This is a genomic window from Granulicella sp. L46 (assembly GCF_009765785.1).
Lineage (GTDB): Bacteria > Acidobacteriota > Terriglobia > Terriglobales > Acidobacteriaceae > Granulicella.
In genome coordinates this window covers 522,232-579,902 of record NZ_LMUT01000025.1, presented here as the reverse complement: position 1 = coordinate 579,902, position 57,671 = coordinate 522,232, and the positions used below count along the sequence as shown (strand labels likewise).

The following is a 57,671-nucleotide window of genomic DNA, read 5'->3' as shown; positions in this document are numbered from 1 at the left end:
TGCATACATTCTTGAAAACGTGCATTGTCTGATGAAGAAAGAGATCCGTCGGCGAGAACACCGGCATGCTGATGCCGAACATCGACCGTTGAACGGACCGCTCCAGGCGAGAGCCTATCTCCGAGACTTCTGACTCAAGGTGCAGATCTACAGTTCGATATGGAAGGTCCTTGTAGAGGTCTTTCATCGAGACGTGTGGCGTTTCATTTATCTTGAATTCCCAGCTATTTCCGCTAATGCTATAGAGGGTGTATCCTCTGCGCTCGAGAATGCGGCGGGCCTCGGGCGCGCTGGACTCGGAGACCAGGTAATCAAGATCGAACTGATGTCTCAGCTCTGGGCGAGGCACGGCGACCGGCGAAAGCGAAAGACCCTTCATGACGGCGTAGGAGAGTCCCGCTTTCTGGAACTCTAGCTGAAGGACAACGGACTCTGCCACCATGCCGCGTGTGCGCTTTGCGTTGTCTTCCATGTTTTGTTGTAGACGTTGCCGAATGACTGCAGGCAACGCGTCGTGTACCCCGAGCAGCGTAAGGTGCTCAGAAAAATATAGTGCCATGCCGCTGATGTCCAGCCACGCAAGCAGCGTCTTCCATTGCCTGCGAGAGAGATGCATCAGATCGACTGGGGGGAGGACACATGCGCCGATGCTCAACAGCACGGTGTGGCGGAGCTCCTGAGTACGGTTCACTGGGAATACCGCCGCATTTACGCCGCCGACGGCGGAACGAGAGACAGAGAGAGGAGTGGCGGACAATGAGGTGCCGCTATCTCCGACTTGAGCATAGGATGCACTGCTGAGCTTTGCCTTTCTCTTCCGGCGGAGCCGAAGATACGTCCGTCAACGCGAGCCAATATAGGTGAGCTTAGTGGATTGCGAGATACAACTTGTTATCTGGATGTCAGGTAATTGTCACGGCATTGTTAGTGATTCTTCCTCTCGATGTGTTTGCAAATTGACGCGAAAGAGGCGACGCCAGCGTTTTCAAGCTCATTTTTCTTACGGCGTTCATTTTTCCTTGGGCCTAGGTCCTTTATCCATAAGCGCTCATCTCGTTTGTTGATTCTCTAAGAGCAGTTCACGGATCCGATGCTGCGGGCTTCAAAGCCACCTCCGCTGTACATCTCCGGCTTCTTCGAATCCATGCCGCAAGGATGCCATGCGCGTAGTCAAGCGAGTGCAACGGGTCGTGCGAACTGGCCACCACCGAATGATCCACTTGCGCGATCGGTCTCCAAAAAGAACACCATTATGTCGTTTGGGTCGATGCCTGCCTCGCTAAGTTTTTCGACCAGGGCCGCAACAAGACCTTTTTTCCGATCAGTGTCGGTCCCTGAAGATACGAGCGCCTCAATCATCAACAGCTGGTTGGTGCGTGGCTTGGGCAGTGCGGGATAGTACAGATCAACCCTGAAGTCGCTTGGTCCCAATGAGAGGAAACGTTGGAAAAGGTCGTCCTCTGGATATCCAGCAGCAATGCTTGCAGCATGGATAGCTCTGGAAAGGCGGTCTTTCTCGTTGGTTGACCTGTTGGACTTCATCGTTACGGTAAACATGGGCATAGAGCCTCCTGATTGCTGGATATTTCTGCGTCCCTCGATTTGATACGCGCAACCTCGCTTGTTGATTCTTTATGAGTAGTTCGAACTCCATTGCCGCAGATCTCGAAGCCGGCCCTACCACTAAGAGTCGAATTGAGGACAGTGGAGCTAGCCGCGCGTCACGAGTTGAGTAATCACCTCACGAAGCGGCGTCGCTCCATCCACATGCTCGGTTCCGGGTACGCCAAAGTGAATCCAACCGGAATTGAATCCCTCGACCATCTCCGCCCGAGGTGACGTCCGTCCCTCCGGCATTCCCTGTGAGACCCATAGCGTCTCCCATTCCGCCCTGGGAACGGCGATTGCCTCGATGGGGCGCCCGACCGCATCCGCGAAAGCATCTGCTATATCGAGTGGACTGTAGTCCTCCGGGCCCGCAACTTCGATATGGCGGATTCCGGTCCAGCGCTGAGTGAGCGTCTCTGCACCCACCTTGCCGATGTCCGCGGTGGCAACCAGAGGAAACTTCCGGTCAAGAGGATGGAGCTGAAACCGGATCTTGCCTTCGGTCCGCGCGCTCGCTACGTCACCGGCTGAGTTCTCAAAGAACCAAGCAGCACGCAGAAATGCATGAGAGAGCGGAAGGTCGCCCAACGTCTCTTCGAGGAGGTGTGAGTTTGTGATCAAACCCAATCCGCTGGCCTGTTCCGCTCCGATGGATGACAGATAAACCGCTTTCGACGGCAGAGCTCTTGAGAGTGCCTCACGCAGGACCTTCAACGTTGCCTTGGTCTCGGGGAAGCCCGGTTCCGGCGCGAAGTTTGGAGGAATCATTACGAACACGCCGGCAACACCGGTGAACGCAGCCGTAAGCGCATCCAAGTCGTCATAGTCGGCTTTGAAGAGCTCCGCACCTTGCTTCTGCCACTCTGCCGATTTCTCTGGATTCCTTACGATCCCTCGAACCTTCTCGCCCTTTGCAAGAAGCGTGCGCGCAACGGCGCCGCCTACATTTCCTGTGATTCCCATGACTGCGTACATATTGATGGCTCCTAGTTTTTATCGTTGTTATGGGTGACATCGGCCAACCGCAGCGGCGCCTGTCGCCAAAAGATTCGGATCAAACCTGCTACTCGGGCAGAGCGATACCGCTGAGGCGCTCGCAGATCGCGAGGAGCCGATCTTGCCTGGCAACGTCGCGGGCAGCTGGAAGGGTGCCCTTCTTCCTTAGGTGATAGAAGTACTCTCCAGTTACGAGTGCCTCAGGTTGATTGCTTGCAGCAAGCCAAACCTGGGTGCGATGTGCTTGGTCCAGATCATCGGTCGCCGCGGTGCCACCCATCTTCGTTGGGACCCAACCTGGCTCCAGTGCATTCGAGAGGACTCCAGGCCAACGTCGTGCTATAGCAAAGGCGAGGAGCACATCATGTAGCTTCGTATCGGAGTAGGCTTGTTCACCGTCCCATGCGCGAGCCCTCCATGTCAGGTCCTCAAGGGTCGGATCGCCGTTCTGGTGAAGCATGGAGCTGAGATAGATCAGTCGCTTCGGCTTCGTGATCAGGGCTGTCAGGATATAGGGAGCAAGGGTGTTGACCGCGAAGACATGCGAGAGGCCATCTTCCGTCTCGATTCGCTTCGGCTCCTTGTAACCGACGGCAGCATTGTGGATGACGGCGTCGAACGCTCCGAGCGCATTGACCTGCTCTGCGACCTTTCGAGTCTGGGCAATTGTGCTGAGGTCGCCGATAACCACTGCCTCCGCCAGCGGAACGTTCCTCTTTGTCTCTTCGGCGCGGGCTTGGCTTCGAGCGTGCAGAACGACTCTGTGACCCTGCTCAATCAGCACCTCCGCTGCCATTCTGCCGAGTCCGTCAGCAGATCCGGTGATGAATATGCGTGCCATAGTCTTGCTCCTTCCTATCTTGAAATGATTCATTGCGAGTCTCAGTGTTTCTCTGACCGGTCCTTCAAAGTCGTCAACCAAAGCTGATGGCCCTCGTGCATGGCGTTCGGTCGTTGCTCACGGAACTGAATGGCGCCAGGGCCCTTCACAACTTCTTCTGTGACGACATGGCACCCGTCAGGGGTCTTGGTAAGAAGAAACGTGTGATAAGCATGGACGTCCTTACCCTCTCCGAGCCACCCGAGGCGGCTATTCGCCTCAAACTCCCACACGTGGCTATCGATATGGAATCCGAAGGTCTCCCACGAGATTCGAGCGTTCTTCCGGAGCCGATGATCCGGAGTGTTCAGAACCTTGACGTCCTTCGAGTTCGAGTACCAGGAGGGCCAAGTCTCTGCATCGACAAGATTGGAAAAAACGATCTCGCATCCAGCCTGGATGTCGATCTCATTGTGCGCAAAGAGGTCCGCCTGCTCAGGCTCGAAGCCCTTGGGCCAATGGATTTGGTTGTTACGCAACGCACCGTCGCCGTTGAATGTAAGTCCTTGAAGCGCCGGCACCTGCGCATGACCGTTCACGCCGAATATTGCTGCAGCGAGTAGTACCGCCCATATTCTACGAATCACCATATCCCTTACCTATCCCTTTCCGTGCTTCCTACTATCTGACGCACAGGGATTGATTCGGAACTAATCTTCTCGGCATTTCACTTATAACCAATTAGCATAAGTGCATGAGTTTTGATGACCGTCTTCTGAATGGGGTGACCGCACTTGCAGCCGTGGTGAGGACGGGTGGCTTCGCGGCCGCCGCGAGATCCTTGAATGTCTCCCAACCGGGCATCAGCCGTGCAGTAGCTCGGCTGGAGGCGCAGGTTGGAATCCGACTCTTGGAGCGGACGACACGCTCCGTCTCCCTTACGGACGAAGGCAGGCGGTTTTACGAGACTATTGGCCCAATTGTGGCGGCGCTCGAAGACGCCACCTCCGCTCTGGCTGAAGGTAAAGTGACCGTCCGGGGGAGACTCCGCGTCAACATGGACCCTTACTTCTCACAGCTCATTTTCGGGCCGCAGCTCAGCCGGTTTCTTAAAGCATATCCGGAACTTAAGGTGGACCTGATCACGCGGGAGGGCCTCGGAGATCTGATCTCGGATGGATACGATCTGGGAATTCGCTTCGGCGAGCCGCGCCCATCCACTCTTGTCGCCCGAAGATTGCTGGAGACGAGAGTTCTTACTGTAGCCTCGCCAGCCTATCTAAAGAAACAGGGCCACCCTACCGACCCACAGCAGCTGGTCGCAGATCGACATCGGATGATTGATTTTCGAGACCCGGAGACGGGCCGTCCCTTCGAGTGGGTATTCCGTAAAGGTCGAAGGGAAATCAAGGTTGAGACGCAAAACCAGCTCATGCTGAGTGACGTCGCAACAATGCACGCTGTGTGCCTGGCAGGATATGGGATCGCTCAAGTTCTCGAGCTCGGCGTCGACGTCCATCTCTCGAGTGGACGACTGGTGGCCCTCTTTCCGGATTGGGAGGAGGAACGTTTCCCCCTGTATGCCTACTATCCTTCGCGCCAATACCTCGCACCGAAGACACGCGTGTTTCTTGAGTTCCTATCTACGACGGTCCAGGCCACTATTTTTTCGACGTAGGAATGGCCGGCCATTTCGTGGCAAGCGGACCTTCGAACGCTATTTCGCAACCGAACCATATTTTCCCTCCTGTGCTTTGCATCGTTATCCAATCCGACGGATACGGCTGGAGCGAGATGAAGCAAATGCAAACGCGCTTTTCGTTCCCGATTCAAGCCGCATTGCTGTGGGCTTTTCATTCTTAGGGCCTCGTCTTGCACTTGCGCCTAACTGGCCTGTACCGGTGGTCAGCATAAGGACGGAATGAGTGGATATTGCCTGGGGGTTCTCCTTCTGAAAATCTAAAGGGGACACGGGAAATAAAATGCGAAACCGCTGTCCAGTTAGGCCGGGGAATGTGGGTGGTGTCGCCGCCAGACCTGATGTTGCGGCTAGCGAGAACATAGGCCGATAGCTAACGGAAATCGCCGTGGTGGCGCCTCTATGCGAGAACCTCAAGCGAACGACCCGATCCCGAACGTGAACGCTCACCCTCGCCGAGTGATCCTCAAGGATCTCGCGGCGCACCTGCATCTGAGTCCGTCGACCATATCGTATGTGCTAAACGACACGCCGGGACGCTCGATTCCTCAGGCGACACGCGAGCGGATTCGAGCAGCGGCGATCGAGTTCAATTACAAGCCGAATATGATTGCGCGATCGTTGCTAGGCAAGCCTATGCGCAGTATTGGCATCCTGTTACCTGTGCTGGGTGAGGGATATCACTCGCAGGTGCTGTCGGGGATCGGCGACTTATTAATGGAAGAGGGGTATTTTTATTTCACCGTTCATCATCGGCATCTGGAGAGCCTGATCGAGGAATACCCTGCGTTGCTGCAGGCGCGCGGAGTTGATGGAATTCTAGCGATTGATACGAAGCTCACCAATCCTCTGCCCCTCCCCGCAGTGCTGATCGCGGGCCATTCGACGTTGCCGGATGTGACCAACGTTGTGCTGGATCATGAGCACGCGGCCCGGCTGGCGCTACGGCACTTGTACGATCTGGGGCACCGCAAGATTGTCTACATGAAAGGACAGACGGTGAGTACCGATACAGAGCCGCGCTGGTCTGCGACGATGAAGGTGGCGCGAGAGTTGGGACTGGCAGTCGATAAACATCTGACGATTCAACTGGCGAAGGATTCGACGTCTCCGGAGATCAGCTATCCGGGGATCCATGACTTGCTGGAGAGCAAGCAAAAGTTCACTGCAATTCTTTGCTTCAACGACATCGCAGCGATGGGCAGCATCCGCGCGCTGCATGACCATGGGTACCAGATTCCGCATGATATTTCGATTGTGGGATTTGACGATATTCAGTCTGCTTCGTATCGCTTGCCGAGTCTAACGACGATTCGACAACCGCTGAAGTTGATGGGAAGCACAGCGGCAGCGGCGCTGTTGCGAAGGATGGCAGATGAAGATTTGCCGTCGACGATTCAGGTGGAACCGCAGTTAGTCGTGAGGGAATCCAGTGGAACCGCGCCGCGGGCCGCCATAGGGCGCCAAGCTTTTTTGAGAAAAAAAGGAGACGGCGAAGGTCGTCGCCGTCTCCAAGGAGGTACTACATTCAATCTTTGCTAGAAGGAGAGGCGAGCTCCTAGTTGTAAAGTCCTTCCACCAATCTGGATCCCGGTGATCTGGTTTCCGCCGTTGCTGGTAGTGGTGTACTCGGTACCCGGACCGCTGTCTCCCGCAAGCTGACCCTGAGGAGGGCTGAAGCTGGGATGGTTGAATGCGTTTTGCGCATCACAGCGAATCGAGAAGGCCATCCGCTCCCAGGGCAAGTGGAACTCCTTGAGGGCCGAGAGATTCACGGTGTTGAACCCGGGGCCGACCAACGGGTTTCTACCCACATTGCCGAAGTTTCCGTTTCCAGGGTTGATGAATGCGGCTGGGTTGTACCACTCTGCGATGCCTCTGTGCGCGGGACGCGAGCTAAGTCCAGAGAAGCTGGGGAATTGTGTGCCGGGACAGGACTGCTGATAGGTACAGTCCGTTGCGAGCACCTGGAATGGATTTCCCGACGACACGATGACGGTGCCGGAGACTTGCCAACCACCGACGGTTACATCTTCGAACCAGTTCTTATTCAGGAATGCCCTGCCCTTGCCGAAAGGAAGTTGATAGACCACAAACCCTTTGAACGCATTGCGAACGTCGAAGTTCGAGTTTCCGTAATTCTTACCTGAATAATTGGCCGTTAAGAAGCTTGCATATTGATAAGGCTGAGGGCCAGCATGCGTTCCCCATCCCGACGAATCCTGATCATCCAACATGTGAGACCAGACGTAGTTGGCGCTGAAGCTGAATCCGTGCTGCAGGCGCTTGGTGATGGTGACCTGCAGTGCGTTGTAGTTTGAGAGCGCCTGGTAGAGGTTGCCGGTGATCTGCTTATATATCGGATACGCTGCGACGCAGTTGACTGTTGACCCCGTGCCGCAGCCCGAGAGATCGCTGGACGACAGGCTGTCCAGAGGTGCTGCATTGAGATTGGTGGGGAAGGTCAGGTTAAGCCCGTGGCTGCCGACATAGCTCAACGTCGCCACCGTGTTCGTGCTCAACTGCCAATCCATGCCGAAATTCCACTGATAGATCTTCGGGATCGGCGTGTGGTAGGCGACGTAGCCCGCGTTCTGCCCATTGAACCTGGTTGGGTCCTGGGAAGCGCCTGTATAAGGCAGGGAGGTCATTTCGCCTCCGCCCAAGGGGAAGAGCGTTCCGGGCCCATCGAATTTGGTCGTTGGATAGATTCCGTTCGATGAGTCGTTGACGCTTCCAGAGGAGGACACGGATTGACCTAAGCCCGCATTGGTAGCGCTGCCGTAGTTGTCCGTGCTCCAGTTGTAGGAGTAGAGTCCGAAACCGCCACGCAGCGTGGTATTTGGATGCACAAGCCAGGAGAAGCCAGCTCTCGGAAGGAAAGTACTAAATACGTTTGCCTGCATAGAGGTCCGGCCATTGGCGTGGGTTTCTCCAAACCAATACGCACCGAGAGTGCCCGTTGCCGGGTTCGTTACGGTTGGATCGAAGCTATCCATGTTGCCGGTGACCTCGTTATACCCGTGGCTGATTTCGTAACGGAGACCGAGGTTGATGGTCAGGTTCTGTTTGATCTTCCAATCATCCTGAACGAACACCTGGGGCTTCTTCAAGCGCACGCCATATTCAGGAGAGACGCTGGCGTTCCAGTTCTGAGCGTAGCCGAGGAGGAAGTCAGCATACTCTTCGCCCGACTTGCTGTTCGCCGAGGCGACGCCCGTCTCAGAGTTGACGGTCCAATTCTCGGTATAGACACCGGAGAACTGCAAGGTTCCCGCGTTGATGTTGCCCCATGTGGTTGTGTCGTCGCGATAGAAGGCAAACTCCCCACCGAAGTGGATCACGTGTTTGCCGCGAATCATCGTGACCACGTCGGAAGGATCGAAGACGAATTCCTTGTATTCAGCATTAGTAGCTGGCCCAATGTTTGTGTAGGGATTGTTGCGCTGGAACTGGACTGACGGAAGGACGTCGGCTTTCGCAAACTGCCAACCGATCTTGGCGGGATAACCCAAGCCCGTACCAGCGTCCGCAAAGAAGTTCAGCTGATCGGTGTAACCGAATCTGGCTTCGTTGACGGTTCTTGAACTGATATTCCAAACGTCGGTGACCTGTGCATTGTTGTTATCTACGTCGCCGATCTGGCAGCCGACCGGGCATTCCGTTATTGCGTTCGCGCCATTTTCAAGTTCGTCGCCCTGCGTATCAGATAACGTCAGGCGGTTATTTTGAGTGATCGCATAATCCAACCGTCCGAAATACCTCTTCCACGGCCGGGGCACTGGATATTGCGAGTAGAAGTTGTTGGTGAGAACGCCGGCGCTATTGACGGTTGCGTTCGATACGAAGTTACCGTAGGGGATGTGGTTTTCAGGTGTTGGATAATACTGCTGGAAGTTATTCGAGACCGAATCGATCATGCCCGCGGGAATGGCGTTGGTTCCGTACTCACTGAGGAAGCTCTGACGAATCGGGTATGGATGGCCTTCCGAATCCGTCGCGATGACTTGCGTCGTGGGATCGTAAATAAGGTACGGAGCTGTTGGGTTGGCTTCGATGTTACCGCTGAAATCGCCGGCCATGATTGGAGCAGTTGGCACGGTCTGGTAGCCAGCACTGACGGCGTTATTGTGAATCTGGTCGTAACCAAAGAAGAAGAACGCCTTGTGCCTCAGCCCAAAGAACGGGATTGGGCCACTGAACGTTCCGCCGAAGTCATCATAGTTAAGGGCGGGCACTTTCTCCTGGTTGCCAAAACCGTAGTTGGCCGCGTTCAGCGATGTGTTCTGGAAGTACTCATACAGAACACCGTGAAACTTGTCGGTACCGCTCTTGGTAATCTGGTTAATGATGAGCCCGCCTACGCCATACTGCGCGGAGAAGGAAGAAAGACTGACCTGCAGTTCCTGGACGTCTTCGAATGCGGCGGGATTGGCGTTCTGGCTGCTTGGAAGCGTGGTGGAGGCACCATCCGCGAGCACGTTGGTGAAGGGCAGGTTGCCGTTGGTGGACACTTCCTGACCGGGATTGAAGGCGTTCATCTGATTCATGCTGCCGTTGTACGTACCAGAGGCGCCGGGGAGCAGGATCATGAAGTTTTGCCAATCGGGGCCATTGGATCCGCCTACGTTGGGCATCTGCTGCATGTCGTGAGCTTCGAGGGTTGCGGAGCGTTCACCGTTTTCGGTGTTGAGAAGAGGCACGTCGGTATTGACGGTTACCTCAACGGATGACGAACCGATTTTCAGTTGGGCGTTGACGTCGGTGATACCAACCAGGACGGTGATGGGTCCACGTACGTAGGTTTCAAACCCATTCTTCTTGAAGGTGAGCTTGTAGCTTCCGGCGACGACCGAGTTTGTATCGTACAAGCCGTCGTTGTTGGTGGGGAAATCCTTCGCTACGCCGGTGTCGAGATTCAATACGCTGACAGTAGCTCCGGGAATTAAGGCTCCTGAGGGATCAGTGACGATGCCGCGAATATCTCCGGAGTTTGTACTTTGTGCATAGGCGCTGCCTAATCCCAAAACACCAGCCATGGCGATGGCCACCATCCTTAATGTTGAAAAACTTAACTTCATATTGCCTCCGAGCTTCATAAGTGGTGCATGGTTTAGCAATGAATCGTATTTAGACAAACGTTTGTCTTGTAGCTGACTGAAAAACGGCAATCATACCGTCAGAAGCAACATTGGCTTGCAATGCTGCTGAAGTGGAACTGAGTGTCCTGTCGGGTCCAAAAGAGTTTGGTGCGAGGGCCACACACGTATACAGGACAAACAGTGCTAGCTTCACAGGACAGGTCGTCGGTGGCAATAGCCATTCTCACCAGGATTTGCCGACCACTTGTATGTACACAGGACGCAATGAATGCGACTGCCCGACCCAGCCCAGTGGGGTAGATGTCAGGACCAGATCAGTTGAACTGCGATAGGTCTGGAAACTAAGGGGTCACTGCCCGGTTACGAATTCGGTCGTAGCCGCGATTCACTCGAAGCAGTTGGCATCGTTCCTCAGGCGCCTGATGAGCCCGCGTTTAAGAGAATTCCACGAAGCTTGCGAACCGCGGCAGGAATATCTGCGGTCTGTGTGCTGCCAAAGCCCAGGATCAATCCGTTACGCGCTGCCCCACCGGAATACGCGGTGGAGAGTGGCCACACCCACAGGTTCTGCGAAGCGGCGCGGAGAGCGATGTCATAATCAGATTCCAGCCCCGGCAGGGTAAGCGTCAGATGCAGGCCAGCTTCCGCGCCAATTACTTCACATGCGGCATCGAGACTCGTTCGGAGGGATTCAACGAGCATGCTTCTGCGTTCTTTGTAGAGCAGCCGCATGCGCCGGATATGTCGCTCAAAATGGCCCTCGCCGATGAACTCTGCAAGAACTTCCTGTGTTAATGTCGGCGACCCGAGATCTGTAGCACGTCGAGTTGCTACGAAATGGCCCAGCAGATCACGAGGGACGACAATATAGCCGATGCGCAAAGAAGGAAATAACACCTTGCTAAACGTTCCGATATAGATAACGCGCTCATTGTTGTCGAGACCCTGGAGCGAGGAGATTGGCGAGCTTTCGTACCGATACTCGCTGTCATAATCGTCTTCGATAATCCAGGATCCGTTCTGCTGGGCCCATTGCAGAAGCTGCAGTCTGCGCGAGGCGCTCATCGTCACGCCCAACGGGAATTGGTGCGATGGAGTTACGATCGCGACGCGCGCACGCCGGCACATTTTGATACCTGCGCTGACGTTGAGGCCTTGATCGTCGACTGGGACGGCGACAAGACGGCTTCCAGCTAACGCGAAGACCTCACGCGAGAAGCGATACCCCGGTTCCTCGATCCAGACGGGGTCTCCCGGATCCACGAGCACCTGGGCAGAGATTTCCAGGGCTTGTTGCGATCCAGAAGCGATCAAAATCTGATCGGCGTCACATGACACGGATCGGGCCGTTCGCAGGTACGCCGCTATGCTTTGGCGAAGCGGAAGATACCCCATTTGGTCTCCGTACCCAAACGATCGGACGCTCATGTTCTTTGAGCGACGCGCAACGATGTTGGACCATGTTTGTAAAGGAAAGCTGTCTGCGGCCACCTGCCCGACACCAAACGCACCCCAGTTTCGCGTCCAGGGCATCATCCGATACGACGGAAGAGTCGCGGTTCGCTGCGCCACTTTTCGAGAACCTTCGCGGGCGGAAGCGCCTCCATTTTTCTGCACCGGAGCAGTCGACGTAAAACGGTCTGGTAGCTGGCCCGACACCGCGGTCCCAGAGCCTATCTGTGCTGTCAGGTAGCCCTCAGCCAGCAGTTGCGCATACGCGTTGAGAACCGGTAGCCGCGACACCTCGAGTTCCTTAGCGAGCAGCCGGCTGGACGGGATATGCTGTCCCGGTCGCAGGCGGCCTTCCGAAATCGCCATTCGCACAGCGTCGTATATCTGTCGATGCAACGGCACCGCTGCATTTCGATCGATGCGGATCACTGGCACAATTCCGGATGCGACTCGCTTAGACATGACTGGAGCTTAATGGTCGCTGATATCAGCGTCAAGGTGCTCCAACGTCTAACCACTTTCACAACACGAAAAGGATTAGGCCGGCACGTATCTCCAGGCCAAACGAGATCAGGTCAGCTTTGAACTAGGGAATCAGCCACGACCCAGGCGGTACCGATCAGAGCCAGATTCAGGGCGCTTTCGGTCCAGTTGAAATGGCTTGAGGGATTGGCAACGAGCATCGGCCCATTTGCCAGCAAGCCGAAGGATGCAATCATGACTGTCAGCAGGACCGTGGCCAGTCTGGCCTTTATTCCTGTCAGTATGGCGAGCCCGGCCGCGATGAAGCAGACTCCCGTTACGTATCCCCAAAAAACTTGCCCAGGGGGTAGCCATTTTGGGACCAGAGGAGCGGTCATGTTCATATACATAAAATGCGCTCCTCCCCAGATCACGGAGCAGACGCCAAAAGCCATCCGACCGATCCGTGTGAGGCGCACGGCGAGGGCCCTGTCAATCTGAGCGCTACCGGCGTAGACGATTAGAGCGCTCGCGGCGATCGCCAGCTGCATGGCGATGTCTTCGTAGGTACCATATACGCCGTAACCGCTAAGCAGCAGGCGACCGTCCATCAGCAGGAGAACAAACACGGCGTAGTAAACGGTAAGCGCCGCGGCGCCCCAAACCCTGGTTCGGCGCCATTCGATGGCCAACGCTGCGACGACCATAAACGCACCAACGCAATATGCCAGTGGGATGCGAACGGGAAAATTCTTCGGCACCGGTTGGCCGGGGTCGAAGTCTCCAAACACTAGACAGGCCAGCCCTAGCGCCGCCACACCCACACCGTAGACCCGCAAACCAAAGACCCTCGCCGTGTTTTCCGTCTTCAAGACAGCTCCAGGATGGAAGATTTACGTGGCGCCCCGTGGAGCCTGAGCGCGTCTGATTCTAGGGATGATTATCCGATACGGTGCTGGGCTGGGCCGGGCCGATTTCTTCTACGGACGCCGCACCTACAATTTTTCCGGTGCCACCAGCTTGTGCAACTACTACAACACCCAAATTGGCGGGCGCCTCGCTTGATTTCAGTTTCACTTCGAAATCACGTGACAAAACATGGCCAGGAGTAGTCTTCCCGATCTTCTCAAGATTGAGGACGACTTCAGTTTCCGTTAGCTTTCGGCCTTTATTTTCGCCTGCGGATACGTCAGAATTCGCCTGGTGCAAGGTTACCGCTACGTAGATGTCTGCAGGCTGTTTGGCGGAAGTGCCGTCGATATCGATATGGCCACGGAGAATGCCAAATCCCGCCGGGTCAATATGAGCTGAAGTTATCGTCACTGGAATCCGCTGATCTTTGACTGCCTTTTCAAAGACCGCACGAACCTGGGCCTCGTCAGTGAGCTTCAGTTCATCGGTTCCATCCACCACGAACTGGGGTGTATACGGAGAAGGAAGTCCAAATCTACTGACATAGACTTGCTGACGATCCGTCAGCTGGTCCGAGGAGTGGGGATCCTTCCATCCGTCGTGGTTCCAATACGTAACGTGCTCACTCAGAGTAATCAGTTTCGCTCCGGGAATAGGTTGCATTGATTGCAATCTCTGCAGAAACGCATCGGCAGGGGGGCACGAAGAGCAGCCTTCGGAGGTAAAGAGTTCGACCACAACCGGCACGGGCGTCGATGTCTGCGCAGCGCACACATGTTCCCAGTTAACGGTGGCGCAACAGACCAACGAGAATGCGACTGAAGCAAATTTGGTTCTTACGGCCATACCCTGTTGTTCCCCACTGATTGATAGCTTGCCCTCACATCCGGTTCTACCCGCTTTTAGACTCACAGATGAACACCTTACATGCAATAGCCACTTCAGTGGTTATTGTGCTGGCCACCTGCATATTCACAAAAACAGTCTTACTTCAGGTCCGCCAGGTTGCGGGAGCCAAACAGAGGTCGTGGAGATCACCGACCAAAGCATTCATGCGCTCGGGCTCCGCATCCCACGCAAACATAAAACGCGCGCCGCCGCCGATGAAAGTGTAAAACATCCATCCGCGCGCACGCAGTCCTTCCGCTACATCAGACGGCAGCTTCAGGAAGACGGCGTTGGCCTCCACCTTGAACATTAGCTCGACCAGAGGGAGGTCTCTGACTTTACGGGCAAACTCCGTCGCGCAGGTATTGGCGTGCGCGGCATAGCGGAGCCATGCGCCGCTCTCCAGCATGCGGACCCAGGGGGCGGCAAGAAACCGCATCTTGGAGGCAAGCTGGCCGGCCTGCTTGCAACGATAGTCGAAGTCTTCTGCGAGCCTGGTGTCGAAGAAGATCACGGCCTCGCCGATGGCCATGCCGTTCTTCGTGCCGCCGAAGCAGAGCACGTCGACGCCGGATTTCCAGGTGATCTCTGCTGGGGTGCAGCCGAGCGAGGCGCAGGCGTTGGCAAAGCGCGCGCCATCCATATGCAGCTTCAGGCCAAGTTCGCGGCATATATCTGAAATGGCGCGGATTTCTTCGAGTTGATAGAGTTCGCCGGTCTCGGTGGGCTGCGTGATGGTGACTACTCGGGGCTTGGGATAATGAATGTCGGTGCGCTTGAGCGCGACGGTGCGGATGGCTTCGGGGGTGAGCTTGCCATTGGGCGAAGGGGCGATGAGGAGCTTGGAACCGTTGGAGAAAAACTCGGGCGCACCGCACTCGTCGGTTTCGACGTGGGCCGTTTCCGAGCAGATGACGCTGTGATAGCTCTGGCAGAGCGAAGCCAATGCAAGTGAGTTGGCGGCTGTTCCATTGAAGACGAGGAAGACCTCGCAGCTGGTGTCGAAGAGGTTACGAAAGGCGTCCGATGCGCGGGAGGTCCAGGAGTCGCCACCATAGGCGGGTTCGTGGCCGTGGTTGGCTTCGTCCATCGCCTCACAGGCTTCCGGACATACTCCGGCGTAATTGTCACTGGCGAACTGCTGAGGTTGCTGTTGCATGGATTGACGATAGCGGATTCGCCCCGTCACAGCAATTGAACATCGGCGTGTCGAGTTGCGCATTTTGTGCGGACAAATCGGGGTTTTGTTGTGTCAGGCCAGCACTTTCTGTAACGTCGAGAAGGTTGGCGACGTCTAACCCTTTGTATCTTCTCCCGCAGGAGGTCTCATGTTTCCGAACCACCGTACTTCTTTGATCGTTCCGACGGCGCTGCTGGCATTTGCGTTTATGGGCTGCACGCACGCTGAGACCCGCGCGCCGATCCCGGCGCCGCAGGTCGACGCTTCCCTCTCGCAGACTCACGGCAAACAGACGGCGATCTTCGCTGGGGGATGCTTCTGGGGAACGCAGTCGGTGTTTGAGCGAGTGAAGGGTGTGGTAGCAACGACCGCGGGGTACGCTGGCGGCTCTTCTTCGACGGCTACCTACGACCAGGTGACGACCGAGACGACGGGGCATGCGGAGTCGGTGAAGGTGGTTTACGATCCGGCGAAGATTACGTACGGGACGCTGCTGCGGATCTTCTTTTCGGTGGTGCATGATCCGACGCAACTGAACCGGCAGGGACCGGATGTGGGGACTTCGTACCGTTCGGCGATCTTTTATGTGAACGACGAGCAGCGCAAGATTAGTGCGGCCTATATTACGCAATTGAATGCGGCGCATGTGTTTGCTAAGCCGATCGTGACGGAAGTGACTCCGCTGAAGGGGTTTTACGATGCTGAGTCGTACCACCAGGATTATGCGTTGAATAATCCCAACAACCCGTACATTATGGTGTGCGATCGACCCAAGACTGAGGCTCTGAAAAAGGAGTTTCCTGAGCTCTTCGTCGAGTATCACGGGAAGTAACTGCCTCAGTGGGCGGAAGATGTGCGCGTAACTTTTTGCATGGCTAGCGCATCGAATTGGGCGGATGTAGGTTTACGGATCGGAGTTCTATGCCTGTCATTCGAACTTGCGCGCAGTGCCACCAGAAAAACCGGGTCTCCGCTAAACATCTGAGCGATACGGGCCGTTGTGGCGCATGTAAGGCGCCACTTCCTCCGCTGGCGGAGCCATTGGCGGTGGACTCTGTACTGTTTGATGAAGTCGTCCAAAATGCGACGGTGCCGGTGCTGGTCGATTTCTGGGCTGGGTGGTGCGGGCCTTGCCGCGCGGCAGCTCCTGAGGTTGCGCGCACCGCGGCTGATATGGCGGGCAAGGCGCTGGTATTGAAGGTAGACACGGAAGCCAATCCGCAACTATCGGCCCGATTCCAGGTGCGTGGAATTCCCAACTTTGTGGTGCTCTCGGGCGGCAAGACGGTGGTGCAGCAGGCCGGGCTCGTCGACCACAACCAAATGGAGCAATGGCTGCGCTCGGCTGCTAGCTGAAAGGGTATGGCTGGGAAATAAGAATGCCGAAGCGCAGTGCAGGTCTCCTGATGTATCGACGAACGGCGAGCGGGCTGGAGGTGTTTCTCGTGCATCCAGGAGGACCGTATTGGGCGAAGAAGGGCGGAGGCGCGTGGGGCATTCCAAAGGGCGAGTACCACAAGGGAGAAGAGCCTGTGGATGCAGCGAAGCGCGAGTTCACGGAGGAGACGGGCTTCACACCGACGGGGACGTTAGTTGAGCTTGGATCAATCCAGCAGAAGAGCGGAAAAATTGTTACCGCATGGGCGATCGAAGGCGATTGTGATCCCGCAGAGCTAGTGAGCAACACCTGCAGTCTTCAATGGCCCCCAAAGTCCGGGAAATTCGTCGAGATTCCGGAAATTGATGAGGGGCGGTGGTTTGGGATGACAGCGGCGCGCGAGACGATCCGCAAAGAGCAGGAGCCGCTCTTGGAGAGATTGCGCGATGCACTGGCGAAGACTCAGCGTTAAACTATTCTGAGACACGCTTGACAGGCGACCGTCCGAGCGTAGAGGGTCACAGAAAGCAGGGAGGTTGCGATGAGCGAAGTTGCTATGAATGAGATCTTCAAACCGGAATCGAGCATGGTGCGCTTTCGAATTGCATTGATCCTTGCGATCGTTGCGGATGTGCTGCAGATTGCGCTTCTTCCGATGTTCGTGGAAGGAGCGGCGTCGCCTGCCGATGACGCGCTCGATGCCGGGGTTGGGATCGCGTTGATTGCACTGCTCGGCTGGCACTGGGAATTTGCGCCATCGTTCATTGGCAAGCTCGTGCCGGGCGCTGATTTGATACCGCTCTGGACGTTAGCGGTCGCGAGCGTTTACAGAAAAACGAAACGCATCGAGGCTCCTGCTGCGTGAAGGCGGCGACTGCGGCCTGAAGATTTAGTTGCGGCCGTACCGTGCGAGCCACTTCAGCTCCTCGCGAACCTTGATGTAGCCATGCCAGGGGTTCTTGTCGAGCGGATGATTCTCGCCGGGGAAGACTAATAGCTCATGCGGCACGTTTAGGCGCTCGAGAGCGCGCTCGAGGAGAACCTGTTCGAAGTAACTGACGCGATTATCCGCGTTGCCTCCTACGATGTGGGTCGGCGTGGTCACCTTGTTCAACTGAAAGAGCGCGGCCTCGCTCTGATAGAGCTCTGGCTTCTCCCAGGGCGTGCCGGAGAGATACCACGCGTCGTCCCAGGTGAGGTCGTCATTACCCCAGTTGGCGGCATGCTCGACGGCTCCCGCGCCAGTGACGGCGGCCTTGAATCGATGGGTCTGGGTGATGAGCCAGTTGGTCATGTAGCCACCATAGCTGTAGCCGCCGATGGTCAGGTGATCGGGGTCGGCTATGCCGTCGTGAACGAGCGCGTCGACGCCGGAGAGGATGTCGTGGCCAGGCGCGGAAACGAGATGCGGATGGATGGCGAGCATGAAGTCGTCACCATAGCCGGAGGAGCCGCGATAGTTGGGACGAAAGACAAGCCAGCCATTGGTTGCGGCGAGCGTCGCCCAGTCGTACCAGTCCGCTTCGAAACGATTGCCGTCGGCGTCGGCTGGGCCACCGTGAATTAATGTGAGCATGGGCAAATGCTTCTCGTTCAACTTGCCTGGAGGATAGATGAGCACGCCCTCTACCTCTGTGCCATCGTTGGACTTCCAACGATAGGGCTTCCACGCAACCTGCGCGCGCTCGTGGAAGATCGGGTTGAATGTAGTCACGGCCTTCGCATCATTCACCGAGGGTAGACTGTCCGCTACGAATACCTGTGTGGGATCGGTAATAGTGGAGTGGGTGAAGAGCAGCTCACTACTGTGTCGAGCGGCGTCCAGAAAATTATTATTTCCGGGTGCGTTTGAGACGACGGTCGCTTTGTCGCCGTCAATGCGATACACGTGCTGATCGATACCGGTCAGACCCGCGGCCAGGATTGTGCCGTCCGACGTAACGGCCGCGCCTTCCCAGGAACCATGAAACGCCGCGCCTAAGCGGATGAAATTTCCGGTTGAAGTGTCGAGGGAATAAATCCGGCCCTGTACGTCCTGGTATGGGCCTTCAATGGATCCGGCGGCCGCGCGCACGAGAAGAATGAGATTGTTTCCCGAAGGCATCCAGTGGATATCGCTTTCGAGACCCTGGTTATGCGTAAGTTGGTGCGCATCTCCACCTTTTGCAGCGACAAGAAAAAGCTCGCTGGCGGATGGATTCTCGAGGCGAAGTGAGACGGGTCCAGTCTCAAAGGCGATCTGCTGGCCGTCAGGCGATGGCGCGATCTCCTTAATCTGCAGCGAGCTCGTGGTCAACACGGTGGCATCTTCCGGGTACGCCGGTTTGTCTGCAGTTGGTTTCGGATCCTGATGCGGCGGCGAAATCTTCGCGCTGTTATGGATGGCGGCAGCTACGGGAAAGGAAAGCAAGACATCGCCTCGCTCCTGTTCCCGCCAGCGAATTACATCCTTCCACTCTTCTTTCTGTGCGTCGTCGGCGGCTTTAGAGAGTGCTTGCGTTACGGAAAACACTACGCTCGCGCCGTCGCTGGACCACGCGAAGGCATGGGCATCCAGTTTGTCGCGGTAGAGCGGCACTGCCTCGCCGCCGTCGATAGGGATCAGCCAGACGCGGGTCGTGCCCTCCTTGCTGTCGTCGTCACTAGGGGGCTCGGTGGGCAGCGGGCGATCGGAGAGGAATGCGATCATGCGTCCGTCAGGTGACCACTGCGGTGAAGAATCATGGCCCGCATGGGTAAGCGGAGTGGCGACTCCATTCTTCTTCTTCCACAACCAGAGATCTTCGGTGAAGCGGTTATGCTGCCAGTCCGAAGCCGCAGCGGAGATGACCACGGCCTTTCCATCTGGCGAGATACGCGCGCCGAGGATGTCGGTCGCATTCATGAACTCGTCAAGAGAGATGGGCGGCTTGCTTGGTGCCGCTGGAGAAGTCTGTGCGTTGGTCGGGAGTCCGGCGACCATCAGAATAGAAAGCAAGAGTGCGGATGCTTGGGTCGATCTCATAGAGGTGTGCAATGGTTCCATCGGCGTTGGTAAAAGGTTACATCTTGCGCAAAAGATTCAGCCGGCGGAGAGAGCGTGAGCCCCTCCGTCGGCTGATGGTTAGCTACGACACACAACCTAGAAGTCGTAGCGAAGAGAGAACTGCATCCGGCGTGGCTGTGTCAGAAGGGTGTCAGCTGTGCCAATTGTGTAGGTCAGCTGCGTTGCGATGAACGCCGGATCGAAGCGGTTGGTGTTTGTGACGTTGTAGACCTCCCATGTGAACTTCAGGGCTCCAAACCTCGATACTTGCCAGACCTTCGCCAGTCCGGCGTCCAGATTGATGTAACCATCTCCGCGGAAGTTATTACGTTCGCCGGCCTCACCTGGATACGGAACGCGGATAGGCGTTCCGAACTGGGCCCCGCCGCTGATCGCGTTTGCGTTGTCGAAGTAAACCGGATTTCCCGAGGAGTCCAGATGCTTATGCACCTTCACCTGGCTGGGGTCGGTGACTACGCCATAGCCGGACCATGTCCAATTCGTTGTGTACCCCGGCTCGAAGAACGAAAAAGGCAGACCGGAAGCATAACGGAAGATACCTGAGAACTGCCATCCCCCTATGAATGCATCCACTGTGCGACTCGTGTTGCCCGCAATAGCTTTACCGCGACCAAACGGCAGAGAATAGACCATGTCTGCCGTCAGGAGCTGCGTTGTATCGAAGTCGGAGAGTCCTCGATTCAACGCTGGCCTCCAGGTATTCTGAATGATCGTTCCACTGCCAGCGACGCCGCTGGAAAACGTGTTTGAGCGCTCAGCATCTGAGCTGTAGTCAATCGATCTCGAGTAGGTGTAGTTAACCTCACCTTGAATGCCATGGGTATTTACAGCCTTCAAAGAGAGCTGCAGAGCGTTGTAGTAGCTCATGCCAATTGTGGAGAGTGAAAACAGACTGGCGAACTGCGGCTGCCACATCTTGGGGACCCACCCTTCCGGGCAACCGTAGACGCATGCATAGTCGATATCGAATATTGATGTTGTCGCGCCCAGGCCAATCTGGTTCGGAGCCCACTCATCGGAATAGATCGCTTGCGTTGCGCTCTCTCCTGGGTAATCAACGTTCGCCATAAAAGGAAAGGTATTTTCCCAAAAAGGAATTGGTTGGACAGTTGCAGTCGGATCATCTCCGGTCGCGTTCGCAATTTTGGATAGCTGCGTTCCGGCTGTGTAGTAGTCTCCGCCACCCTGGGGATCGACCCAATCTGTGGGCTCCGCGAGGTCGAGTTGACTGATCAAGTGACGGCCCAGTCTTCCAACATAAGAAGCCTCAAACGTCAGGCCGCCCGGAAGCTGGCGTTGAACTGATAGGTCAAACGCCTCCGAATAGGGTGTTTTCAAGCGATTATCCATACCGAAGGATATCTGTGCGGTCCCATCGGGATAGGTGTACGGAAACGTCGTCGTCGGCGCTCCCGCTCCATTGGTAAACGGGAGGGTGCGCCGGTCCGTAAAGCGAGGCGCGCTTTCGATACTGAATTCGTTTGCTTGATTCGTCGTCGACGAGGACAGCCCGAACTCACCGTTCTGGTCGAAGACATTGATCAGCGCCTCGCCAAAATGGTCATAATACATACCGAACCCGGCGCGAATGGATGTCTTTGGATCCGGCGCATACGCCAGCGCAAAACGCGGTGCGAAATTATTCTTGCTCTTGGGGAAGAACCCGGGCTTATGGTAGTACCTGCCCGCCGGCGCAAAGCTCAAATCAGGCTCATAGATGACGCCCTGTTGCGCGGAGATCTCGCGTTGTTTGTACCAGGCATCCGTGTCGATCGTGGGCGTAACCTCCTGTCCTTTCGTCTCCCACGGGGTCTGCAACACCGTGTAGCGCAACCCAAAGGTGAGCATAAGATTAGGCAGTGCCTGCCACTGGTCCTGCGCATATCCCTCGTACTCGTTCGCACTGAAATGACGGTTGATAGGTGCTCCATCTGCGAGCAACGTACCGCTGGTCGGGCTGGTCACTTCATAGTTGTATTGGTTCGTCACAGACGGAATCGTTCCCACCAGGTTGGCATAAGCAATTTTGTAGGGAAACGTGAAGGAGCTATCGACAGGATCGATGCCTTCCCCAAGAGTGCTGGGATCCAAAGGCGCCTGCCCCGAGAGCCACTGCGGATTCGTCGAAGCCGAATTGAAAGAGTTCACATTCGAGGAACGGTTCTGATGAATCAGCCGCCAGTTCACTCCGAACTCAAAATTGTGCTTCCCCTTAGTCCAGTTGAAGTTGTCAACGATGTTGTTGACCGGAATAATCGAAATGGTGCTCCGCGTCTCCGCTGTTTGCGTTGCGATGTAACGGAAATCGACGTAGTCGCCGCTACCCGCGCCCGACGAACCATATCCCTGGCGAATGTATCCGTAGCGGATATCGTTCACCATCGTCGGCGTAATGGTCCACGTGTCGCCGAAGGTCATGCCTTTCGTATTGTCGATCAGCTCGGTCGATGGTCCCTGGCCCGGAAACTGCTCCGTTCCAGCCGTCGTGTCCTTCTGCAGATTTCCACGAGCAAAGAGGCGATTCTTCTGCGATGGAACGTAGTCGATACGTACGATCGTTGTATTCAACGTCTTCGGATTGGGCGAGGAGAACGTATACAACGCCGTATTCAGCCCATCCCCACCAGCTGAACCTGGATTATTTGTATTGGCAGTAGGCAACGTTGCAAAGTACGCCAGTGCGTTTGGATTCGGCCCAGGCCCCGGAGGATAGGCCTCCGAACCGCACACGACGCAGCTTGCATCGAGCAGGGCGAGTTGGGCCGGCGAGATGGTGTCAATCTGCGTACCCCCGGGTGCGCCGTCGTTGTCCCCAATGTATGTGATGACGCCCTGCTTGTAGCTCGCCGTCGGTGTCGTCTGGCTGACAATCGCGCTCTCTGCTTGCCTCGTTCCTTCATAATTGCCGAAGAAGAAAAGCTTGTTCTTGATGATTGGCCCGCCGAAGTCCGCGCCGAAGACGTTACGAATTAGTTTTGGCGGGCGATTCGCTTCTCCGCTCGACAATTGAGAATTTTTGTTGAAGAAATCATTCGACACCGTATTAGTTGGACGAAAGTACTCGTAAGCGGCGCCGTGAAATTTGTTGGTGCCCGACTTGGTGACCAACGAAACTTGCGCTCCGGAAGAGCGGCCTTGATCCGCGTTGGCAATGCCGGTGGTCACACGGAACTCTTGAACTGAATCCTGGGTCTCGCGTAGCACTCCGAAAAAGGCCAGCCCGCGCACCTGGTCGTTGTCATCGATGCCGTCCAACGTAATATTGCCCTGATCGGAACGACCGCCATTGACCGCGCCGCTTCGGCTATCTGCCATCGCAGGATCAGCCGGGGGAGGAAACGCCAGCACGCCCGGCTGCAGCGATAGTAGGTCCGGCACGTTGCGCGTCTCGCTCGGCAGTGCCTGGATTAATGCGTTGTCCGCCGAACTGCCCAAGGAGGCATCGCTTATGTTCAGAGTCTGCGCCGCCGCGGACACATCGATAATCTGGGTGTTTTCCTGCACCGTCAGCCCAAAGTTGATCGTCGCGGGCTCATCCACCAGCAGTTCGGCGGTCTTGGTTTGCGCACCGAAGCCCGGAGCCGTCACCGTGATGGTGTACTTTGCTGGCAGAATCTGCTCCAGCGCATATTCGCCGTCTTGTTTTGAAGTAGTCGTTAGTTTCTGGCCCGCCGCCTCGTTTACCAGCGTGATGGTTGCGTCCCTCACCACAGCTCCGCTTGGGTCTTTCACGACGCCGCGCAGTGAAGTTGTGGCGTGTTGTGCAAAGCTTACTGCCGTACCAAGGGAGAGAAAAAGAACAAGTGCGAATACACTAATGCGTCTCATCAAAAGCTTCCTCCAGAGAGATAACAGCTTGATCAGCCCTAAAAAAAGGGGAGAAACGTATAGGGATCTGCTTAAGTCTGGTTTCCCAATAATCAAACAGGTATATGGATCTTAAATTCGTGGATAAGTAATGTATTACAGCAAGGTGACTTCAAATGCAAGTGGACATGATGACGCGAGATATCCAGATTTGAGCCACTCTCCATCGTCCACGCAAAACAAAAGCCGCGATCGGCACAGCGGTCTGTACCACTTGCCGGCAGCGCCACGAATCCACTTCTTCGTGCGCGCTGCCGTTAAGTGCAAGGCACTTCTGCAACTCTATGGCTTAGCAGGATGTCCGAGGTGATCGAAATTCAGGATTGCATTGAAGACCAGCGGGTAACTCCCCACCGTTTCACCGCGGTACACGGGATTATTTGCAAACAGGAGCACATTCCCGGCGCCCAGATGTGCATCCACAACGATGGCGTGTTCGGCGATGGAGGTCGGATTAGCCAGCAGCCCTGAGAGCAACATAGCCTTCCCATCCGCAAATCGCAGAATGACCTCCGGACGCAGGGCGGCCGGAATGACCGAGGGATTGTTGCGCAGCTGCTCTTCGTTGAGCGTCTTCGCCTCCCATGGCTTCTGCTTCGCCAAGGGCTCAGGATCAACATCCTTCCGTCCTTGGACCACATCGCTGTCTTCGAGAGTTCCACGCCCTGTGGGCCGCTGCGCATAAGGATCCATGAGCGTGCGGCCCGCCCCTCTGCCACCTTCCACGTTGCTGATGTTGAAGGCCATGCCATTCGCGCTGATCACGGGAACCGACGCGCCATAGCCCCAGGCAACCGGATGGTTGGGTGCCACAAAGATCGAGTCCAGAACCGTGCCGACGACGCGTGCATCGCCTTTCACGACGGACACACCGGGAGCGAGACCGCTGTCGATCGCAAATTCAGAAGTGTCCTCCGACGTGATCAGCAGACCTCCCTGTTGGACGAACGTGCGGAGGTGCGCTAAACCGTCAAGCCCGAGGCCGGGGCGGGTATCCGGGGTGGAGTCCAGGCGACCGAGGTTCGGGGTCAGATCCGTTGTCTGCCATGGCGTTGCATTTCCGTACTTCGGGGTGCCATTAATAATCGACTGCGTGGTTGAGTAGCCCACCGGTGCAAAAATGATCACGTCGTACTTGCTGCGGAGATCTGCTTCGGCGGCTGCCGTCTGGGTGCTGATGTATTTGTAGGGGACACCTGCATGGTCGAACTCGTAGCGCCACCAGCCTTCGGTCTGCGTTGACTGCCATGTGTGCATGAACGCGATCCGCGGGGCCTTGACCGGGTGCGTCGCCACATCGGGCGCTGATGCCAGGCGGGTCGCATCGAGCGATAGCTCCTTCAATACCGGCGCCAGCGTGGCGTCGGAAGCATCGCTGATCAAGAGCGAGCCTGCGCTGTATTTATTTCCCGCTGCATCGAAGGCTTTTTCCGCAACTGCGATATGTGCATCTTTCAGTTTGTACACGAGCGCCAGCAGCGAGCTCTGCCCAGTGTTCGCAATGACTGCAACGGAGCCCGTGCCTGTCTGCTTACCTGAGAGGCTTTGAGGATCATCGACACTCGTCATCTTCGCGGCAAGGATCGCGGGGTCGGTTAACCGCGCCACCTTCAGATTGAACAGTTCGGTGAAGCTCCATCCGGTGTCATCATATGGATGTTTTTGCGGGTCATCCGGAGCCCAATACTGCTTGTCCAGGAGCGCGTCGGCAATCCTGGAGTAGGGTTGATCCATCCGGACTACGAAGCTGCCCGCAGGAAATGTCTCTTGGGTAGGCTTATCGCCGCGTTTCGCGGGCGGCACGCTGGCCGTCACTGCATCCGTGAGCTGGCTAACTTCCACGTGCTGCTTCTTCAAAACTTCGAGCAACTGAATTTGACGGTTGAGTTCAGCAGTGTTCGTAGAGAGGACGTAGGCGGCAGGCCCCTCGACTGTTGGCTTCAGGATTGAACGCTTGCTCTTCTCGTAGTAGTTCACCAGGAAGTGATGAGTGTTCTTCGAGAAGTACGACAGTGTCGATAGCAGGGCGCTCTCCTCGTAGTTATTGTTGTCGCGCTGCGACCACGTCACCACCGGGAACGCCGGATTCTGCCGATACCAGGTGCGCGAATACTCCTCTGGCGAGAGGATACGTTTCTCGGTGTCAGCGCCGCCGTTGCCGAACGTTTCGTACAGACGGCTGATACCGTTGTGCAGGCCCGCGAGGAACATCAAGTAGCCGGGACTCCAGGTGTCGAAGTCGCCGTGCGTAAACACGCCGGGCATGCCGAAGTTCTGCATTTGCGCTACGTTGTTCCAGCCGAGCTCAGCCCACTCGTTGGCGAGTACTGGATCGATCCACGCGTTGTAGGGACCATCGCCGACGGTGTTGTCGTAGAGAAACGGTACGGACTCATGCAAATCGTGCAGCACCTGCGCATGCCAATCCACGTAGGTGTTAAGCACGTTGTTGGTGAGGTTGAGCGTCATGCCCATGGCGTCACGGTTGTTGTCGTGGGCTACGTAGTGACCCCAATAGACCAGGCGGGGCCAGTCTTCGGTTGGGTGCGCGCGGTGCCACTTATAGATGTCGACCATGCGATCGCGTCCATCGACCTCCACGACAGGCGTAATCAGCACGATCATGTGCGAACGGATGTACTTGATGTAGGGCGAATTATCCACGGCTAGCCGGTAAGCCATCTCCATCAGCGCTGTCGGCGCGCCGGTCTCCGAGGAGTGGATGGTGCCGGTGATGTAGTAGACGGGGTAAGAAGCGTCAATCAGCGGCGCTGCCTTAGCGTCATCCATGCCAATTGTGCGCGGGTCGGCGAGCTTTGCGAGGCGCTCGTTATTTTCCTTCTGACCCTTGAGCAGACTCTCATCGGCGATGGCCACGGCGATCATCTCGCGGCCCTCTTCGCTATGGCCAATCGTTACCACCTGCACACGCGGCGTGCTCGCCGCCAGCAGCCGGAAATACTTGTACACGTCCTCTGCGTACGGAAGCATGTTCGGTGCGCCGGACACATCGCCCAATACCTTTTCGGGCGTCGGAACGGTCGTGGAGGCGGGCAGATAATTGACCAGGGGCGAAATGAACGACGGGTCCGTGGTGTATTCCAGAATCTTCTTGGTGTATTGCTGGTCTACCGGCTGGTTAGGGTCACGTGCGTACTCGGTGTTCGCAACTTGAGCGGAGGCGGAGACGCAAAGAGAAAGCGCAGCGGCGGCCAGGAAGGCCGAGAGGAAGGCTGAATGTCGCATATCGATTTATATACCGGAAGCTGGCTCGAAGACCAACTTTCAGTTTGAATCGCGCCAGGGTGCCGCGCATGTGCCTGTAACCAAAGAGGACGGCGCCGGGCATTGAGCTCGACGCCGATGTTTCGTCCGAATGACTTAGAGCCGAAGCTCGCGAAACGGAGGTGCTAGTTCGTCGCTGGTTGACCCTGCGGCCCTTTGTCGCTGCGATCACCCGGTCCACGCATTCCACGTGGATGGTTCCTCAGCTTTGTCCACTGATCAGCAGTCAGGACGCCGCGAATGTCCAGCAGCATCTTCGCATTGGCCTTCTCCAAATCTGCGCGAGTATCGGCAATTTTATCGATCTGCGTCATCGCCTTCGCCTCATCCAATGGCGTTGCATCCAGCAGCGGTTCCAGCAGCAACTGCTCCTCTTGCAACGAAGCGTGCATGTGGATCAGCTGCACACGGCTCTGCAGGAACAGGTCGCCAATGCGCTTCTGCTGCTCAGCGGTCAGGCCAATGCGCGCCGCGACGTCTGGATTCTTCCACCACATGCCGAAGGGCAGCATGTCGTCGCGACGTCCGTCATCGTGAGCCCAGTCCCTTCCCTCTCTGCGACCACGTTCCATGCCGCCGTCAGGACCGGGACGGCCTCCGCGATCCCAATCATGCCTCGGGCCCCAGGACCGGTCGCCGCTGCTTCCGGGAGGCGGCGGCGCGCCGGGTGCTGGCATACTCTGGGCGCTTGGAGCAGGGGCGGCCGCAGCGGTCGCCTGAGACACGTCTTGCGCGTGTGCCGTGCGTGCGGTCAGCCAAAGCGGTGCTGCCGCGATAAGAGAGGCTGCAAATAATCTGCGGATAATCATTCGTTCTCCTTCGAGCTGGATATTGATCTTGTTGATTGCGTCGGCGCATCGTTCGCGGTCAGCGGAAGCAATCCCTGCGGAACCGATGAACTCAGATCCTGTTGGACATCGCTCATCAACTGATCGTCGGACACGGCTGCTTGAGCCTGCAGTAGTGGCGACTGGACGACGGCAACATGCGCCGGCTTGTGGTGCAGTGCGACCGGGGCTGCGGCACAGAGCAGAGCTGCCGCCGCGACCAGGCGCCATAGCGCGCGCGGAGTTCGATACGCACGCTCTGGCATAACAGCCAATCGCCGATGCACTTCAGACGATGCGATCACCCCCGCGCGCAGGTCACACAGGACGGCATGCAGGGACTCAAACTCTTCCGAGCAGGGACCGCATATCTGGAGGTGTCGTGATCGTTCACGCAACTCTGGATTCGAGATCAACGCTTCCATCTGTTCGACTGTGAGGTGATCGTTGTTCATCTCTTCCCTTTCTTTCTCAAGCCCGCGGATCGGCTAGCTCGAACGTGGTCTAACGCGCGATACAAATGACTCTTCACCGTCGGAACCGGCATGTGCATCACCTTAGCGATCTCAGCCAACTCTTGTTCCTCGATGAAGCGCAGGAGAAAGATGGTGCGCTGTGGTCTCGACAACGTTTCAACTCTCTGCCAAATCTGTTCCAGCTCCGCCTGTGCGATCATCTTCGCTTCGGCCGACCGTTCGGGATGCGGAAGTTGGGACTTTAAATCATCCGCACTAACTGCGGTAGTGCCTACACGCTTCCAGAAACGAAAGCTCTCCGTCCGAGTGTGGCTGCGCAGCAGATTCACCGCGATGTACATCAGCCAGGTCGCAATCGAGCACTCTCCTCGAAAGTTCGCGCGCGTCCGCCAGGCATTCAGGAACGTGTCTTGAGTCAGCGAGAGGGCCACATCGCGGTCGCGCACAGATAGCAACAGGAAGCGAAAAATTCTCTCCTCGTATAGCGCGTGGACTGCTGCGATATCGTCGAAAGGCGTGACGTGCTCTGCCCCGTTCTCAGCCAGTGTCAGTTCGGCGGATTGGAGATTTTGTTGCGGCATCATGGGTTGCGCTTGCTGAACCTGCGCTCTTTCCTGCATGTAGAGACGCGTGCGCCGTGAGGAAGACTACATAGCCGCGAGAATTTTGCGCTCCCACGCAAAGCGAAAGCCCGGAGAAAATCTCCGGGCTTTCGCACAATCAGCTGTTGATTTCGGCTAATCCCCATCGTCAGGGAGGCTATGATGGCGCACATCCCTGCCGCGCACCCAGAAGATCACGTCCTCAGCGATATTGGTTGCGTGGTCGCCAACGCGTTCCAGGTTGCGCGAGATGATCAGCGCATTGAGCGCCTGCGGAGCCAACTCTGGCTTGTCTTTGATAAGGTCGCCAAGCGCGCGAAATGCATCCCGATTCATGTCGTCGACCTGGTCATCGAGCATCAGCACCGACTGCGCCATTTCGGCATCGCCTTCGATGAACGCCTGCAGTGCCTTGCGCACCATGGCCGCCGATAGCAGTGCCAGCCGAGGAATATCTACCGGCAGATCGACATTCGCCTGCTTGCCAAGATCCAGCACGCGGCCGGCGATGTTGACTGCCTGATCGCCCATACGTTCGAGGTCAACGTTGATGCGGATGACCGAGAGGATGAAGCGCAGGTCCACGGCCATCGGCTGTTCCATGGCAAGCAGATCCAACGCAAGCTGATCAATCTCGCGCTCCATGCGGTTGATTGCCGGCTCGGACATCTTGACCAGCTCACACAAGCTCTCGTCCCGCGAGGTGTAGGCCTCGGTCGCTCGCTGAATGGCCTGCTCGACAAGTCCAGCCATGACCAGGAGGCGCTCTTTTAACTCGTCCAGACTCTGCTGGAATTTGATCCGTATCATCCGAACCTCCCTGTGATGTAGTCCTCGGTGCGTTTATCCGAGGGGTTCGTAAAGATCTTGGTGGTTGGCGCGAACTCAACCAGTTTGCCCATGAGGAAGAACCCGGTGTTCTCCGCTACACGAGCTGCTTGTTGCATATTATGCGTCACGATCACGATTGTGTACTGGCTCTTCAATTTGAAGATCAGATCCTCGATTTTGGCTGTGGAAACAGGGTCGAGCGCACTTGCTGGCTCGTCCATTAAGAGCACCTCAGGATCGACTGCGAGGGCGCGTGCGATGCACAGGCGCTGTTGCTGGCCGCCCGAGATACTGGCGCCGGACTTCTTCTTGAGGTCGTCCTTAACCTCGTCCCACAACGCGGCCTGCTTAAGCGAGCGTTCGACCACTTCATCCAGTACGCGCTTCTTGCGAAACCCGTTCAGCTTCAATCCGCTCGCGACGTTGTCGTAGATCGACATGGTGGGAAACGGATTTGGGCGCTGAAACACCATGCCTACCCGGCGCCGGATTTCGACTGGCGTCGCATCTTTGTAGATATCGATGTCGCCCATGAGGACTGTGCCGTCCGCCCGCGCTCCGGGGCTGGTTTCGTGCATGCGGTTCAGACAGCGGACAAACGTTGACTTGCCGCAGCCCGAAGGCCCGATCAGCGCCGTCGCATGGTTTGCCGGAATGTGCAGCGACACGTCGTGAAGCGTGTGCACCGGTCCGTACCATGCATTCAAATTCTCGACGCGAATGTCGACTCCCACTAATTTCCTCCCTTAAGCACGCCGCGGTTCGCGAAAATACGTACCAGCGTCACCGAAGCCATAATCAGCACAATCAATACAAGAGCTCCAGCCCATGCAAGGCGGTGCCATTCGTCATAGGGCGATAGCGCGTACACGTAAATCTGCAGCGGCAACGCTGCGATTGGCTGGTTGAGATCAAAGCTCCAAAACTGGTTTCCGAAGGCCGTGAACAGCAGCGGCGCCGTCTCTCCAGCGACACGCGCAAAGGCCAGCATGCAACCGGTAATAATTCCCGGCGACGCGGTTCGCAAGCTGACCGAAAGCACGGTCCGCCATTTGGGGATGCCCAGGCCCAGGGCCGCCTCGCGCACCGATTTCGGTACCGTGGCGAGCATCTCTTCGGTCGTCCGCGTGACCGTCGGGATCATCATGATGGCCAGCGCCACGCTTCCGGCCATGCCGGAGAAATGCTGTTGCCTGGCAACGATCAGGGCATAGGCGGCCAAGCCCATCACGATGGACGGAACGCCATTGAGCACATCGGCCGTGAACCGCACGGCCGCACCTAGCCACGTGCCTCGGGCGTACTCCGCGAGATAGACGCCCGCGCCGATTCCAACGGGAATTCCAAGCAGGCTTGCCAGGCCGAGGATCACCCCCGAGCCGGCAATGGCGTTAGCCATGCCGCCGCCTGGCTCGCCCACCGGCACCGGGACATGCGTGAAGAACGCGAGATTAAGGGAGCTCGCACCCTTGTAGAGCAGGTATCCGAAGATCGCGACGAGCGGAACCAGGACAAGGATCGTACTGATGATCGCCACGCCTGTTACAACGTGATTAGTAAGGTTGCGCCGCACGGTAACAAAGTTCGAAACCCCGCGAGAGCGTAGAGGTAAGGCGTCCATCAGTGCGCGCTCCCTGCGTTGTCACGGACAACCGCCCACACTAGGAGCCGCGCGATGGCGTTCACGATGATGGTCACAAGGAACAGCGCGAGCCCGATCTCAATGAGCGCGCTCAGATAGAGGTCACCGGTTGCTTCGCTGAATTCATTCGCGATCACACTGGCAAGCGTATAGCCTGGCGCGAACAGGTTCTTCATGATGGCCGCGTGGTTGCCAATGACCATGGTCACAGCAATCGTTTCTCCCAGAGCGCGGCCGAGTCCAAGAATCACAGACCCGATAATGCCCATACGTGCGTTGCGTAATACGCCGATGCGCAACATCTCCCAGCGTGTAGCGCCGAGCGCGAGAACCGCCTCGCGTTGGTGGACAGGCACCGCGCGCATGACATCGCGGCTGATGGAACTAATCACCGGAAAGATCATGATGGCCAGAATCACGCTGGCGGCAAACATGTTCACGCCAAAGTTTGGCTCGACAAAGAGACCTGTCCAACCAAGGTATTTCTCCAGCACCGGGCCGGCCTGGTCACGAATGATAGGCACCAGAACAAAGACGCCCCAAAGGCCGTACACAACGCTGGGAATCGCTGCCAGCAACTCGGTGAGAAACGAGATCGGCGCCTGCAGAAACTTGGGGCAGATGTCCAACAGAAAAATGGACGTAGCAAGAGCTAGCGGCACTGCCATCAACACTGCCAGCAGCGAGGACAGCACCGTTCCATAGATGAACGGCAGCGCGCCAAAATCGCCTGAAACCGGGTCCCAGGTCCGGGTCGAAAAGAAATGCCAACCGAACGCCTTGATGGAAAGCTGCGAGTGCGAGACCAGGACGGAGACGATCAGGATCACGATCGCGAAGATGCTCAGCGCGCAAACCACCATCAGAGACGCGAAGGCTCCATCGGCCATCCGTCCTGAGCTCTTTGCCTGCAAGAACATGCGGACCGCCGACGGCGTCACTGGCGCCACCGCGACTGGCGAACCCATCTCCGTCTGCGGAAGCATGGTCTTGATCATAGGAGAGGGTGTGATCCTGTGTGGCGCCGAAGGGGGCTCCTCGGGCACGGGGGGCAACGGTATGATCTTTGGCTCATTCATGGGCTGCTCGCAGGCTCCTTATCACTTTATGAAAGGAATGTGAATGGACCGTGAATCTCGGCGGTCAGCCCACCGACGCCAAAACGTTGAAGAATAAGAAAACAAAGGGGGAACCTGCGCTATAACAGGTTCCCCTTTTGCGGGGTTTAGTGGATAGCTGTAATGGTCTTGCGCACCATCTTGATCACTGCCGGAGGCAGCGGAGCATAGGTCATGCTCGAAGCCTCGGCCTCACCGTGATCCAGCATCCACTGCAGGAAATCGTGCAGCACTTTGCCCTTGGCCGCATCCTTGGAGGGATCAGGAATCAACAGCCAGGTAAAAGATGAGATAGGATAGGCGTCCGCTCCGGCAGCATTCGTGATCGACACGCGATAGTCAGCCGGCATGGCCTTGGCTGCGCCCGCGGCTGCTGCGCTCACCGAGTCCGTCGAGGCCTTGACCCAATTCCCACTCGCATTCTTGACCACGCCAAACAGCATCTTGTTCGACTCTGCATAGATCAGCTCAACATACCCAAACGAGAAGGGGCTGTTGCGGATCATTCCTGCCACGCCTTCATTGCCCTTCTGACCCACACCGCCGGGCCACTGCACCGAAGTCGCAGAGCCGATCTTCTGCTTGAAGTCCGGACTGACCTTGCTCAGGTAGTCCGTGAAGATGTAGTTGGTGCCTGATCCGTCCGAACGATAGACGGGAAGGATCGGGTGGTTCGGCAGACTGACGCCGGGATTATCCTTGGCGATGCGAGGGTCGTTCCACTTGGTGATCTTGCCGAGGTAGATGTCAGCAATCACGTCGCCGGAAAACTTCAGCTCCGCGCTGAGGCCCGGCAGGTTATAGGCCGGTACGACGGCGCCCAGCACCGTGGGAATATGCAGCAGCTTCTGCTTGGAATCCGCCAGCTGCTTGTCGGTCATCGGCCCGTCCGACGCGCCGAAGTCGACAATGCCCTGCGAGATCTGGCGGATGCCAGCGCCCGAGCCTACCGACTGGTAGTTGATCTGCACGCCGGGATGCGCCTTGCTGTACTCGGTGAACCAACGCTGATAGATCGGATTGGGGAACGTTCCACCCGCACCCGTAAGATGCTGCGCCACGGCGGGCAGTACGCTTGCCGTCATCGCCGCCATCGCAACCAGGGATAAAAGTTTTGTCTTCATGATGTCTCCTGAGCCGCAAGCGAGCAGTTAGTCCCTACCGCGGCTGTGATGTTCGCTTATGTCGGTAACTGGCCCTTCCGTTAAGAAGGGCCAGCTACGAATAGCTCCACTCAAAATCCTACGAGAATCGGCGACCGTTGACCGTGAACGCGACCTAATTTTACCGCCGCGTCACACTATTTCTTCGCCCATCTGCAGGAAATGGCAGATGTTACCAGTCATCAGGCTACGGTATGAAGTAACGCATGCTGATGTGGATCATCGGGTCCGTAGCGCGAGGACCCGTCGGGCCGGTGATGGGTCCGGTAGCAGGAACGTTGTTTCCGGACCACAGGTTGCGCTGCACGTAGCTGTAGGTAGCCTCATACTGCAGACGACCATACTTCGGGCTGTTGACCGCGCGCCAGATGAACCCGCCCATGGCTTCCTGGATGAAGCGTGTTGGCGAAGCGCAGTTCGTGGCAGAGATGGAACCTGCGGTACCGCTGCTGTTGCCGCTTATCGCCGGCAGGTTGTAGCAGCCCGAGTCGTTCAGGTTGCGCGGACCATAACCGATCAGAGCGTTTCCTGTCGGCGTGGCCACCGCGTATACCGTGCGCTGGTCGTACTCGCCACCGTAGTAGGCGAAGAAGTCCCAGTTCTTGGACGGATGGAAGACGAGGCTGAACAAGGCATGGTCGTTCCGGATCGGCTCCAGCGTCTCATTGGGTCTCAAGGTTGCGTCTGCAAGCTGCGACGAACCATAGCGACCCAGACCGGTGCCGAACGTTCCCTGGATGGCAGTCTCAAACAACGGGATTGGCTTTACGCGGAGGCTGAAGAACCCGCCGCCGGCAGTAGCCGTGCTGTTCCGCAGGATCGGTGAGTAGGTATAGACCGGAGCGGATGCAGTCCCGGCCACGGTCAACACCGGGAAATACTCGTTGCGCAGGAAGCGAAGAATGCCGCCCACTTCGAAGTGCAACTTGGGCTCATCGAACGCCGCCTTCAAGAGGATGTCAGGAGCGACGTTGTTCGCGTAGGTGCTGATCGCTCCAGTGCCTGCCGTGTTGCCCGCAGTGACGTTGCCCGCAGCGTTGTACAGACCGCCGTTCTGCCCGATCCCGCCAAAGAAGAACATGGTCGGAATCGAACCGGCAGCCGTGAAGTTGGTAATCTGCGCCTGCTCGGCCGATACCGCAAGCGTAACCGCTCCGGCGTTGGGGTTACCCAGCCGCTGCTCAACACGGATACCGGGCTGACGCTCCCAGCTGTAGCCAACCAGGTACTGTGGATCGATCGTCAGCGGCTGAATCTCCGTCCGCGGATCGTCGCCCTTCGCGTCTTCCGTAATCAACGACCACATCTGGCCGCCGGTTACAGCAAAGCCCGCAGGCGTCGCAAACTGGCCCCAGATCTGCCGCTGACGCAGCACGTAGCTGTTGCTCTGGTTGTTGTTGGACGACGTGCCGGTTCCAAGGAAGTCCATCTCCCAGTACCCAGTCAGCTTGTAGGCACCTGCGTCGCCCGTAACCAGCACGGACAAGCGGCTCTGCCGAGCGGAGAAGTTCAACTCGCTCACATGCCCTTCATTCGCGCTCGGGAAAGGAATGCTGTTGAACGGAGTGTTGATGTCAGAGTTCACCGAGTGCTGACGCCACACACCTTCAAATGCCGCGTAGCCACCAGGAGTAATGTTCACTCCCTTGTAGTGGAACGTAGAGGGCGAATTGATCTCATCCTCCACCTTCCTCTGGTTAGCGATCACGTTGTCGTTCAGGGTGGTGGTCGTCGTCTGGAGTTCTGTCACGCTGGTAGAAGCCGCGTCGGCCTTGGTAGCAGCTGCAGTTGCGGCGGCCTGTGCCTGGGCAGCAGAAGCGGCTGCCGCGGCTGCTTGTGCCTGCGCGTCAGCTGCGGTTTGCTGGGCGGCGGTCGCATCGCTGCTCTTCGACGATAGCTGCTGCTGCAGCGCATTGATCTGATCCTGCTGCGCCTTCAAAGCCTCTCTCATCTCACGAATCTGAATTTCCGTGGGAGTCTCTTTGCGAGGCTTGGCCGACTTCGCGGTCTTGGATTTGGTAGTACTGTTTGTCGTCTGGGCACTCATCGGAAGCTGGGTCGTCAACAGCGTCATCGCGACCAGCGCAGCACTCAATGCGTTATATCGTTTCATCATTCCTCAGGGACGGTGGCTAAGGCGCGAGAACTCGCTTATGGCTTCGTGGAACTACCTTGCCAGATTTGTCCGTGAGTTGATCCTCGCAACCCTGTATGAATGAACAGGGAACGAAACGTGAATAGAAGGTGAATAGGCTTTGGAGTGGCTGCTTTTTTCCACTTTCATGTTGTGCATCCCGTACCAGCATGACCGATTAGACCGGGACTGCCGGCACTGGATAGAGCATCTGTGGGAGCGTAAAACAGAAGCGGCTGCCCCGGCCAAGCTCGCTCTCAACCCACATTCGACCCTTGTGCGACTCCACAATATGCTTCGCAATCGAGAGCCCCAACCCCGTCCCACCCGACTCTCGGGAGCGAGTCTTGTCCACCCGATAAAACCGCTCAAACAGGCGGCTCAAATGTTCCGAGGCTATTCCCGCACCGAAATCTTCGACGCAGAACCTTACGTCCTGCGATCCCTCCAGGATGGCCGCACTCAGCACGACCAACGCCCCATCCAGCGGCTGGCCGGGGAGCGCCTGTCCCGCACTGACAGGACTTACTCCATAGTTCAGCGCATTCTCGATCAGGTTGCTGAGTACCTGGACAATCGCATCGAGGTCCGCGATCACTTCCACGTTCGGAAACTCGCCGATCTCCAGCACACCATGCTTCTCCCGAGCCAACGCCGTCACCGCGTCCTCAGCTTCCTGGATCAGGACGCCCACCTCGACCGGTTGCGGGCGCAGCTTCTGCTCCCCAGAGTCCACGCGCGCCATCGCCAGCAGATCATCGGTCAGCCGGCCCATCCGCTTCGCACTCTTATAGATGGCCTCCAGAAATTCTCTTACCTGTGGCGTGAAGAATAGACCCGTCCGCTCATCCTCAAGCAATGTCTCGACATATCCCGAGATGGACGTCAGCGGTGTTCGCAACTCGTGCGAGACATTCGCTACAAACTCTCTCTGCGTGCGTTCCACCTGCTCCACGTGGGTAATGTCCTGCATCACGACGACCGCGCCGCCTTCGGGCATGGGCGCAGCACTGACCGCAAAGATTCTGCCCATCGGCATGGATACGGGCCGCATCTCGACATACTCGCGCTTTTCGAGCGCCTCCTGGACGCACTCGAGGATCTCGGGGGAGCGAATCGTCTGCACCAGGGAGTGCCCCGCGCGCACACTTCCCGACGACTCGGCCACCAGCCTCTGCATGGGCACGTTCGCCCACACGATTCGGCCGGCTCCGTCGACGCTGGTCACGGCGTCCTGCATGGAATCCAACAACGCTTCGAGCTTGCGACGGCTCTCGGAGCTGGCCTCGAGCTGTCGAACCACCTCGGCCGCGGACAGATGGAGCGCCTGCAACAGAGGCTCCATTTGCCGAAAGGGAGCGTCTGGCCAGCGCGAATCCCGGCCGGCGACCGACGCTGCGGCAGGCTCAATCACTTCGATAGCAGTGGTGACAACGCTGGTACCCCACGCAGCGATCCACAGCGCCACGAGGAAGCCGGTGCCAATCACCATCCACCAGCGAGGAAGCAGCAGAGTGGCCGCAGCCATCACCGCGATTCCTACCGCGATGCGCCAAAATAGCGCCAGGTACAAGCTCTTTCGCAGCCACGATCCCATGCGAGCAGACTACTCGGTTGCCGCGCCCACCGCACTCCCGATGGAAGCTTCCTTCGCCTTGGGAAGATCAAACCGGTAGCCAGCTCCGCGCATCGTCTTGAGGAAACGCGGCGTCTCAGGATCAACCTCGATCTTCTCCCGAATTCGCCGCACATATACGTCCACACTTCGCGGCGTCACAAACCGAGCATCGCCCCACACCGCATCCAGCAGATGGTCGCGGCTGAATACCCGCCCTGGATGCCGGGCAAGATAGTCCAGCAGCCGAAACTCTGTCGCCGTCGTGGTCACGAGCTCGTTATTCACGCGAAGCTGCATGGAGTTTCCATCAATCTCAAGGGTATCGATATTCAAGACGGAGGATGCTCCCTGAGTCTCGGTAGGGCGCTCGAACCGTCGCAGAACAGCTTTCACCCGCGCCAGCAGTTCGCGCATTGCAAACGGCTTGGTGATGTAGTCGTCCGCTCCCAGCTCAAGACCGTGAACGCGATCGTTCTCGCCCGCGCGGGCGGTCAAGAAGATGATAGGCACGCTGGCGAGCGTGGGATTCAGCCGCAGCCGCCGGCAGAGATCGAGCCCGTCGCCGCCCGGCACCATAATATCGAGCAGAAACAGCGCCGGCCGCTGCCGCTCCGCATCCTGCACAATCGATCCCACTGCCGGATACGCTCGCACCACGTATCCAGCGCCCTCCAGCTGATACTGCACCAGCCGCCTGATGTCCGAATCATCTTCCAGGACGAAGACTACCTGACTCACATTTGCTCCAGTCCGCGTCAACCCACCCGCGTCCGCGTTCAGCTTAGCGCATCTAGTCAAGCCCAGCGAATAAAAGACGATGAATCGTGAGGTGATCGATTCCTGAGAGCGAGCCCGTTACAGCGAGGTTTTGCAGGTCAAAATTAGTACTTGACATCACACACTATGCGCCATACAGTAGTTGACATACAGTATGGATACCAGCTCTAACTCGACTCCCGACTCACAGATCTTCGATTCCCTCCGCCTTGAACTGCGCCGCGGCTGCCTGATCGTGGCTGTCTTGGCGCAATTAAAGACGGAGCACTACGGTTACACCCTCCGCAAAGCCCTCGCCGACCAGGGTTTGGCGATCGAAGAAAGCACCCTCTACCCCCTACTGCGCCGCCTGGAAACCCAGCAGCTCCTGACCAGCCAGTGGCGCGAAGAGGACAAGCGCAACAAGCGCTTCTACAAGCTCTCCCCCCAAGGCGAAACGATCCTCACCCAGCTGCTCGCCGAGTGGAACAGCATCAACGGCTCCGTCAACAACATCCTCCAGAACTCCCACGCAGAGGTAATCTCATGAACACCAACACCACCATCGACCTCCTCGAGCGCTACCTCCAGGCCATCGGCCAGTCTCTTCCCCCCGCCAACCGCGAGGACGTTCTCAACGAATTGCGCGCGAACCTCACCGCCCAAATCGACGACCGGGAAGAAGAGCTGGACCGCCCTCTCACCGAACCCGAGTTGGCCGCCATCCTCAAGGCTCACGGCCGCCCCGAAGTCGTCGCAATGCGGTATCAGCCGCAACGCTACCTGATCGGACCGTCGATCTTTCCCTTCTACCTGCTCACGATGCGCCGCGTCCTCCCCTTCGTTGTGGCGATCTATTACGTCGCAAACTTCGTCAAGATCGCGGCCACACGAAACGGCATAGGGTCCATAGCAGGAGGCCTTGTCGACAGCACTTTCCAGCTCATTCCGGTGCTCTTTCTCTGGTTGGGTGTCATGACGATCATCTTCGCTATCCTCGAGCGCACGCACGAGAGTTGCGGCAAGAAGTGGCACCTGGACGAGTGGAGCCCAGCCAAACTTCCGCCCGTCAAGCCTCAGGACGCCAAGAAGCGGAGATCGCTCGTCAGCCGCGTCGCCGATTTGGCATTCCACTGCCTATGGATGGCTTATGTGATCGAGGTCCCGCGTCATCCTTACCTGCTATTTGGACCTGGGTATTCCTTCGTCGCGCGTCTTCAGGTCGGCTGGGCACCCGTGTGGCACACGTTTTATGTAGCGTTGTGGTTCCTGCTGTTAGTCCAACTCGGGATCAAGATCGCAAACCTCTTTGAAGGCGTCGGACGTTGGCGGACCCCACTCGATCTCACGTCCAAGGTGTTCGGCGTCGTGCTCATCGGCTGGCTGGTATCCGCCGGGACCTACATTGTCGCGACCGGCCCCGGCACGGACCTGCACACACTAGCCATCGTCAACCACTGGATCGGCGTCAGCTTCAAGATCGCGATGCTCTTCATGCTTTTGGATATTGCCATCGAGGTCTGGAAGTATCTGCGCCCCCACATTCCCGTCGCGCGCCTCGCCTTCTAGTCTGTCTGCGTTTCCATCTGGGCTAAGCTGGAGTCGTCCCCTTTTGCTTTCTCTAAATCTCACCGGCATGCGCGCATCTTCCGCCGGAACAGCAAACGACTCTGCTTAGCCCGAGGTGAAGATGCACCAGGATACAACCGCACCCCCGCCCGAGCATCCTTCCTACGACGGAGCCAAGCTAGCGGCGGCCGAGTCGTTCGGGCTCCGCCACAACGCTCTCTCGCCCCTCGAAACCCTCGCGCAGTCCGTCTCCACCATCGCTCCCAGCACCTCCCCGCAACTCACGATCCCCCTTGTCTTCGTCCTCGCCGGCCAGGGCACCGCGATTGCCTACCTGATCGCGATGGGCCTAATGATTCTCGTCGGCTTCTGCATCGCCGCCTTTGCCCGCGAGTCTTCTTCTCCCGGCTCGCTCTACAGCTACACGCGCAGGTCGCTTCCGCCGATCTTCTCCTCCATCACGGCGCTTGCACTCTTCTTCGCCTACATCACCACCGCCTCCGCAGTCATCGGGGGCTTCGTCGCCTTCGCCTACATCTTCCTAAACCCACTCCATGCCCGCTTCGGCGTTCCACACATCCCTGCAATCGTCCTCGTCATCGTCGCCGCTGCGATCGCCGGTTTCGTCGCCTATCACGACGTTAAAGTCTCGGCGCGCCTGATGCTCTATATAGAGGGCATCTCCGTCACCCTCATCGCGATCGTCACCGTCGCCCTCCTCCTCCGCCACGGCTTCCACTTCGACCACCCTCAGCTTCATCTCGCCACCATGTCGCCCCGCGGCATCGGCCTCGGCGTAATGCTCGCCATCTTCAGCTTTGTTGGATTCGAATCTGCCACGACTCTCGGCTCGGAAGCCCGCAACCCACTCCGCTCCATCCCCCGAGCCGTCATCCAATCCGCAATCCTCGCCGGCGTCTTCTTCGTCGTGGCCGGCTATGGAGAAGTCCTCGGCTTCCGCAATTCCTCTATCGCCCTCGGAGATAGCTCCAACCCCTTCCGCTATCTCAGCACCCAGGCAGGCATTCCCTTCCTCGGCCCCATCATCGACATCGGCGTCCTGATCAGCATGTTCGCCGCCACGCTCGCCTGCGTCATCGCGGCATCCCGAGTCCTGCTTCTCATGGCCCATCACGGCCTCGCACCCCAGCGCCTCACCCACACCAACACCACACACGAAACCCCCGGCGAAGCCAGCATCCTGGCTGCCTTGCTTGCATTCCTTCCGGCTGCCGGACTTGCTCTGCACGGCACCAGCGGTGCAGACATCTACGGCTGGATGGGCACGCTCGCCGTCTATGGCTTCCTCACGGCTTATGGGCTGGTAGCGGTAGCCCTCGCGTTCCACCTTCAACATTCCCGGCGGCTAAGTTTTGGCTACATTCTATTAACTAGCGTCGCCACGCTGGCGATGCTGCTGGCGATGGCCAGCAACTTCTATCCCGTTCCGCCGGCGCCCCTGCGTTATTTCCCTTACCTCTACGCCGCCTATCTAGCCACAGCGCTCCTTTGGCTAGCCTTTACCAACAAGCAAAGCCGCACCCCGTCTTTGTAGCACCGCGCGAAGCAATTCGCCGTTCGTGCAGGACCTCAGCCGAAGTCTCGCGAGCGTCCCCACACCGCTGGCCACGGCTCCTTCAGATGATGACAAACCAAAATCTGCGGATGATCCACCGACTCCTCATTCCGCACGTCATACGGCAGATGAACCATCCCCGCCACCGAGCAGCTCTCGAAGAAGTGGCTCTCCTCCTCCAGCCGCCCACCCACAATAATCAACGTCTCCGGCTCGAACGGCCCCCACCCGCGATCATAAAAATCATTCACCGTAGCAATCGGCACCGGCAGCCCATACTTTGGCCCGTATAGCGCGACCGCCCCTGCCGCTCCATAGTTCTCCCCCAGCACCGCGTAGTTGGCACGCTCAGCCGCCGGCAACCCATCCCGCGCCGCCGCAACCTCCGCCACCAGCTCCGGCCAGCCAACCTCATTCGCTAGATCGTCGTTGTTCTTCATCTGCCAGTTCCACGCCGCCGATCCCGGCCGCCATATCGGCAGAGTTGCCCACGCCACAGCTCCAACCTCGAGCAACACCGCCGCCACCACGGCCACATACACCGTCCCCCGCACCGCCTTCGCATGTCGGAAAGCCGCCCGCCCCGCCAGCCAACTCTCCAGCCCGACCGCTCCCGCCGCATACACCAACGGATACGCCGGCAGCATGTAATATCCTCGACCCTTCGCCAGTGCCAGCAGCACAATCGGTCCAAGATAAAACGCACTCATCAGTCGAAACCGCGAGCTCCGCAGCAGGGCAATCAACCCACCCACCGCGAACGGCAGCCCAAACATGGTGAACCTGATCTGGTCGGTAAAGAACCCCTTTGCTCGACCTATCCGCACATCCCGCACATGGACATAGTGCTCCATCTGCAGGGTGATGAAGTGATGCCGGGCCAACCAAATTAAATTCGGCGCCGCAACCACCACCGCCACCAGCGCTCCCATCCAGAACCACCAGCTCTTCAAATGCCGCCGCTGCGACGGCAACAGCACAATCCCTGCCAGCAGGCTCGCCAGCGGAAACGCAATCGCATACTTCGAGAGCACGCCCAGCCCGACCCCTAGCCCCGCCCCCATCCAGAATCGCTCATCCCCGGTCCGCAGCACATGCGCCGTAGAAAGAATCAGCACCGACCACGCCAGCATGTCGAAGGTGACGTACTGCATCAATGAACTGATCGTCAGGGCCAACGGAAAGCTAAGTAGCAGCGTTCCCACCTGCGCTGCCCGCCCGCCACCAAGTTCGCGCGCCATCAACCCCGCCAACACCAGCGAAACCGCATTCACTATCGCCGCCGGTAGCCGGAACGCCTGGACCGAAATCCCAAACAACGCAATCGCCACCCGCCCAAAGAACGACGTCATCGGCGGATACGCCACGAATCCCCACTGCAGATGCCGCGCATCATCCAGAAACTGCAGTTCATCGCGATGAAATCCGTAGCCATTGCCCATAAGAAAATGGGCAAAGAGCAGCAGGGAGGAAAGCGCGCTGAGGACAAACACATCTCGGCGCAGAGAGGTCGTTGGCTTGGCAGAAAGCATTCCGAGCAGGATACGACGATTTCCCCAGGTGGGTTCCAAACGGCGCCAACCCGACACCCACCGCTCGCGCAAAACCTGTCAACCCCCTAAACACCATCAGAAACGCCAAACACCCTATAAACACTAGCGATATATATTTCCAAAACTTGGCATAATCACCCCCACCAACTCGCTACAATTTAACTAGAGCCTCCCACCTTAACCACGGGACCCTCTCCCTGGATCAAAGCCTCCGCTCCGATAAGGCGGCGGGGGCGAACAGCCCCAGCTTTCACATTTGGCCCCCTAACTCCAATGGGGAGAATATCATACGCGTAACCCGTTTAGAATGAGCGGGTTGAAAGCTGCTTTCACTCGTCAACTCGCTCATTCTAATAGAGTTCGCTAGCGGAAAAGTGAAAGTAGGGGAGGGGGGGTACCTACCCCAGAAGCACGAGCAGCCCAGCCTCATCCACCACGGCGACACCCAACTGCTGCGCCTTCTCCAACTTTGATCCAGCCTCTTCGCCCGCCACTACATAATCAGTCTTCTTACTCACCGATCCCGACACCTTTCCACCCGCGGCCTCGATCCGCTCCTTAGCCTCATCACGCGTTAGCGTGGGCAGCGTTCCAGTCAGCACAAAGGTAAGCCCCGTCAGTGCCGTTCCCCGCACCTTGCGCTCGGCGGTAAACGTCAGGCCGTACCCGCGCAGGCGTTCCACCAGGGCGAGATTGCGCTCGTTGGAAAAGAACTCGCGGACCGTCGCGGCCACCTTAGGCCCAATATCGTTGACGCGGGTCAACTCTTCTTCAGTCGCAACAATCAGAGCGTCGATCGACCCAAATTCTTCCGCCAGCGCCTGCGCCGTCCGCTCGCCAACGTGACGGATCCCGAGCCCGAGCAGCACCCGCTGCAGCGGCTGCTTCTTCGAGCGTTCGATCTGCTCGAGCAAAGCATCGGCCGTCTTTTCCCCCACGCGTTCGAGCGTCAGCAGCGTCTCACGATTCACCTTTTGGGAGTCATACAGATCTGCGATTGAGTGCACCAGCGCCTTGCGAGTGGGCTCTTCGGCTGGATCTTCAGCGGGCGCTTCGACAGCGTGTTCAGCCTGCTCCTCCAGCGTGTGCCCGAGCAACTGCGCCACCATCGCCTCGCCAAGGCCTTCAATATTCATCACACCGCGGGAAGCGAAGTGGCGAAGTTCCTCTTCCAGCCGCGCTGGACAACTCACATTTACGCACCGCAGATCTACTTCGCCGGGCTCGCGCACCAACTCCTCACCGCAGCGCGGACAATGCGTGGGAAACACAATCTCCGTCTCGCCGCGCGGATGTTTCGCATCGGTGACGACTTCGGTGATCTTGGGAATCACATCGCCACCGCGCTCGACCGACACGAAATCACCAATCCTGACGCCCAGCCGAACGACCTCATCCGGATTGTGCAGCGTCGCGCGCGTCACAGTTGTTCCACCAATGAACACCGGTGCCAATGCCGCGACAGGCGTAACCTTGCCCGTCCGGCCTACCTGGAAGAGAACGCCTTCCAGTTTCGTGATGCCCGCGCGCGCCGGAAACTTGTACGCGATCGCCCACCGCGGAGCCTTGCCCGTAAAGCCAAGCCGCTTCTGTTGAGAGATCGCATCCACCTTGATCACTACACCATCGATTTCATAGGGCAGGTTGTCGCGCATCGCATCAGCCTCCGCAATGAACTTCAACACTTCGTCGATCGAGTCGACAGTTTTGGCATGCGGATTTACGAGAAAGCCTGCATCGCGCAATGCCTGCAGCGACGCACTCTGCGAAGCAAGCAGTGGTTCTCCGGCCGCCTCACCTGCACTCGCTCCACGCAACAGAAAATAGGCAAACAGCTCCAGTCGCCTCTGCGCCACGATATTTGGCTCGAGCGTACGAATTGTGCCCGCTGCCGCATTCCGTGGGTTCGCCGCCGGTGCCAATCCCTGCGCTACGCGGTCCTCATTCATCCGCTCAAACGCCTTCTGCGGCAGCACCACCTCACCTCGAACCTCGAACTCCGCGGGCAATCCAGCCTGTTCCAGTTTCTTCGCCGACACATGCAGCGGAACACTCCGGATAGTCCGTACATTGCTCGTCACATCCTCACCAATCGTCCCATCGCCGCGCGTGACACCCGTCTTCAACGTCGCCACACCGCGCGCACCAGCCTCATACTGCAGCGCGAGCGACAGTCCATCCAGCTTGAGCTCGCACACATAGCGCACACTCTCCGCCAACGCGAGACCACCCACTACGCGCTCCGCCCAAGCCCGCAGCTCGTCTTCGTTGTACGCGTTATCAAGCGACAGCATAGGCCGCGAGTGCGCGACCTTGGAAAATCCTTCCTTCGGCTTGCCGCCTACACGTTGGGTTGGCGAGTCCGAAGTGAGGAGTTCTGGATGCTCACCTTCCAAAGCCCGAAGCTGGTTCATGCGCGCGTCGTACTGGGCGTCGGTCCACTCCGGTGCGTCCTGTACGTAATACAGATACTCGTGGTGACGGAGCTCTTCGCGCAACGCGTCAATGCGTTGTTGGGGAGATAGAGCGCGGTTGGGGGATTCATGGGCCATCGCAAGGATTATAGAAAGCTCCGGGTCGGGTAAACTGTAGATCTTGGATTTGGCAGGAAAAGGAGCTTAACGATGGCGCACATGGTGTTCTGCACGAAATATAAGGCTGAGATGGAGGGGTTGGACGAACCGCCGTTTGATACGGATTTTGGCCAGAAGATCTATAAGAATGTGTCCAAAAAGGCTTGGGGCGAGTGGGTGGAGCGGCAGAAGATGCTGTTGAATGAGTATCGTCTTCAGCCCTGGACGCGCGAGGCGCAGGAGTTTTTAGTGGAGCAGATGAACGAGTTTTTCTTCGGCGCCGGGGGCGAACTGCCCAAGGAGTACGTCGCGCCAACGACGTAAAGCGGCTGAATTCGGGTGCGTTTCGAGCGTGTTTAGCCCGGTTTCGGGTTACTCAGAGGCGTACTTAGCCCGGTTTCGGGACGCACCTTCGCAAGCAAGAGAAGCACGTCGGGTTGGTGTAGACTGAAGGTACCCCAGCTGCTGGCCCTTTGAGGTGCGAGCGGCAATCGTAACAAGTCGGGACGTGGCTCAGCCTGGTAGAGCGCACCCTTGGGGTGGGTGAGGTCGCTAGTTCGAATCTAGTCGTCCCGACCATTTTCCCCTTCAGCCCCTTCAGAGGTCACATTGAAGGGGTTATCTATATGTAGGCATTGCGCTTACTCCATCTACAGAACAGTTCGAAAGTGACATTCCCCATGTTTGCGCAATGGGAGCCGCTCCCTCCGGTGGGTCGGAGGTTTCTATCGTTCGTGGTAGAAATTGGCGCAACCTATTCGACGTATTAATAGAACAGCCGAAGTTGGCTGGAATCGATGATGAAGGAGCCATTGATGCGCTTCATGATGGTGGTGATCCCTAAAGGGTATGAAACGGCAGCTGCGGACGCAGCCGCTGGCGCGGAAGTGGTGGCCGGGATGATGGAGTACAACAGGAGCCTACAGAAAGCCGGCATACTGCTCGGGCTCGATGGGCTTCTCCCCCCTTCAACCGGGGCACGTGTTTCCTACTCAGACGGCAAGGCAACGGTTACAGATGGGCCGTTCGCTGAGGAGGGTAAAGAGGCTATCGGCGGTTACTGGATCATCCAGGTGCGCTCGCGAGAAGAAGCGATCGAATGGGCCAGGCGAGCACCGATGGCCAACGGCGAGATTGTCGAAGTGCGCCAGATCTACGAGAGGGACGATTTTCGTGGAGGCGTGCAGAAGCCGGCGGGAGGCTTTGAAGGGCCTCCGAACGCGGCTGCTGTAAGGGCATGAGCGAGATTAACAAAACGATCGACATTCACAAAGCGATTGAGGCGGTGTGGAAGATCGAGTCGACGCGACTGATCGCGGGAATTGCGCGCGTTACCCGCGACATTGGCATTGCGGAGGAACTGGCGCAGGATGCGCTGGTTGCGGCGCTTGAGAGGTGGCCAGAAGAAGGGATTCCGGAAAAGCCAGCAGCATGGCTTATGACAGCAGCGAAGCGGCGGGCCATCGACTCTTTGCGCCGCGGTCGGATGCTGGAACTAAAGCATGGAGAGATTGCGCGAGAACTGGAATTCCAGCAGCAGCGGCTCGGTGAAGCAATGGATCAAGCTTTGGACCAGGTCATTGATGATGACGTCCTCCGCCTCATCTTTACCGCGTGCCATCCGGTGCTGACCATCGACGGCCGCGTCGCACTCACGCTGCGCCTGGCCTGCGGCCTCACAACGGCCGAGATTGCCCGGTCTTTCCTGGTGCCGGAGAAGACGCTAGGCCAACGCATCTTTCGGGCCAAGAAGATACTGTCCGAAGCTCATGTTCCCTTTGAGGCTCCGCGCGGTGATGAGCTAAAGCAGCGGCTCGAGTCGGTGCTCTCTGTGGTCTATCTCATCTTCAACGAGGGATACACCGCGACGTCTGGAGAGGAGTGGATGCGAGCAGCACTCTGTGAGGATGCGCTCCGCCTTGGACGCATGCTGATGGGGCTTCTTCCCGAAGAGTCGGAAGTCCATGGTCTGCTGGCGCTGATGGAGCTGCAAGCGTCGCGTACGGCAGCGCGTCGCGGTCCGACGGGAGAAGCCGTGCTTTTGCCGGAACAGGACCGTTCTCTGTGGGACCACGCACAGATTGAGCGAGGAATGGCTGCGCTCCAGCGCGCGCAGCAGCTGAGTGGCGGCGCCCGCAGCTACGCCTTGCAGGCGGCGATTGCAGCTTGTCACGCGCGAGCCGACACCGTGATGGAGACCGACTGGGAGCGGATCGTGCTTCTGTATGACGCACTGCTTCAGGTCAGCCCGTCACCGATCGTGGCGCTGAACCGCGCGGTAGCCCTCGGAATGGCACATGGACCGGCCGCTGGACTCCATGCGCTGGATGCTCTCGCGGCTGAGCCCGCGCTGGCCAACTATCACCTGCTACCGAGCGTCAGGGGGGATTTGCTTATGAAGCTGGGACAATATGCCGAAGCTCGCGAAGAGCTTCAACGCGCCCTTGCGATGACAGACAACGTTCGTGAGCAAGATGTGCTGTCGAAGAAACTAAAGCAGGCGATGTTGATCGATTGAGATAAAAAATCCTGGCCTATTTGTAGAATTCGGGTCGGGCCGTTCGTCGACATTGTGAAGGCAGCGAAGATTGGTCTGCCAAAGAATTGTTAAAGGAGAAGATACGATGCAATATTTGGTTGCGATTCACCACCCTGACAACTACGACCCGTCGCTAGAGGACGAAGCGATGATTCGGGATATTGATTTGCTGAACGAAGAGATGGAGGCCGCTGGTGTCAGGGTCTTCGCTGGAGGCCTGCAGTCTGCGGCAAAGGCGAAGTCACTGCGAGCGCAGCCCGATGGCGCGGTGCTGATCACGGATGGGCCGTACCTGGAAGCCAAGGAACACGTAGGCGGATTTTGGTTGCTGGAGGCCGCCAATCTGGACGAGGCTCTGAAGTGGGGGCGCAAGGCCGTGATCGCCTGTCGAGCACCGGTTGAGGTACGCGAGTTCCTCCAAAGGCCGAAGTAGCCCAGAGCGATTGAGATAAAAATTTCTGAGCTATTTGTAGAATTCGGGTCTGCCCATTCGTCGACATTGTGAAGGCCGGACAAACGGGCTTTTCGAAACCGAACAATCACAAAGGAGAAATCATGCCGCATTATTTACTTGCGAATTACCTCCCCGACAACTTCGACCCGTCCACAGTGACCGCAGCGACGGTTCAAGCTATCAACGATCTCAACGATGAGTTAGAAGCTGCCGGTGCCAGGCTCATGGCTTGCGGCCTTAGCCCGGCGAGCCAGGCGAAGTCGGTGCGGGGGCAGCCCAACGGTGAAGCGCTTATCCACCGACGGTCCCTATCTGGAAGCCAAGGAGCACATTGGCGGCTTCTGGATCCTGGAAGCCGCTGATATGGACGAGGCGCTGGCGTGGGCCCGCAAGGCTGCCTTCGACCCGAGTTCGCGGGGCGAGGTGCGCGAGATCCCCTACAGCAGCCTGCCGACCGGCACACCTCACCCATCGCGGGTAAAGCCAAAGCCATAACCAATCCACCGGCGCGGAAATCATTCTCAGGCAATCGGCCGGCAGTCATGGATAGCCCGTTCTCAGGAGGGGAGCAATGCGGAAGATGAAGGTTCACGCAATCGCAACTAAAAGCTTCGCGCTGCTTGTTGTACTCGCGATGACTTGCCGGGCAAGGTCACAGGAGGCCGCGACGACGTACACGAAGATGGCGCCGGTCGACCAATACCTCATGGCTGATCGGGATGCGGAGATAACGCTGGCGCGCAGTGCGGTGCCGGAGTCCATTGCCCGCGATGCAGAGGTGCTGGTGCTGGGACGTCACGGTTTCGAAACGGCGGTCAAAGGCACGAACGGCTTCGTGTGTATCGTGGGACGGGGCTGGACGTCTGCAGCGGATGCCGACTTCTGGAATCCGAAGGTGCGGGTTCCCATGTGTGTGAATGCGCCAGCCGCACGTTCTTACCTTCTGCGCCTCACCAAAGAGACCGAGTGGGGACTGGCGGGGCGTACGCAAGCCCAGATGAACGAGGCCATCGCCGCTGCCATCGCAAAAAAAGAAGTGCCCCCGATGGAACCCGGTGCCATGTGCTACATGATGGGGAAGCAGGGTTACGGCGGCGACAGCGCCCCACACTGGCCTTCTCACCTCATGTTTTTCTATTCCGACACGGACCCCGCAATCTGGGGAGCGAATCTGCCGGGTTCGCCCGTGATTGCCATCGCCGACCCCACGGAGCACCTGACTCAGTTCGTCATTGCTGTGCAGCGGTGGTCCGACGGAACGGACGATCACGAAAGCTCCGGAGCCGAACATCATCATTAGCTGCCACGCGCTCTGACTCGGAGCTTCTCAACACACCGGGGTATCGATGGTGCAGATGGGCCAAGTCCAAATCAATGCCTCGAGTCGATCGATTGATTCAGCACGCGGTTGAGTCGTTGGACGAAGGCGGATGGGTCTTTGAGTGGCACGCCTTCGAGTAGGAGGGCTTGATCGAAGAGGAGCCACGCAGCGTCGGCTACCGTTGCGTCCTCCGGGTTGGCGAGAAGTTTCTTGACGATCTCGTGATCAGGGTTGATCTCGAGGGTTGGGGTGGGTTCGGGAATTTCTTTCTGGCCCATGGCTCGCATCATCTGGCGCATGCGGGCGCTGGGCTCGTCTTCGTCCGAGACGATTACAGACGGGCTGTCGGCGAGGCGGGATGAGGCACGGACTTCCTTGACGGCATCGCCGAGTGCGGACTTGATCTTCTCGAGCAGAGGCTTAAGAGCCTCAGCCTTTTCGGCGGCCTGTTCGGGGGCCGAGTCGTCCTTCAGTTCGTCGGGGGTGGACTTGTTGACGGACTTGAGGTCGGTGTCGCCGTACTTGTCTACGTTCGAGAAGACGATCTCGTCGATGTCGTCGTCGAGGAGGAGGACTTCGATTCCCTTCTTCTTGTAGATCTCGAGCAGGGGCGAGTTGCGGAGCATGCTCTCGCTGCCGCCGGTGATGTAGTAGAGCGCTTTCTGTTCTGGCTGCATGCGCTCTTTAGCCTCGGCGAGCGACGTCAGGCCTTCGACTTTAGTCGACTTGAAGCGGACGAGATCGAGGAGAGTTTCGCGGTTGGCGTAGTCGCCGTAGACGCCCTCCTTGAGGGGACGGTTGTACTGGGCGATGAACTCGGCGTATTTGGCTTTATCGGTTTCGGAGTCGCTGTCAGCGATGCGTTTCAGCTCGGAGAGGATCTTCTTGACGCTGGCGGTCTTGATCGCGGTGAGGATCTTGTTCTGCTGTAGGATTTCGCGCGAGACGTTGAGCGGGAGGTCTTCGGAGTCGATGATGCCGCGCACGAAGCGGAGGTACTGCGGCAGGAGATCTTTGGAGTCGTCCATGATGAAGACGCGCTTGACGTAGAGCTTGATGCCGCCCTGATATTCGGCCTGGTAAAGGTCCATGGGGGCTTTGGCCGGGATGTAGAAGAGGGTGGTGTACTCGAGCGTGCCTTCGGCACGGGTGTGAAACCAGAAGAGCGGGTCTTCCCAGTCGCCGGTGATGGACTTGTAGAACTCCTTGTAATCCTCATCGGTGAGCTCGGACTTCGGGCGCTGCCACATGGCGCTGGCGGCGTTGACCTGCTCGGTGACGCGGGTCTTGATGGACTCCTTCTTCTCGGCGTTCCACTCGCTCTTGTCGTAGGTGAGGAAGATGGGGAAGGCGATGTGGTTGGAGTATTTCTTGACGATCTCCTGCAGACGCCAGGCGTTGGCGTAGGTCGCGCCCTCTTCGTTAAAATAGATGACGACCGTGGTGCCCGCGACGGAGCGGGCTTGATCGCCGGTGACTTCTTCGATGTCAAAGCCGGTCTTGCCGTCGGAGGTCCACTTGAACGTTTTGTCTTCGCCTGCTTTGCGCGAGAAGACCTCTACTTTGTCGGCGACCATGAAGGCGGAGTAGAAGCCGACGCCGAATTGTCCGATGAGGTTGGAGTCTTTCTTTGCGTCGCCGGAGAGTTGGGAGAGGAAATTCTTCGTGCCGGAGCGGGCGATGGTGCCGAGGTGTGAGACGAGGTCTTCCTCGCTCATGCCGATGCCGGTGTCGGCGATGGTGAGCGTCTTCTTCTCTTCGTCGAGCGTGAGGTCGATGCGCGGCGCATCGATGCCGTTGCCGACTAGGGCCTTGTACTTGTCGTCGGTGAGGGTGAGGTGGCGCAGCTTGTCGAGCGCATCGGAGGAGTTGGAGATGAGCTCGCGGAGGAAGATCTCCGGGTGCGAGTAGAGCGAATGGACGATGAGCTGGAGGAGTTGGCTAACTTCGGTTTGGAACTGTTGCTTTGACATATCAGCTTTAATTATCGCCATAAAGTCGAGCGACGCAAACAGCGTTATTAACAACGGGGAAATGATGTTTCCACTCAAACGAAACTGGCCTGCGCGAGCCTCGTTGAGGTTTGCGCAGGCCAGAGGGCTATAAGGGTCGGCGGTTGGTTTCGTCGGCCCTCTATCAATTAGTGGTGCTTGGGAATGTCGAAGCGATCGAGGTTCATTACCTTGGTCCACGCCTTCACGAAGTCCTTCACGAACTTCTCCTTCGAGTCGCTGGCGGCGTAGACTTCCGCGACGGCACGGAGCTGCGAGTTGGAGCCGAAGACCAGATCCACGCGCGTGGCTGTCCACTTGAGTTCGCCGGTTGCGCGATCGATGCCTTCAAACGCGCCCTCGGTTGTGGTGGATGCCTTCCACTCCGTTGCCATGTCGAGGAGGTTGACGAAGAAATCGTTCGACAGTATTTCTGTTTTGTCCGTGAAGACGCCATCCTTCGAGCCACGGAAGTTGGCGCCGAGAACGCGCAGACCTCCAACCAGCACGGCCATCTCAGGGGCAGTGAGCGTGAGCAACTGCGCACGGTCCACCAGCAGAGCCTCTGGATGCTGCGTGTGCCCGAGGCGCAGATAGTTGCGGAAACCGTCTGCCGTCTGCTCGAGCGGAGCAAAGGATGGCACATCGGTCTGCTCCTGCGTGGCGTCGGTGCGGCCGGGTGTGAAGGGAACCTTGACGTCGTGACCGGCCTTCTTGGCAGCCGCTTCCACAGCAGCAGTGCCACCCAGAACAATGAGGTCGGCGAGAGAAACCTTCTTGCCGCCTGCGTTGAACTCCTTCTGGATTCCCTCGAGTGTGCTGAGAACCTTGGCGAGGACGAGAGGCTGGTTGACCTCCCAGTTCTTCTGCGGCTCCAAGCGAATGCGTCCGCCGTTGGCTCCGCCGCGCCTGTCCGAGCCGCGGAAGGAAGCTGCCGCAGCCCACGCAGTCGAGACAAGCTGCGCGATCGACAAGCCGGAGGCGAGAATCTTCGCCTTAAGCGTGGCAATCTCCGCGTCGCCGATTAGCTCACCCTCTGCCGCAGGAACGGGATCCTGCCAGATCAAACGCTCCTTTGGAACCAGCGACCCCAGATAGCGATTGATCGGGCCCATATCGCGGTGAGTCAGCTTGAACCAGGCGCGCGCAAACGCGTCCGCAAACTGGTCGGGGTGAGCCTGGAAGTTCTTGCCGATCTTTTCGTAGGCGGGATCGAACTTGAGCGCGAGGTCGGAGGTGAACATCATCGGCTGGTGCTTCTTGCCGGGGATGTGCGCGTCGGGAATGGTTTCACCTTCGGCAACGGCGTACCACTGCCAACCGCCGCCAGGACCCTTCTTCAACGCCCAGTCGAAGTTGTAAAGGTTGTCGAGATACTCGCTGTCCCAGGTCGTGGGCTTGGTTGTCCATGCGCCTTCGAGGCCGCTGGAGATGGTGTCCTCCGCATTGCCCTTGCCGGCGGAGCTCTTCCAGCCAAGGCCCTGCTGCTCAATGGGAGCGCCTTCGGGTTCCGGACCAACGTACTTGTTGGGATCGTGCGCGCCGTGACCCTTGCCAAAGGTGTGACCGCCGGCGATGAGGGCGTAGGTTTCTTCATCGTTCATCGCCATGCGTCCGAACGTCTCGCGGATGTCGCGCGCGGACGCAATCGGATCAGGCTTGCCGTCAGGCCCTTCGGGGTTGACGTAAATCAGGCCCATCTGCACCGCGGCGAGCGGGTTGTCGAGATCGCGGTCCCCTTGGTAACGATCGCTGCCAAGCCACGTGTGCTCGGAACCCCAGAAGATGTCTTCCTGCGGGACCCAGACATCGACGCGTCCGCCACCGAAGCCGAAGGTCTTGAGACCCATGGAGTCCAGTGCAACGTTGCCGGTGAGAATCATGAGATCGGCCCAGGAGATTTTCTTACCGTACTTCTGCTTGATGGGCCAGAGCAGGCGGCGAGCCTTGTCCAGGCTGACGTTGTCGGGCCAGCTATTGAGGGGAGCAAAACGCTGCGTGCCCATGCCCGCGCCGCCCCGGCCGTCGTGGGTGCGGTAGGTGCCGGCGCTGTGCCACGCCATGCGAATGAAGAATGGACCGTAGTGGCCGTAGTCCGCGGGCCACCAGGGCTGCGAGTCGTTCATCAGCGCGTGCAGATCCTTGATGACGGCATCGAGATCGAGGCTGGCGAACTCTTTCGCATAGTCGAAGTCGGGGTCCATGGGATCGGCGAGCTTCGTGTTCTGGTGCAGGACGGCGAGGTCGAGGCGATCGGGCCACCATTCAAAGTTGCGCAGAATCTTGCGCGAGTTATGCGTTACAGCGCCATGCATGGGCGACTCTAATTCTGTGGCGGTGGCAGGGTTGGCGCCGTGTGGCACCGGGCATTTCATTTCGTCCGACATGGAAACTCCTTTGTCTCGTTGCGGGAAAACATATTGCAGCGCTGGTTGAATAGTTATCGTTGGATTGAGCGTTATTTTCGATGGACTGATCCAAGCTTCGATCAATTCTCAAATGCTTAGTGTTAAAGTTCTGTTGTCATGAGGTTCGTAGAAGCACAGTCGGCTATATGCACGTAATCCGTGCGGTCATCCAGTATCGGCAGACGTGTGCGGCGCGGAGGAAGCACAGCTTATGCAAAGTCCTCGGAGAATCACCTCGTACTCGCGCACCATGCGATTGCCGAGGAACTTGGCGGGGGGTTGTGGGACGTTGAACCACTCCATATCTTCCACCTCACCACACCGATCGCAGATGAAGTGGTGGTGGCGCATCCCTTTCACATCGAAGCGAGCGGAGCGGCCTTCTACGGCTACTTCACGGACCAGGCCGGCTTCGACCAGATCCCGCAGATTGCGATAAACCGTGGCCCTGGCAGAGCGAGGGTCAAGCCGGTTGACACCGTCGAAGATCTCTGCAGCCGTGGGATGACCGGCGGTCTGCATCAGGAAGGCCATCACGCAGTAACGCTGCGTGGTGAACTTCACTCCGCTGGCATCCAGAAGATGCCTGATTGTCTCGACGTCCATCTCCAATCTAGACTCTGTCTCATCTGAGAGTTTGTCAAGCCTGGGGTTGTGGAAAGACAGTGCATCGCGAACGGCCTGCTACTGCGCCTGGGTTGGATGTGACGCAAGTCACCTCAGCTTGTGATGGCGGAGACCGCGCATTCATCAGTACAGGGCGAGTATTGTACCCATGGGCGGAGGGGTAACTCTCGCCCGTAAGCTGCTGGTCCTCGACCGAGCTGAGTTCGTAACGGTGTTGGTGCGCATCAGCTCCAGAACGGATTGAGACGAACGGAGGAAACATGCGAACGATCGATCTGCAAACCCAAATCAAGTTTGAGCGGATTCTCCTGGCAACGGATTTTTCTGACGACGGCGAGATCGCCCAGGCCTACGCTGTCGGACTAGCGCTGCAGGATGAGTCGACCCTCGAAATCACGACGGTGGTAACCCTGCCGTCGCTAGACGCAATCTCCGAGTGTGCGCTCGATTCCGTACGGCACAGTAGTGAAGAGGAGCTGGTACGGCTGTCCAAACGTATCTCTGGAGTCAACGTCACGAGGAAGGTGATTGAAGGATTTCAGCGGGCTGGAGCGATAGTGGACGAGGCGGTCAGGTCCCACGCCGATCTGATTGTGCTTGGCACGAGATCGAAGCACGGCCTGAAGAAGCTGGCTCTCGGTTCAACCTCGGAAGAGGTGATCCGCACGGCGCATTGCCCGGTGTTGACGGTAGGGCCGCGCGTGGTGGCGCCGCCGCATGGGCCAATCTCATTTCACAGAATCGTGTATGCAACGGACTTCTCTACGCAGGCCGCCAAGGGCGTTGACCTCGCACTGGCCCTGGGACAAACGGCCGGGACGAAAGTCTATTTGTGCCACGTCGTTGCTGACCATGGAGCGCCCAGGGATGAGGATTGTGAAGCAAAGTTCCTCTCATCGTTGAAGGCGCTGATCCCTGCCTCTGCGCACTGCAGCTGCGAGCCGGAGTTTGTCGTCGAGCACGGGAAATCGTCGGAGGCGATTCTTGATCTGGCCAAGCGGATCAACGCCGATCTGATCGTGCTGGGAGCGAGGAAGGCATCCTTCTGGCTCGAGTTTATTCGGACTGGCCTGACGCCCGCGCTGCTCGCAAGCGCCACGTGCCCCGTACTTACCGTCTGCTAAACGCGCCGAGAGCGTCCGCGGGTTATCCTTTGCATTCACCAAGCCGTTATGAACCCGAAACGGAGAAATTGCAAAGCCGCCGAGGCAACGTAAGATGGAGAACCGGCCGCGGAGGTCGATTCGCCGAACGTGTGCCAGCGGAGAAAGCATGACGCGAACAAAAGGCAGGTCGCACCACGCGGCAGAAACATTGCTCAAAATCATCATGGTTGTCGTTGCGATCGGTGCGATCTGCGAACGCGCGATCGGACAGACGACTGCAGCGACGACTGGGCCGACAGAGAAGGCCATCATTGATACCGATATCGGCGATGACGTCGACGATGCATTTGCGCTGGCTCTCGCGTTGTCGGATCAGCATCTGCGGATTCTTGGCGTGACAACAGCATGGGGCGACACGGACCGGCGCGCGCGACTGGTAGAACGCTTCCTGAAGGAAACTGGCCATGCAGATATTCCGGTAGCCGCCGGACCGAAGACGAAACCCGGCACTCCTTTCACGCAAGCCGCATGGGCAGAGGCGTTTCCAGAGCCAGCTGACGGATGGCCGAATGCCGTCGACTTCATCCTCGATCAGATTCGGAGCAATCCCGGGGAGATCACACTGATCTCGCTGGCACCGCTTAGCAATGTGGGTGCGCTGATTCAGAAAGACCCTGCAACCTTCCGCAAACTGAAGCGCGTTGTGATGATGGGCGGCTCGATTCGGCAGGGTTATGGCGACCTCGGCTATCTACCCGACAAGGGTCCGAGCGCGGAGTACAACATCATGATGGATATTCCGGCGGCGAAGGAATTGTTCGCATCGGGTGTGCCGATCGACATGATGCCGCTCGACTCAACGCAGCTGAAACTGGATGAGGTGGTGCGTGCCACACTGTTCAGCCAGAAAACTCCCGCGACGAAAGCGCTGGATGAGCTGTATCGGCAGTGGGCAGGATTTCCGGACAATGTCACACCAACGCTGTATGACGCGATGGCCGTCGCGGTGGTTATGGAGCCTGCGCTTTGTCCGGTGACACCTATGCACCTGCGCATCGACGATGCAGGTTTCACGCGTGTTGAAGAAGGCATGCCAAACGCCAATGTTTGCTTGCATTCGGACGCAGACCAGTTCTTCCACTTTTATATTCCGCAAGTGTTGAGCAACCCGAGTCCGAAGCAGTAAGTCGGGATCAGGAGGCGTGCCGGCTCGGAAGGAACGGCGATGAAGAGAACACGTTCCAGCGCAGCACGAAGGTTTTCATGATCTCGCCGGCGTAGTAACCACCAATATCTTTCCAGCCGTACTCTGGCGGCCACTGCGAGGCATGCTCTTTCCACTGGAAGTGATAGCGCTCCAGAATGAGGGCGGTCCGAGGCAGATGGCTTGGGGAGCTGACGACCTCGACGCTGGTCCAACCTTTTTGCTGCATGATCTGATTGCTGAAGTAGATGTTCTGGATGGTATTCCTCGCTTTGTCCTCAAGGACGATAGCGGACGAAGGAACTCCCTGCGTTTCGGCGAGAGTCGCCATCGACTGGCCTTCGACGAACTGTTTCATCGTCGCGCCTCCGCTGAAGATGATATGTTCGGCACGTCCGGCTTTGAATTCTCTGACGGCCTCGTTCACCCGCTCGCGCTCCTCCGGCGAGGGTTGTCCGTCTTCGAGCGTCGGGGTTCCAAGGACCACGATCGTATCGAAGCGGTTCAAGTTGCAGTTTTGTGTCGGAACCGTCACATAGGTCGCGACGAGTATGGGGAGAAAGAGAAGGATGAGCAATCCTAGCCCCGCAAGCAGCCGCTTCATCCATCGCAACATGTGCGCTCCACCGGCTCCGTGATTATGATCGACTGACGGCGATTGTTCCGCCGCCTGCAGTCAGTTTGCGGTACTCCCGAAGCATGTTCAGGCGCCAGCGGACAATCATTCCAAAGGCCAGCACGAAAAACAGAGCCCCAGACTGCTCCACGGTTAATAAGGTATCGAAGTATCCGCGGGCGAGGATTCGTACCGCCGCCAGGACGAGGATGACGCTGAAGAAGGCGGTCGAACGCTGCATCATGATGGCGTCGCCCTGCTGCACGAGGCGC

General features: G+C 57.9%; 48 protein-coding genes, 1 tRNA gene and 1 pseudogene (2 of these 50 only partly in view). 19 read left to right on the top strand and 31 right to left on the bottom strand.

Going from position 1 to position 57,671, the window contains the following annotated elements; all coding sequences use genetic code 11:
- From GSQ80_RS22375 to GSQ80_RS22355, 5 genes are all read right to left on the bottom strand, one after another.
- Positions 1 to 661: the 5' portion of a nucleotidyltransferase family protein gene (locus GSQ80_RS22375; RefSeq protein ID WP_254059866.1), read on the bottom strand. Its footprint begins 542 nt before the window's first position; the window shows 661 of its 1,203 coding nt (coding positions 1-661); the start codon lies at positions 659 to 661; its stop codon lies off the left edge, out of view.
- A gap of 509 nt (positions 662 to 1,170) precedes the next feature.
- Complete coding sequence (locus GSQ80_RS22370; protein WP_158789834.1) at positions 1,171 to 1,557, bottom strand: tautomerase family protein; 387 nt, start codon at positions 1,555 to 1,557, stop codon at positions 1,171 to 1,173.
- A 153-nt stretch (positions 1,558 to 1,710) separates the two neighbouring features.
- A complete protein-coding gene (locus GSQ80_RS22365) occupies positions 1,711 to 2,583 on the bottom strand; it encodes an NmrA family NAD(P)-binding protein (protein WP_158789833.1) in 873 nt (290 codons plus the stop codon).
- Positions 2,584 to 2,671: 88 nt separating this feature from the next.
- The gene (locus GSQ80_RS22360) at positions 2,672 to 3,526 is read right to left on the bottom strand and encodes an SDR family NAD(P)-dependent oxidoreductase (RefSeq protein ID WP_254059865.1); all 855 of its coding nucleotides are present in this window, start codon (positions 3,524 to 3,526) and stop codon (positions 2,672 to 2,674) included.
- Positions 3,487 to 4,074: an SRPBCC domain-containing protein gene (locus GSQ80_RS22355; protein WP_158789832.1), complete on the bottom strand. Its 588-nt coding sequence runs from the start codon at positions 4,072 to 4,074 to the stop codon at positions 3,487 to 3,489. The genes GSQ80_RS22360 and GSQ80_RS22355 overlap by 40 nt, the downstream gene beginning before the upstream one ends.
- Positions 4,075 to 4,178: 104 nt before the next feature.
- Between GSQ80_RS22355 and GSQ80_RS22350 the strand changes: the two genes are divergently transcribed.
- Together GSQ80_RS22350 and GSQ80_RS22345 are read left to right on the top strand one after the other, a co-directional pair.
- On the top strand, positions 4,179 to 5,102 hold the full coding sequence (locus GSQ80_RS22350; RefSeq protein WP_158789831.1) for a LysR family transcriptional regulator: 924 nt from the start codon (positions 4,179 to 4,181) through the stop codon (positions 5,100 to 5,102).
- 423 nt (positions 5,103 to 5,525) lie between these two features.
- Positions 5,526 to 6,665 carry a LacI family DNA-binding transcriptional regulator gene (locus tag GSQ80_RS22345; protein WP_158789830.1) on the top strand — a complete coding sequence of 380 codons (1,140 nt, stop codon included), beginning with the start codon at positions 5,526 to 5,528 and terminating at the stop codon, positions 6,663 to 6,665.
- Here GSQ80_RS22345 and GSQ80_RS22340 read toward each other — a convergent pair.
- The 5 genes from GSQ80_RS22340 to GSQ80_RS22320 all read right to left on the bottom strand — a co-directional run bounded on the left by GSQ80_RS22340 (position 6,662) and on the right by GSQ80_RS22320 (position 15,098).
- Complete coding sequence (locus GSQ80_RS22340; protein ID WP_158789829.1) at positions 6,662 to 10,204, bottom strand: TonB-dependent receptor; 3,543 nt, start codon at positions 10,202 to 10,204, stop codon at positions 6,662 to 6,664. The genes GSQ80_RS22345 and GSQ80_RS22340 overlap by 4 nt on opposite strands.
- Positions 10,205 to 10,636: 432 nt before the next feature.
- Entirely contained in the window at positions 10,637 to 12,139 is a 1,503-nt protein-coding gene (locus GSQ80_RS22335; protein WP_158789828.1) for a PLP-dependent aminotransferase family protein, read from the bottom strand.
- Positions 12,140 to 12,252: 113 nt separating this feature from the next.
- Positions 12,253 to 13,011, bottom strand: coding sequence for a hypothetical protein (locus tag GSQ80_RS22330; protein WP_158789827.1), 759 nt, complete (start codon positions 13,009 to 13,011; stop codon positions 12,253 to 12,255).
- Between the two features lie 58 nt (positions 13,012 to 13,069).
- Positions 13,070 to 13,897 carry a thioredoxin family protein gene (locus GSQ80_RS22325; protein WP_158789826.1) on the bottom strand — a complete coding sequence of 276 codons (828 nt, stop codon included), beginning with the start codon at positions 13,895 to 13,897 and terminating at the stop codon, positions 13,070 to 13,072.
- A 145-nt stretch (positions 13,898 to 14,042) separates the two neighbouring features.
- Positions 14,043 to 15,098 (bottom strand): low specificity L-threonine aldolase, encoded by a 1,056-nt coding sequence (locus GSQ80_RS22320; protein ID WP_158789825.1) that lies wholly within the window; start codon positions 15,096 to 15,098, stop codon positions 14,043 to 14,045.
- Between the two features lie 229 nt (positions 15,099 to 15,327).
- On the opposite strand from GSQ80_RS22320, the gene msrA reads away from it, so the two are divergent.
- From msrA to GSQ80_RS22300, 5 genes and pseudogenes are all read left to right on the top strand, one after another.
- Positions 15,328 to 15,951 carry a peptide-methionine (S)-S-oxide reductase MsrA gene (msrA, locus tag GSQ80_RS22315; protein WP_254059890.1) on the top strand — a complete coding sequence of 208 codons (624 nt, stop codon included), beginning with the start codon at positions 15,328 to 15,330 and terminating at the stop codon, positions 15,949 to 15,951.
- Positions 15,952 to 16,040: 89 nt separating this feature from the next.
- A pseudogene (locus tag GSQ80_RS24040) lies at positions 16,041 to 16,124 on the top strand (thiol reductase thioredoxin); the annotation flags it as partial.
- Positions 16,125 to 16,166: 42 nt separating this feature from the next.
- Positions 16,167 to 16,475 (top strand): co-chaperone YbbN, encoded by a 309-nt coding sequence (locus tag GSQ80_RS22310; RefSeq protein ID WP_254059864.1) that lies wholly within the window; start codon positions 16,167 to 16,169, stop codon positions 16,473 to 16,475.
- A gap of 23 nt (positions 16,476 to 16,498) precedes the next feature.
- Positions 16,499 to 16,969 (top strand): NUDIX domain-containing protein, encoded by a 471-nt coding sequence (locus GSQ80_RS22305; protein ID WP_158789822.1) that lies wholly within the window; start codon positions 16,499 to 16,501, stop codon positions 16,967 to 16,969.
- A gap of 69 nt (positions 16,970 to 17,038) precedes the next feature.
- The gene (locus GSQ80_RS22300; protein ID WP_158789821.1) at positions 17,039 to 17,362 is read left to right on the top strand and encodes a hypothetical protein; all 324 of its coding nucleotides are present in this window, start codon (positions 17,039 to 17,041) and stop codon (positions 17,360 to 17,362) included.
- 24 nt (positions 17,363 to 17,386) lie between these two features.
- Here the strand turns inward: GSQ80_RS22300 and GSQ80_RS22295 are convergent, their stop codons facing one another.
- The 14 genes from GSQ80_RS22295 to GSQ80_RS22230 form a co-directional block, all read right to left on the bottom strand.
- Complete coding sequence (locus tag GSQ80_RS22295) at positions 17,387 to 19,501, bottom strand: prolyl oligopeptidase family serine peptidase (RefSeq protein ID WP_158789820.1); 2,115 nt, start codon at positions 19,499 to 19,501, stop codon at positions 17,387 to 17,389.
- A gap of 117 nt (positions 19,502 to 19,618) precedes the next feature.
- A complete protein-coding gene (locus GSQ80_RS22290; protein ID WP_158789819.1) occupies positions 19,619 to 23,371 on the bottom strand; it encodes a TonB-dependent receptor in 3,753 nt (1,250 codons plus the stop codon).
- 321 nt (positions 23,372 to 23,692) lie between these two features.
- The gene (locus tag GSQ80_RS22285) at positions 23,693 to 26,656 is read right to left on the bottom strand and encodes a M14 family zinc carboxypeptidase (protein WP_158789818.1); all 2,964 of its coding nucleotides are present in this window, start codon (positions 26,654 to 26,656) and stop codon (positions 23,693 to 23,695) included.
- 164 nt (positions 26,657 to 26,820) lie between these two features.
- Positions 26,821 to 27,504, bottom strand: a complete 684-nt coding sequence (locus GSQ80_RS22280) for a periplasmic heavy metal sensor (RefSeq protein WP_158789817.1) — start codon at positions 27,502 to 27,504, stop codon at positions 26,821 to 26,823.
- Positions 27,501 to 27,977, bottom strand: a complete 477-nt coding sequence (locus GSQ80_RS22275; protein WP_158789816.1) for a hypothetical protein — start codon at positions 27,975 to 27,977, stop codon at positions 27,501 to 27,503. Before GSQ80_RS22275 ends, GSQ80_RS22280 begins: the two co-directional genes overlap by 4 nt.
- On the bottom strand, positions 27,974 to 28,618 hold the full coding sequence (locus GSQ80_RS22270) for an RNA polymerase sigma factor (protein ID WP_254059863.1): 645 nt from the start codon (positions 28,616 to 28,618) through the stop codon (positions 27,974 to 27,976). The genes GSQ80_RS22275 and GSQ80_RS22270 overlap by 4 nt, the downstream gene beginning before the upstream one ends.
- 117 nt (positions 28,619 to 28,735) lie before the next feature.
- Positions 28,736 to 29,407, bottom strand: a complete 672-nt coding sequence (gene phoU / locus GSQ80_RS22265) for a phosphate signaling complex protein PhoU (protein WP_158789964.1) — start codon at positions 29,405 to 29,407, stop codon at positions 28,736 to 28,738.
- Positions 29,407 to 30,165 (bottom strand): phosphate ABC transporter ATP-binding protein PstB, encoded by a 759-nt coding sequence (gene pstB, locus GSQ80_RS22260; RefSeq protein WP_158789815.1) that lies wholly within the window; start codon positions 30,163 to 30,165, stop codon positions 29,407 to 29,409. The genes phoU and pstB overlap by 1 nt, the downstream gene beginning before the upstream one ends.
- On the bottom strand, positions 30,165 to 31,052 hold the full coding sequence (pstA, locus tag GSQ80_RS22255) for a phosphate ABC transporter permease PstA (protein WP_158789814.1): 888 nt from the start codon (positions 31,050 to 31,052) through the stop codon (positions 30,165 to 30,167). The genes pstB and pstA overlap by 1 nt, the downstream gene beginning before the upstream one ends.
- Positions 31,052 to 32,071 carry a phosphate ABC transporter permease subunit PstC gene (pstC, locus tag GSQ80_RS22250; protein ID WP_158789813.1) on the bottom strand — a complete coding sequence of 340 codons (1,020 nt, stop codon included), beginning with the start codon at positions 32,069 to 32,071 and terminating at the stop codon, positions 31,052 to 31,054. The genes pstA and pstC overlap by 1 nt, the downstream gene beginning before the upstream one ends.
- A 227-nt stretch (positions 32,072 to 32,298) precedes the next feature.
- Positions 32,299 to 33,315, bottom strand: coding sequence for a phosphate ABC transporter substrate-binding protein PstS (pstS, locus tag GSQ80_RS22245; RefSeq protein WP_174241376.1), 1,017 nt, complete (start codon positions 33,313 to 33,315; stop codon positions 32,299 to 32,301).
- A 226-nt stretch (positions 33,316 to 33,541) separates the two neighbouring features.
- Complete coding sequence (locus tag GSQ80_RS22240; RefSeq protein WP_158789812.1) at positions 33,542 to 35,467, bottom strand: hypothetical protein; 1,926 nt, start codon at positions 35,465 to 35,467, stop codon at positions 33,542 to 33,544.
- A gap of 199 nt (positions 35,468 to 35,666) precedes the next feature.
- The gene (locus tag GSQ80_RS22235) at positions 35,667 to 37,085 is read right to left on the bottom strand and encodes a cell wall metabolism sensor histidine kinase WalK (protein WP_254059861.1); all 1,419 of its coding nucleotides are present in this window, start codon (positions 37,083 to 37,085) and stop codon (positions 35,667 to 35,669) included.
- Between the two features lie 9 nt (positions 37,086 to 37,094).
- Positions 37,095 to 37,844, bottom strand: a complete 750-nt coding sequence (locus tag GSQ80_RS22230) for a winged helix-turn-helix domain-containing protein (protein ID WP_158789811.1) — start codon at positions 37,842 to 37,844, stop codon at positions 37,095 to 37,097.
- A gap of 193 nt (positions 37,845 to 38,037) precedes the next feature.
- Here GSQ80_RS22230 and GSQ80_RS22225 point away from each other — a divergent pair, with 193 nt between their 5' ends.
- The 3 genes from GSQ80_RS22225 to GSQ80_RS22215 all read left to right on the top strand — a co-directional run bounded on the left by GSQ80_RS22225 (position 38,038) and on the right by GSQ80_RS22215 (position 40,986).
- A complete protein-coding gene (locus GSQ80_RS22225; RefSeq protein ID WP_158789810.1) occupies positions 38,038 to 38,412 on the top strand; it encodes a PadR family transcriptional regulator in 375 nt (124 codons plus the stop codon).
- Positions 38,409 to 39,431 carry a hypothetical protein gene (locus GSQ80_RS22220; RefSeq protein ID WP_158789809.1) on the top strand — a complete coding sequence of 341 codons (1,023 nt, stop codon included), beginning with the start codon at positions 38,409 to 38,411 and terminating at the stop codon, positions 39,429 to 39,431. Before GSQ80_RS22225 ends, GSQ80_RS22220 begins: the two co-directional genes overlap by 4 nt.
- A 121-nt stretch (positions 39,432 to 39,552) precedes the next feature.
- Positions 39,553 to 40,986, top strand: a complete 1,434-nt coding sequence (locus tag GSQ80_RS22215; RefSeq protein WP_158789808.1) for an APC family permease — start codon at positions 39,553 to 39,555, stop codon at positions 40,984 to 40,986.
- A 35-nt stretch (positions 40,987 to 41,021) separates the two neighbouring features.
- On the opposite strand, the gene GSQ80_RS23715 is transcribed toward GSQ80_RS22215, so the two are convergent.
- Both GSQ80_RS23715 and ligA read right to left on the bottom strand, forming a co-directional pair.
- Positions 41,022 to 42,539, bottom strand: coding sequence for a glycosyltransferase family 39 protein (locus GSQ80_RS23715; protein WP_158789807.1), 1,518 nt, complete (start codon positions 42,537 to 42,539; stop codon positions 41,022 to 41,024).
- 419 nt (positions 42,540 to 42,958) lie between these two features.
- Entirely contained in the window at positions 42,959 to 45,112 is a 2,154-nt protein-coding gene (gene ligA / locus GSQ80_RS22205) for an NAD-dependent DNA ligase LigA (RefSeq protein ID WP_158789806.1), read from the bottom strand.
- A 72-nt stretch (positions 45,113 to 45,184) separates the two neighbouring features.
- On the opposite strand from ligA, the gene GSQ80_RS22200 reads away from it, so the two are divergent.
- The 7 genes from GSQ80_RS22200 to GSQ80_RS22170 all read left to right on the top strand — a co-directional run bounded on the left by GSQ80_RS22200 (position 45,185) and on the right by GSQ80_RS22170 (position 49,426).
- Entirely contained in the window at positions 45,185 to 45,457 is a 273-nt protein-coding gene (locus GSQ80_RS22200; protein WP_158789805.1) for an oxidative damage protection protein, read from the top strand.
- A 178-nt stretch (positions 45,458 to 45,635) separates the two neighbouring features.
- A tRNA-Pro gene (locus GSQ80_RS22195) sits at positions 45,636 to 45,712 on the top strand.
- Positions 45,713 to 45,948: 236 nt separating this feature from the next.
- Positions 45,949 to 46,374 carry a YciI family protein gene (locus GSQ80_RS22190; protein ID WP_158789804.1) on the top strand — a complete coding sequence of 142 codons (426 nt, stop codon included), beginning with the start codon at positions 45,949 to 45,951 and terminating at the stop codon, positions 46,372 to 46,374.
- Complete coding sequence (locus tag GSQ80_RS22185) at positions 46,371 to 47,651, top strand: RNA polymerase sigma factor (protein WP_158789803.1); 1,281 nt, start codon at positions 46,371 to 46,373, stop codon at positions 47,649 to 47,651. Before GSQ80_RS22190 ends, GSQ80_RS22185 begins: the two co-directional genes overlap by 4 nt.
- Before the next feature lie 106 nt (positions 47,652 to 47,757).
- Positions 47,758 to 48,105: a YciI family protein gene (locus GSQ80_RS22180; RefSeq protein WP_158789802.1), complete on the top strand. Its 348-nt coding sequence runs from the start codon at positions 47,758 to 47,760 to the stop codon at positions 48,103 to 48,105.
- Between the two features lie 303 nt (positions 48,106 to 48,408).
- Entirely contained in the window at positions 48,409 to 48,621 is a 213-nt protein-coding gene (locus tag GSQ80_RS23570; protein ID WP_254059860.1) for a YciI family protein, read from the top strand.
- A 76-nt stretch (positions 48,622 to 48,697) separates the two neighbouring features.
- Positions 48,698 to 49,426, top strand: a complete 729-nt coding sequence (locus GSQ80_RS22170) for a hypothetical protein (RefSeq protein ID WP_158789801.1) — start codon at positions 48,698 to 48,700, stop codon at positions 49,424 to 49,426.
- Between the two features lie 71 nt (positions 49,427 to 49,497).
- On the opposite strand, the gene htpG is transcribed toward GSQ80_RS22170, so the two are convergent.
- The 3 genes from htpG to GSQ80_RS22155 all read right to left on the bottom strand — a co-directional run bounded on the left by htpG (position 49,498) and on the right by GSQ80_RS22155 (position 54,452).
- Positions 49,498 to 51,420, bottom strand: coding sequence for a molecular chaperone HtpG (gene htpG, locus GSQ80_RS22165; protein WP_158789800.1), 1,923 nt, complete (start codon positions 51,418 to 51,420; stop codon positions 49,498 to 49,500).
- Between the two features lie 167 nt (positions 51,421 to 51,587).
- The gene (gene katG, locus GSQ80_RS22160) at positions 51,588 to 53,825 is read right to left on the bottom strand and encodes a catalase/peroxidase HPI (RefSeq protein WP_158789799.1); all 2,238 of its coding nucleotides are present in this window, start codon (positions 53,823 to 53,825) and stop codon (positions 51,588 to 51,590) included.
- A gap of 186 nt (positions 53,826 to 54,011) precedes the next feature.
- Positions 54,012 to 54,452 (bottom strand): Fur family transcriptional regulator, encoded by a 441-nt coding sequence (locus GSQ80_RS22155; protein ID WP_158789798.1) that lies wholly within the window; start codon positions 54,450 to 54,452, stop codon positions 54,012 to 54,014.
- 281 nt (positions 54,453 to 54,733) lie between these two features.
- Here GSQ80_RS22155 and GSQ80_RS22150 point away from each other — a divergent pair, with 281 nt between their 5' ends.
- Positions 54,734 to 55,597: a universal stress protein gene (locus GSQ80_RS22150; RefSeq protein WP_158789797.1), complete on the top strand. Its 864-nt coding sequence runs from the start codon at positions 54,734 to 54,736 to the stop codon at positions 55,595 to 55,597.
- A 148-nt stretch (positions 55,598 to 55,745) separates the two neighbouring features.
- Complete coding sequence (locus tag GSQ80_RS22145) at positions 55,746 to 56,765, top strand: nucleoside hydrolase (protein ID WP_254059859.1); 1,020 nt, start codon at positions 55,746 to 55,748, stop codon at positions 56,763 to 56,765.
- A gap of 7 nt (positions 56,766 to 56,772) precedes the next feature.
- Here the strand turns inward: GSQ80_RS22145 and GSQ80_RS22140 are convergent, their stop codons facing one another.
- Positions 56,773 to 57,399 carry a YdcF family protein gene (locus GSQ80_RS22140; RefSeq protein WP_158789796.1) on the bottom strand — a complete coding sequence of 209 codons (627 nt, stop codon included), beginning with the start codon at positions 57,397 to 57,399 and terminating at the stop codon, positions 56,773 to 56,775.
- Between the two features lie 22 nt (positions 57,400 to 57,421).
- Positions 57,422 to 57,671: the 3' portion of a CcdC family protein gene (locus GSQ80_RS22135; RefSeq protein ID WP_254059858.1), read on the bottom strand. It continues 242 nt past the right edge of the window; only the last 250 of its 492 coding nucleotides appear in the window; its start codon lies off the right edge, out of view — the gene reads right to left on this strand; the stop codon is at positions 57,422 to 57,424.

What these genes read in the sequence shown, in the direction of transcription:
- GSQ80_RS22370 (WP_158789834.1), bottom strand. Translation starts at nt 1,557, where the DNA reads ATGTTTACCGTAACGATGAAGTCCAACAGGTCAACCAACGAGAAAGAC.
- GSQ80_RS22365 (WP_158789833.1), bottom strand. Translation starts at nt 2,583, where the DNA reads ATGTACGCAGTCATGGGAATCACAGGAAATGTAGGCGGCGCCGTTGCG.
- GSQ80_RS22355 (WP_158789832.1), bottom strand. Translation starts at nt 4,074, where the DNA reads ATGGTGATTCGTAGAATATGGGCGGTACTACTCGCTGCAGCAATATTC.
- GSQ80_RS22350 (WP_158789831.1), top strand. Translation starts at nt 4,179, where the DNA reads ATGAGTTTTGATGACCGTCTTCTGAATGGGGTGACCGCACTTGCAGCC.
- GSQ80_RS22345 (WP_158789830.1), top strand. Translation starts at nt 5,526, where the DNA reads ATGCGAGAACCTCAAGCGAACGACCCGATCCCGAACGTGAACGCTCAC.
- GSQ80_RS22340 (WP_158789829.1), bottom strand. Translation starts at nt 10,204, where the DNA reads ATGAAGTTAAGTTTTTCAACATTAAGGATGGTGGCCATCGCCATGGCT.
- GSQ80_RS22335 (WP_158789828.1), bottom strand. Translation starts at nt 12,139, where the DNA reads ATGTCTAAGCGAGTCGCATCCGGAATTGTGCCAGTGATCCGCATCGAT.
- GSQ80_RS22325 (WP_158789826.1), bottom strand. Translation starts at nt 13,897, where the DNA reads ATGGCCGTAAGAACCAAATTTGCTTCAGTCGCATTCTCGTTGGTCTGT.
- GSQ80_RS22320 (WP_158789825.1), bottom strand. Translation starts at nt 15,098, where the DNA reads ATGCAACAGCAACCTCAGCAGTTCGCCAGTGACAATTACGCCGGAGTA.
- msrA (WP_254059890.1), top strand. Translation starts at nt 15,328, where the DNA reads ATGGGCTGCACGCACGCTGAGACCCGCGCGCCGATCCCGGCGCCGCAG.
- GSQ80_RS22305 (WP_158789822.1), top strand. Translation starts at nt 16,499, where the DNA reads ATGCCGAAGCGCAGTGCAGGTCTCCTGATGTATCGACGAACGGCGAGC.
- GSQ80_RS22300 (WP_158789821.1), top strand. Translation starts at nt 17,039, where the DNA reads ATGAGCGAAGTTGCTATGAATGAGATCTTCAAACCGGAATCGAGCATG.
- GSQ80_RS22295 (WP_158789820.1), bottom strand. Translation starts at nt 19,501, where the DNA reads ATGAGATCGACCCAAGCATCCGCACTCTTGCTTTCTATTCTGATGGTC.
- GSQ80_RS22290 (WP_158789819.1), bottom strand. Translation starts at nt 23,371, where the DNA reads ATGAGACGCATTAGTGTATTCGCACTTGTTCTTTTTCTCTCCCTTGGT.
- GSQ80_RS22285 (WP_158789818.1), bottom strand. Translation starts at nt 26,656, where the DNA reads ATGCGACATTCAGCCTTCCTCTCGGCCTTCCTGGCCGCCGCTGCGCTT.
- GSQ80_RS22280 (WP_158789817.1), bottom strand. Translation starts at nt 27,504, where the DNA reads ATGATTATCCGCAGATTATTTGCAGCCTCTCTTATCGCGGCAGCACCG.
- GSQ80_RS22275 (WP_158789816.1), bottom strand. Translation starts at nt 27,977, where the DNA reads ATGAACAACGATCACCTCACAGTCGAACAGATGGAAGCGTTGATCTCG.
- GSQ80_RS22270 (WP_254059863.1), bottom strand. Translation starts at nt 28,618, where the DNA reads ATGCAGGAAAGAGCGCAGGTTCAGCAAGCGCAACCCATGATGCCGCAA.
- pstA (WP_158789814.1), bottom strand. Translation starts at nt 31,052, where the DNA reads ATGGACGCCTTACCTCTACGCTCTCGCGGGGTTTCGAACTTTGTTACC.
- pstC (WP_158789813.1), bottom strand. Translation starts at nt 32,071, where the DNA reads ATGATCAAGACCATGCTTCCGCAGACGGAGATGGGTTCGCCAGTCGCG.
- pstS (WP_174241376.1), bottom strand. Translation starts at nt 33,315, where the DNA reads ATGAAGACAAAACTTTTATCCCTGGTTGCGATGGCGGCGATGACGGCA.
- GSQ80_RS22240 (WP_158789812.1), bottom strand. Translation starts at nt 35,467, where the DNA reads ATGAAACGATATAACGCATTGAGTGCTGCGCTGGTCGCGATGACGCTG.
- GSQ80_RS22235 (WP_254059861.1), bottom strand. Translation starts at nt 37,085, where the DNA reads ATGGGATCGTGGCTGCGAAAGAGCTTGTACCTGGCGCTATTTTGGCGC.
- GSQ80_RS22225 (WP_158789810.1), top strand. Translation starts at nt 38,038, where the DNA reads ATGGATACCAGCTCTAACTCGACTCCCGACTCACAGATCTTCGATTCC.
- GSQ80_RS22220 (WP_158789809.1), top strand. Translation starts at nt 38,409, where the DNA reads ATGAACACCAACACCACCATCGACCTCCTCGAGCGCTACCTCCAGGCC.
- GSQ80_RS22215 (WP_158789808.1), top strand. Translation starts at nt 39,553, where the DNA reads ATGCACCAGGATACAACCGCACCCCCGCCCGAGCATCCTTCCTACGAC.
- GSQ80_RS23715 (WP_158789807.1), bottom strand. Translation starts at nt 42,539, where the DNA reads ATGCTTTCTGCCAAGCCAACGACCTCTCTGCGCCGAGATGTGTTTGTC.
- ligA (WP_158789806.1), bottom strand. Translation starts at nt 45,112, where the DNA reads ATGGCCCATGAATCCCCCAACCGCGCTCTATCTCCCCAACAACGCATT.
- GSQ80_RS22200 (WP_158789805.1), top strand. Translation starts at nt 45,185, where the DNA reads ATGGCGCACATGGTGTTCTGCACGAAATATAAGGCTGAGATGGAGGGG.
- GSQ80_RS22190 (WP_158789804.1), top strand. Translation starts at nt 45,949, where the DNA reads ATGCGCTTCATGATGGTGGTGATCCCTAAAGGGTATGAAACGGCAGCT.
- GSQ80_RS22185 (WP_158789803.1), top strand. Translation starts at nt 46,371, where the DNA reads ATGAGCGAGATTAACAAAACGATCGACATTCACAAAGCGATTGAGGCG.
- GSQ80_RS22180 (WP_158789802.1), top strand. Translation starts at nt 47,758, where the DNA reads ATGCAATATTTGGTTGCGATTCACCACCCTGACAACTACGACCCGTCG.
- GSQ80_RS22170 (WP_158789801.1), top strand. Translation starts at nt 48,698, where the DNA reads ATGCGGAAGATGAAGGTTCACGCAATCGCAACTAAAAGCTTCGCGCTG.
- htpG (WP_158789800.1), bottom strand. Translation starts at nt 51,420, where the DNA reads ATGTCAAAGCAACAGTTCCAAACCGAAGTTAGCCAACTCCTCCAGCTC.
- katG (WP_158789799.1), bottom strand. Translation starts at nt 53,825, where the DNA reads ATGTCGGACGAAATGAAATGCCCGGTGCCACACGGCGCCAACCCTGCC.
- GSQ80_RS22155 (WP_158789798.1), bottom strand. Translation starts at nt 54,452, where the DNA reads ATGGACGTCGAGACAATCAGGCATCTTCTGGATGCCAGCGGAGTGAAG.
- GSQ80_RS22150 (WP_158789797.1), top strand. Translation starts at nt 54,734, where the DNA reads ATGCGAACGATCGATCTGCAAACCCAAATCAAGTTTGAGCGGATTCTC.
- GSQ80_RS22145 (WP_254059859.1), top strand. Translation starts at nt 55,746, where the DNA reads ATGACGCGAACAAAAGGCAGGTCGCACCACGCGGCAGAAACATTGCTC.
- GSQ80_RS22140 (WP_158789796.1), bottom strand. Translation starts at nt 57,399, where the DNA reads ATGTTGCGATGGATGAAGCGGCTGCTTGCGGGGCTAGGATTGCTCATC.